54 protein-coding genes and 1 riboswitch (2 of these 55 only partly in view) are annotated in these 56,673 nt (G+C 64.0%); of the genes, 32 read left to right on the top strand and 22 right to left on the bottom strand.

The window, feature by feature from the left end:
• On the top strand, positions 1–634 hold the end of the coding sequence (locus tag IEI94_RS13170) for an aldehyde dehydrogenase (RefSeq protein ID WP_191167765.1). Its footprint begins 818 nt before the window's first position; the window shows 634 of its 1,452 coding nt (coding positions 819–1,452); the start codon falls outside the window, past its left edge; the stop codon is at positions 632–634.
• 24 nt (positions 635–658) lie between these two features.
• Here the strand turns inward: IEI94_RS13170 and IEI94_RS13165 are convergent, their stop codons facing one another.
• Positions 659–1,117, bottom strand: a complete 459-nt coding sequence (locus IEI94_RS13165; RefSeq protein WP_191167764.1) for a MarR family winged helix-turn-helix transcriptional regulator — start codon at positions 1,115–1,117, stop codon at positions 659–661.
• 302 nt (positions 1,118–1,419) lie between these two features.
• Between IEI94_RS13165 and IEI94_RS13160 the strand changes: the two genes are divergently transcribed.
• The 5 genes from IEI94_RS13160 to IEI94_RS22800 all read left to right on the top strand — a co-directional run bounded on the left by IEI94_RS13160 (position 1,420) and on the right by IEI94_RS22800 (position 7,179).
• Positions 1,420–3,255: a feruloyl-CoA synthase gene (locus IEI94_RS13160; protein ID WP_191167763.1), complete on the top strand. Its 1,836-nt coding sequence runs from the start codon at positions 1,420–1,422 to the stop codon at positions 3,253–3,255.
• A gap of 18 nt (positions 3,256–3,273) precedes the next feature.
• The gene (locus tag IEI94_RS13155; RefSeq protein ID WP_191167762.1) at positions 3,274–3,693 is read left to right on the top strand and encodes an acyl-CoA thioesterase; all 420 of its coding nucleotides are present in this window, start codon (positions 3,274–3,276) and stop codon (positions 3,691–3,693) included.
• 427 nt (positions 3,694–4,120) lie between these two features.
• Complete coding sequence (locus tag IEI94_RS13150; RefSeq protein ID WP_191167761.1) at positions 4,121–5,122, top strand: porin; 1,002 nt, start codon at positions 4,121–4,123, stop codon at positions 5,120–5,122.
• Positions 5,123–5,283: 161 nt separating this feature from the next.
• A complete protein-coding gene (locus IEI94_RS13145) occupies positions 5,284–6,891 on the top strand; it encodes a tannase/feruloyl esterase family alpha/beta hydrolase (RefSeq protein WP_318153439.1) in 1,608 nt (535 codons plus the stop codon).
• 156 nt (positions 6,892–7,047) lie between these two features.
• Entirely contained in the window at positions 7,048–7,179 is a 132-nt protein-coding gene (locus IEI94_RS22800) for a hypothetical protein (protein ID WP_263574627.1), read from the top strand.
• 87 nt (positions 7,180–7,266) lie between these two features.
• On the opposite strand, the gene IEI94_RS13140 is transcribed toward IEI94_RS22800, so the two are convergent.
• The gene (locus IEI94_RS13140; protein WP_191167759.1) at positions 7,267–8,187 is read right to left on the bottom strand and encodes a LysR family transcriptional regulator; all 921 of its coding nucleotides are present in this window, start codon (positions 8,185–8,187) and stop codon (positions 7,267–7,269) included.
• Positions 8,188–8,348: 161 nt separating this feature from the next.
• Here IEI94_RS13140 and IEI94_RS13135 point away from each other — a divergent pair, with 161 nt between their 5' ends.
• From IEI94_RS13135 to IEI94_RS13120, 4 genes are all read left to right on the top strand, one after another.
• A complete protein-coding gene (locus tag IEI94_RS13135) occupies positions 8,349–9,338 on the top strand; it encodes a tripartite tricarboxylate transporter substrate binding protein (RefSeq protein ID WP_191167758.1) in 990 nt (329 codons plus the stop codon).
• 24 nt (positions 9,339–9,362) lie between these two features.
• The gene (locus IEI94_RS13130; protein WP_191167757.1) at positions 9,363–9,797 is read left to right on the top strand and encodes a tripartite tricarboxylate transporter TctB family protein; all 435 of its coding nucleotides are present in this window, start codon (positions 9,363–9,365) and stop codon (positions 9,795–9,797) included.
• Positions 9,798–9,831: 34 nt separating this feature from the next.
• Entirely contained in the window at positions 9,832–11,325 is a 1,494-nt protein-coding gene (locus IEI94_RS13125; RefSeq protein ID WP_191167756.1) for a tripartite tricarboxylate transporter permease, read from the top strand.
• Between the two features lie 63 nt (positions 11,326–11,388).
• Complete coding sequence (locus IEI94_RS13120; protein ID WP_224750127.1) at positions 11,389–12,702, top strand: aminotransferase class V-fold PLP-dependent enzyme; 1,314 nt, start codon at positions 11,389–11,391, stop codon at positions 12,700–12,702.
• A 59-nt stretch (positions 12,703–12,761) separates the two neighbouring features.
• On the opposite strand, the gene IEI94_RS13115 is transcribed toward IEI94_RS13120, so the two are convergent.
• The 8 genes from IEI94_RS13115 to IEI94_RS13080 form a co-directional block, all read right to left on the bottom strand.
• Positions 12,762–13,232: a MarR family winged helix-turn-helix transcriptional regulator gene (locus IEI94_RS13115; RefSeq protein ID WP_191167755.1), complete on the bottom strand. Its 471-nt coding sequence runs from the start codon at positions 13,230–13,232 to the stop codon at positions 12,762–12,764.
• Positions 13,233–13,329: 97 nt separating this feature from the next.
• Positions 13,330–13,977 (bottom strand): maleylacetoacetate isomerase, encoded by a 648-nt coding sequence (gene maiA / locus IEI94_RS13110; RefSeq protein ID WP_191167754.1) that lies wholly within the window; start codon positions 13,975–13,977, stop codon positions 13,330–13,332.
• Positions 13,974–14,681, bottom strand: a complete 708-nt coding sequence (locus IEI94_RS13105; protein WP_191167753.1) for a fumarylacetoacetate hydrolase family protein — start codon at positions 14,679–14,681, stop codon at positions 13,974–13,976. Before IEI94_RS13105 ends, maiA begins: the two co-directional genes overlap by 4 nt.
• A gap of 175 nt (positions 14,682–14,856) precedes the next feature.
• Positions 14,857–15,903 (bottom strand): gentisate 1,2-dioxygenase, encoded by a 1,047-nt coding sequence (gene gtdA, locus IEI94_RS13100; protein ID WP_191167752.1) that lies wholly within the window; start codon positions 15,901–15,903, stop codon positions 14,857–14,859.
• A 19-nt stretch (positions 15,904–15,922) separates the two neighbouring features.
• Entirely contained in the window at positions 15,923–17,128 is a 1,206-nt protein-coding gene (locus tag IEI94_RS13095; RefSeq protein ID WP_224750126.1) for a 3-hydroxybenzoate 6-monooxygenase, read from the bottom strand.
• Positions 17,129–17,156: 28 nt separating this feature from the next.
• Positions 17,157–18,416 carry a TRAP transporter large permease gene (locus IEI94_RS13090; protein WP_191167751.1) on the bottom strand — a complete coding sequence of 420 codons (1,260 nt, stop codon included), beginning with the start codon at positions 18,414–18,416 and terminating at the stop codon, positions 17,157–17,159.
• A 3-nt stretch (positions 18,417–18,419) separates the two neighbouring features.
• Entirely contained in the window at positions 18,420–18,935 is a 516-nt protein-coding gene (locus tag IEI94_RS13085; RefSeq protein WP_191167750.1) for a TRAP transporter small permease, read from the bottom strand.
• A 43-nt stretch (positions 18,936–18,978) separates the two neighbouring features.
• A complete protein-coding gene (locus IEI94_RS13080; protein WP_224750125.1) occupies positions 18,979–19,998 on the bottom strand; it encodes a TRAP transporter substrate-binding protein in 1,020 nt (339 codons plus the stop codon).
• Between the two features lie 268 nt (positions 19,999–20,266).
• On the opposite strand from IEI94_RS13080, the gene dctP reads away from it, so the two are divergent.
• The 9 genes from dctP to IEI94_RS13035 all read left to right on the top strand — a co-directional run bounded on the left by dctP (position 20,267) and on the right by IEI94_RS13035 (position 29,731).
• Positions 20,267–21,400 (top strand): TRAP transporter substrate-binding protein DctP, encoded by a 1,134-nt coding sequence (gene dctP / locus IEI94_RS13075; RefSeq protein ID WP_191167749.1) that lies wholly within the window; start codon positions 20,267–20,269, stop codon positions 21,398–21,400.
• Between the two features lie 56 nt (positions 21,401–21,456).
• Complete coding sequence (locus tag IEI94_RS13070; protein WP_191167748.1) at positions 21,457–21,975, top strand: TRAP transporter small permease; 519 nt, start codon at positions 21,457–21,459, stop codon at positions 21,973–21,975.
• A 4-nt stretch (positions 21,976–21,979) separates the two neighbouring features.
• Positions 21,980–23,275, top strand: a complete 1,296-nt coding sequence (locus IEI94_RS13065; RefSeq protein WP_191167747.1) for a TRAP transporter large permease — start codon at positions 21,980–21,982, stop codon at positions 23,273–23,275.
• 107 nt (positions 23,276–23,382) lie between these two features.
• Complete coding sequence (locus IEI94_RS13060; RefSeq protein WP_191167746.1) at positions 23,383–24,939, top strand: acyl CoA:acetate/3-ketoacid CoA transferase; 1,557 nt, start codon at positions 23,383–23,385, stop codon at positions 24,937–24,939.
• Between the two features lie 75 nt (positions 24,940–25,014).
• A complete protein-coding gene (locus IEI94_RS13055) occupies positions 25,015–26,205 on the top strand; it encodes a thiolase family protein (RefSeq protein ID WP_191167745.1) in 1,191 nt (396 codons plus the stop codon).
• A gap of 83 nt (positions 26,206–26,288) precedes the next feature.
• Positions 26,289–27,308, top strand: coding sequence for a TRAP transporter substrate-binding protein (locus IEI94_RS13050; RefSeq protein ID WP_191167744.1), 1,020 nt, complete (start codon positions 26,289–26,291; stop codon positions 27,306–27,308).
• Between the two features lie 59 nt (positions 27,309–27,367).
• Positions 27,368–27,853, top strand: a complete 486-nt coding sequence (locus tag IEI94_RS13045; protein ID WP_191167743.1) for a DUF3237 domain-containing protein — start codon at positions 27,368–27,370, stop codon at positions 27,851–27,853.
• A gap of 50 nt (positions 27,854–27,903) precedes the next feature.
• Positions 27,904–28,440 (top strand): TRAP transporter small permease, encoded by a 537-nt coding sequence (locus IEI94_RS13040; protein WP_191167742.1) that lies wholly within the window; start codon positions 27,904–27,906, stop codon positions 28,438–28,440.
• Complete coding sequence (locus tag IEI94_RS13035; protein WP_191167741.1) at positions 28,433–29,731, top strand: TRAP transporter large permease; 1,299 nt, start codon at positions 28,433–28,435, stop codon at positions 29,729–29,731. Before IEI94_RS13040 ends, IEI94_RS13035 begins: the two co-directional genes overlap by 8 nt.
• Here IEI94_RS13035 and IEI94_RS13030 read toward each other — a convergent pair.
• The 8 genes from IEI94_RS13030 to IEI94_RS12995 form a co-directional block, all read right to left on the bottom strand.
• Positions 29,722–30,105: a type II toxin-antitoxin system VapC family toxin gene (locus tag IEI94_RS13030; protein ID WP_191167740.1), complete on the bottom strand. Its 384-nt coding sequence runs from the start codon at positions 30,103–30,105 to the stop codon at positions 29,722–29,724. The genes IEI94_RS13035 and IEI94_RS13030 overlap by 10 nt on opposite strands.
• Complete coding sequence (locus IEI94_RS13025) at positions 30,102–30,311, bottom strand: type II toxin-antitoxin system VapB family antitoxin (protein ID WP_191167739.1); 210 nt, start codon at positions 30,309–30,311, stop codon at positions 30,102–30,104. Before IEI94_RS13025 ends, IEI94_RS13030 begins: the two co-directional genes overlap by 4 nt.
• Positions 30,312–30,393: 82 nt before the next feature.
• Positions 30,394–32,178, bottom strand: coding sequence for an acyl-CoA dehydrogenase (locus IEI94_RS13020; protein WP_191167738.1), 1,785 nt, complete (start codon positions 32,176–32,178; stop codon positions 30,394–30,396).
• A 9-nt stretch (positions 32,179–32,187) separates the two neighbouring features.
• Positions 32,188–32,973 (bottom strand): 3-hydroxyacyl-CoA dehydrogenase, encoded by a 786-nt coding sequence (locus IEI94_RS13015; RefSeq protein ID WP_191167737.1) that lies wholly within the window; start codon positions 32,971–32,973, stop codon positions 32,188–32,190.
• Positions 32,974–32,991: 18 nt separating this feature from the next.
• Positions 32,992–33,762: a crotonase/enoyl-CoA hydratase family protein gene (locus IEI94_RS13010; protein WP_191167736.1), complete on the bottom strand. Its 771-nt coding sequence runs from the start codon at positions 33,760–33,762 to the stop codon at positions 32,992–32,994.
• A gap of 30 nt (positions 33,763–33,792) precedes the next feature.
• A complete protein-coding gene (locus IEI94_RS13005) occupies positions 33,793–35,652 on the bottom strand; it encodes a feruloyl-CoA synthase (protein WP_191167735.1) in 1,860 nt (619 codons plus the stop codon).
• Between the two features lie 292 nt (positions 35,653–35,944).
• Positions 35,945–37,354 carry an aldehyde dehydrogenase family protein gene (locus IEI94_RS13000; RefSeq protein ID WP_191167734.1) on the bottom strand — a complete coding sequence of 470 codons (1,410 nt, stop codon included), beginning with the start codon at positions 37,352–37,354 and terminating at the stop codon, positions 35,945–35,947.
• Between the two features lie 84 nt (positions 37,355–37,438).
• The gene (locus IEI94_RS12995) at positions 37,439–38,203 is read right to left on the bottom strand and encodes a coniferyl-alcohol dehydrogenase (protein ID WP_191167733.1); all 765 of its coding nucleotides are present in this window, start codon (positions 38,201–38,203) and stop codon (positions 37,439–37,441) included.
• A 216-nt stretch (positions 38,204–38,419) separates the two neighbouring features.
• On the opposite strand from IEI94_RS12995, the gene IEI94_RS12990 reads away from it, so the two are divergent.
• Positions 38,420–39,397, top strand: a complete 978-nt coding sequence (locus IEI94_RS12990; RefSeq protein WP_191167732.1) for a helix-turn-helix domain-containing protein — start codon at positions 38,420–38,422, stop codon at positions 39,395–39,397.
• Positions 39,398–39,411: 14 nt separating this feature from the next.
• Here IEI94_RS12990 and IEI94_RS12985 read toward each other — a convergent pair whose 3' ends face one another.
• The gene (locus IEI94_RS12985) at positions 39,412–40,323 is read right to left on the bottom strand and encodes a helix-turn-helix domain-containing protein (RefSeq protein ID WP_191167731.1); all 912 of its coding nucleotides are present in this window, start codon (positions 40,321–40,323) and stop codon (positions 39,412–39,414) included.
• Between the two features lie 153 nt (positions 40,324–40,476).
• On the opposite strand from IEI94_RS12985, the gene pobA reads away from it, so the two are divergent.
• On the top strand, positions 40,477–41,661 hold the full coding sequence (gene pobA / locus IEI94_RS12980) for a 4-hydroxybenzoate 3-monooxygenase (protein ID WP_191167730.1): 1,185 nt from the start codon (positions 40,477–40,479) through the stop codon (positions 41,659–41,661).
• Between the two features lie 62 nt (positions 41,662–41,723).
• Here the strand turns inward: pobA and IEI94_RS12975 are convergent, their stop codons facing one another.
• Positions 41,724–43,430 (bottom strand): potassium/proton antiporter, encoded by a 1,707-nt coding sequence (locus IEI94_RS12975; RefSeq protein WP_191167729.1) that lies wholly within the window; start codon positions 43,428–43,430, stop codon positions 41,724–41,726.
• 278 nt (positions 43,431–43,708) lie between these two features.
• Here IEI94_RS12975 and IEI94_RS12970 point away from each other — a divergent pair, with 278 nt between their 5' ends.
• Positions 43,709–44,482: an enoyl-CoA hydratase-related protein gene (locus IEI94_RS12970; RefSeq protein ID WP_191167728.1), complete on the top strand. Its 774-nt coding sequence runs from the start codon at positions 43,709–43,711 to the stop codon at positions 44,480–44,482.
• A 113-nt stretch (positions 44,483–44,595) separates the two neighbouring features.
• Here the strand turns inward: IEI94_RS12970 and IEI94_RS12965 are convergent, their stop codons facing one another.
• Positions 44,596–45,498 (bottom strand): LysR family transcriptional regulator, encoded by a 903-nt coding sequence (locus IEI94_RS12965; protein WP_191167727.1) that lies wholly within the window; start codon positions 45,496–45,498, stop codon positions 44,596–44,598.
• 109 nt (positions 45,499–45,607) lie between these two features.
• On the opposite strand from IEI94_RS12965, the gene IEI94_RS12960 reads away from it, so the two are divergent.
• From IEI94_RS12960 to IEI94_RS12920, 9 genes are all read left to right on the top strand, one after another.
• On the top strand, positions 45,608–46,729 hold the full coding sequence (locus tag IEI94_RS12960; protein ID WP_191167726.1) for a muconate cycloisomerase family protein: 1,122 nt from the start codon (positions 45,608–45,610) through the stop codon (positions 46,727–46,729).
• Between the two features lie 29 nt (positions 46,730–46,758).
• Positions 46,759–47,049, top strand: coding sequence for a muconolactone Delta-isomerase (gene catC / locus IEI94_RS12955; protein ID WP_191167725.1), 291 nt, complete (start codon positions 46,759–46,761; stop codon positions 47,047–47,049).
• A 68-nt stretch (positions 47,050–47,117) separates the two neighbouring features.
• Entirely contained in the window at positions 47,118–48,092 is a 975-nt protein-coding gene (gene catA / locus IEI94_RS12950; RefSeq protein ID WP_191167724.1) for a catechol 1,2-dioxygenase, read from the top strand.
• A 247-nt stretch (positions 48,093–48,339) separates the two neighbouring features.
• The gene (locus IEI94_RS12945; RefSeq protein WP_191167723.1) at positions 48,340–49,719 is read left to right on the top strand and encodes a Rieske 2Fe-2S domain-containing protein; all 1,380 of its coding nucleotides are present in this window, start codon (positions 48,340–48,342) and stop codon (positions 49,717–49,719) included.
• A 13-nt stretch (positions 49,720–49,732) separates the two neighbouring features.
• Positions 49,733–50,221 (top strand): benzoate 1,2-dioxygenase small subunit, encoded by a 489-nt coding sequence (gene benB / locus IEI94_RS12940; protein ID WP_191167722.1) that lies wholly within the window; start codon positions 49,733–49,735, stop codon positions 50,219–50,221.
• 20 nt (positions 50,222–50,241) lie between these two features.
• A complete protein-coding gene (benC, locus tag IEI94_RS12935) occupies positions 50,242–51,282 on the top strand; it encodes a benzoate 1,2-dioxygenase electron transfer component BenC (RefSeq protein WP_191167721.1) in 1,041 nt (346 codons plus the stop codon).
• Complete coding sequence (gene benD, locus IEI94_RS12930; protein ID WP_191167720.1) at positions 51,279–52,061, top strand: benzoate diol dehydrogenase BenD; 783 nt, start codon at positions 51,279–51,281, stop codon at positions 52,059–52,061. Before benC ends, benD begins: the two co-directional genes overlap by 4 nt.
• A 57-nt stretch (positions 52,062–52,118) precedes the next feature.
• Positions 52,119–53,354 carry a benzoate/H(+) symporter BenE family transporter gene (locus tag IEI94_RS12925; RefSeq protein ID WP_191167719.1) on the top strand — a complete coding sequence of 412 codons (1,236 nt, stop codon included), beginning with the start codon at positions 52,119–52,121 and terminating at the stop codon, positions 53,352–53,354.
• Positions 53,355–53,450: 96 nt separating this feature from the next.
• A complete protein-coding gene (locus IEI94_RS12920; RefSeq protein WP_191167718.1) occupies positions 53,451–54,656 on the top strand; it encodes a benzoate/H(+) symporter BenE family transporter in 1,206 nt (401 codons plus the stop codon).
• Here IEI94_RS12920 and IEI94_RS12915 read toward each other — a convergent pair.
• Positions 54,597–55,496 (bottom strand): LysR family transcriptional regulator, encoded by a 900-nt coding sequence (locus IEI94_RS12915; RefSeq protein ID WP_191167717.1) that lies wholly within the window; start codon positions 55,494–55,496, stop codon positions 54,597–54,599. The genes IEI94_RS12920 and IEI94_RS12915 overlap by 60 nt on opposite strands.
• An 88-nt stretch (positions 55,497–55,584) precedes the next feature.
• Positions 55,585–55,682: riboswitch (glycine riboswitch) on the top strand.
• A gap of 161 nt (positions 55,683–55,843) precedes the next feature.
• Here IEI94_RS12915 and IEI94_RS12910 point away from each other — a divergent pair.
• On the top strand, positions 55,844–56,673 hold the 5' portion of the coding sequence (locus IEI94_RS12910) for a D-amino acid dehydrogenase (protein ID WP_191167716.1). The gene runs 406 nt beyond the window's last position; 830 of the gene's 1,236 nt are visible here — the first part of the coding sequence; the start codon lies at positions 55,844–55,846; its stop codon lies beyond the right edge, outside the window.

Below are 56,673 nucleotides of genomic sequence, written 5' to 3'. Positions count from 1 at the left end.
GATCTTCGGTGCCTTCTTCAATCAGGGCCAGATCTGCATGTCCACCGAGCGGCTGATCGTCGATAACAGCGTCGCCGACGCCTTCGTCGAGAAGTTCGCCGCCCGCGCCAAGGCGCTCAAGGCCGGGGACCCCCGCGCCGAGGGCAATGCGCTGGGTACCCTGATCAACGCCGAGTCCGGCGACAAGCTCAACGGCCTGATCGACGACGCCGTGAGCCAGGGCGCGCGGCTGGCCGCCGGCGGCAAGGCCGAGGGGGTGGTGATGCAGGCCACGGTGATCGACAAGGTGACCAAGGCGATGCGGCTCTACTCGGAGGAGTCGTTCGGCCCGGTGGTGGCGGTGATCCGCGTCGAGGGCGAAGAGGAGGCGATCCGCGTCGCCAACGACAGCGACTACGGCCTCTCGGCGGCGGTCTTCAGCCGCGACACCGCACGGGCGATCAAGGTCGCCGGGCGCATCCAGTCGGGCATCTGCCACATCAATGCGCCCACCGTGCACGACGAGCCGCAGATGCCCTTCGGTGGCGTCAAGGACAGCGGCTACGGGCGCTTTGGTGGCAAGGCCGGTATCGAGGAGTTCACCGAACTGCGCTGGATGACGCTGCAGCTGGGGCCGCGTCACTACCCGATCTGATCGGCGACAGGGAGGAGGGGGAGATCAGCTCCCCTTCCTAGCCTCGATGATGCGGTCGAGGATATCGAGCAGCCACTCCCTTTCGCCCTCTTTCATGAAGCCGTCGAAGCGTTGCTCGCCATCCTCGACCTTCTGATTAAGGCGCTCGGTGAAGGCCTTGCCTTTCTGGGTCAGGTAGAGGGCATAGGAGCGGCGGTCGTTTTTCGACTTGCGCCGTTCGATGACCTCCATGCTCTCCAGCTTGTCGATGGCCGCCACCATCGCCGAGCGGTCCACGTCGAGTGCGGCAGACACCGCTGACTGGGTCAGGCCCGGGTTGTGATAGACGATGGCCAGGATGCTGAACAGCCCTGGGGTGATGCCCTCCTGGGCGCACGCTTCGAAGAAAACATCGAAGTAGACCATCTGGGCGCGCCGCAATTTATAGCCGAGGCGACCCTGCAGCATGGCGTAGTCGATACCGTTCTGTGCATCTGTATTCATGTTGGTGTCGGTCCTGATAAAGAGCTGAGCCTCGAAGACGCCTGCTGAGCGTTGAACTTTAGTCGTGCCATGGGTCCCCTCACATCGCGGTCAAGAGTCGCCGTACCCTTCTACTTAATTGATTGAAAAGGGTTTCTTGGTGTCGTGCCGTGATCATCAAGATCATGTTGCGCATATACACTGTTTGACACATCAACAATTTAAAAAAATACTGGACGCCATGTTAGCAAGGCTCCCATGCCGAGGGTAGCGCGAGGCTGGCTTTCCCGACCCGATAGCGATCAAATACCGCAGGAGCGTCCATGTCATACCCCTTTCGCGATGTCCACGTGGGTACCGCCACTGCCGAACTGGTTCGGCGCGCCGACGGTACTCAGCTGCTAACGGTCAGCGAGCCCCTGGGCGACTATCCCGATACCCTGATCGCGTGCCTGGCCCGCTGGGCCAATGAGGCGCCTGAGCGCACTTTCGTTGCACGGCGCGATGCCCAGGGTGAGTGGCAGCGGCTAAGCTATGCCGAGACCCTGAGCCGGGTGCGTCAGCTGGCGCAAGGGCTGTTGAATCACGGCCTGAGCATTGAGCGGCCGCTGGCGATTCTCAGCGGTAATTCCATCGAGCACCTTCTACTGTCACTGGCGGCGATGTACGTGGGCATTCCATTCGCCCCTGTATCGCCGGCCTACTCACTGGTCAGCAAGGATTACGGCAAGCTGCGGCATATCGTCGAGCTGCTGACGCCGGGGCTGCTGATGGTCGACAAGGCCGAGGATTTTGCGCCCGCCCTGGCGGCGGTGCGTCCCGATGACTGTGCCTGCCTGGCGCTGTCACCCGGCGGGGTGGCGGGCGTGGAGCCCTTCGCCGAGCTGCTGGAGACGCCGGTGAGCGAGGCCGTCGACGCTGCCCATGCCACTGTCACGGCGGACTCTATTGCCAAGATCCTGTTTACCTCCGGTTCCACCGGCATGCCCAAGGGGGTGATCAACACCCAGCGCATGCTGTGTTCCAACCAGGAGATGCTGGCGTCTCAGATGCCCTTTCTTCGCGACGAGCCGCCGATGCTGGTGGACTGGCTGCCATGGAACCATACCTTCGGTGGTAACCATAACATTGGCATCGTGCTCTACAACGGCGGCAGCCTCTATATCGACGACGGTCGGCCGGTGCCGGGGGAGTTCGAGACCACCATCGCCAATCTGCGCGAGATCGCGCCGACGGTCTATTTCAACGTGCCCAAGGGCTTCGAGATCCTGGTCGACTACCTGAAGCGCGACGATAGCCTGCGCGAGACCTTCTTCTCGCGACTCAACCTGATGTTCTTCGCCGCAGCGGGGCTCTCTCAGCATATCTGGGACGAACTCGACCGCCTGGCGATCCAGACCCTGGGCTGCAAGGTGGGCATGTTGACCGGGTTAGGCGCGACCGAGACCGCTCCGTCGGCGATGTTCGCGTCGCTGGAGGAGTCGCAGTCCGGGGTGGTGGGGCTGCCCGCCCGCGGGGTGACGGTCAAGCTGGTGCCCAACGCCGGCAAACTGGAGTGCCGGGTGAAGGGCCCCAGCGTGATGCCCGGCTACTGGCGCCAGCCCGAGGTCACCGCCAAGAGCTTCGACGAGGAGGGCTTCTACTGCCTGGGCGATGCGGTCAAGTTCATCGACCCTGCCGAGCCGCAGCGCGGCATGCGCTTCGACGGGCGTATCACCGAAGACTTCAAGCTGGATACTGGTACCTGGGTAAGCGTCGGGCCGCTGCGCGCGCGTATCATCGAGGCTGGCGCGCCCCACGTTAAGGACGCGGTGATCGCAGGCATCGACAAGCCCTTCGTCTCGGCGTTGATTTTCCCTGACCTGGAAAAGTGCCGGGAGCTGGCAGGATTGGACGCATCAGCCGATGCCGCCACGCTACTGGCCAGCAGTGCGGTTCGTGAGCGCTTCGTGCAGATGCTGCGCGACCTGGATACCCAGAGCACCGGCAGCTCCACCCGGGTGCGGTGCGCTCTGCTGCTGGATAAGTCGCCCAGGCTGGACGCCAACGAGATCACCGACAAGGGCTCGATCAACCAGCGCGCCGTGCTTGAGAACCGCGCCGAGGCGGTGGCCGAGCTCTATCGCGATGCCTCGACCGCGGTGATACGGCTCGACTGAGCGCAACCAGGAGACGGCATGCTGACTCATACCCACCTGCGTCAGATTGAGTGGGGCGACTGCGACCCGGCGGGGATCGTCTTTCATCCCCGCTATCTGACCTATTTCGACCACTGCACCAACCTGCTCTTCGCCAAGGCGGGCTTCGATCTGGCATCGCTACAGGCACGATTCGCGGTGATCGGCTATCCGGTGGTGGACCTGCGCAGCCGCTTTATTGCCCCTTGCCGCTATGGCGACGAGGTGCGTCTCGAGACGCGAGTAGCCGAGCTGCGCAACAGCAGCTTCGATGTGCTGCACCGGTTGTTTCGTGACAACAGCCTGGCCGTGGAAGCCACGGTGACTCGTGTCTGGGCCGCGCAAGACCCGGCAGACCCGCAGCGCATGCGGGGGCAGCCGATGCCAGAGATCATCAGGCGCGCGTTAAGCGCCAGCTGAACAACGTCTGCCAGCGGTACTGACCTTCTTCCCGCTACCTGCTTCCTCTTCTCTCTTCCTTTTTCTCCCTGCTCTCCGCACCACCTTTCGACCCTTGCCAGCGGGTGGACAAGGGACGACGCCGTTGGCGCCACGGCCCCTTTTGCGATCGCTGCCGTCCGTTTCTGGCTGGACAGCGATATCAACTTTAGGAGGGGGAGTCGTGGAGGCTAGGGCAATTGGGCTTGGCACGCTTCTGGATATTTCATTTATCTATCAGTGCTTTGTGGCCGTTATGTGGGAAAACAGCATTGTTCGTATTGCGTACAGTTTTATATTTAAAATATTGTATTTGACAACAATTTATCAATAATCAAACCTTGCCATACATCAGGCATGACCTGGTGTGAGCACGCGAAAAGCAATAACACTTAAAGGGGAATCGATAATGACAACCTACACACGACTGGCACTTGCGCCCCTGGCGCTCACCCTGAGCATCACAGCTGCCGCTCAAGCGGTAGCCGACGATGGCCATACCGGCCCGACATTCAGCGGTAATATCGTCGGCGGCGTTCTCGATGTAGACGACCGCGACAAGGATCTCTGGGCATTCCGCGCCGAGGCCGGCGTAGGCGGGATCTACCACGTCAACGACGGGCTGCGCATCCGCTACGATCTAGTCGGTGACTTCGCCAACGCCATCAACAGCGTCGATGAGCAGACATGGACGCCTGGCGCCCACCGCCAGGACGACGGCGAGGTATATATCCGTACCGCCCGCGTCCTGCTGCTGACCGACTTCGGTAGCTTCGGCTTTCAGCCGCGGGTGCCTTCCGGGTTCTGGAATCAGATCTACAACAATATCGATGTGTTCGAGTACAACCGCTTCCACGGCCAGACCGGCCAGAACGCCATCTTCGGTCAGAACGAGCAGGGTAGCGACGTGCTCTCCTATGGCACACCGGTGTTTGGCGGCGGCTTCCAGTTCATCGGTGCAGTACTTACCCCTAATGCCCAGAACGACCAGGATTTCGATGTCTATACCGGGCGCCTGATCTATAACCAGGGGCCGCTGAACGTCGGTATCGGCCATACCCAGGTGCGCCGCCCGGGGATCGATAACCTCCACCGCACCGCCTTCGGGATCGGCTACGACTTCGGCAGGGTGCAGCTGGGTGGGGTATACGAGCACAACGACGACCGCGAGGACAGCAGCGGTGCCGCCGACTTCGATGCCTGGGGCGTCAACGTTTCGGCCAACCTGACCGATGACTGGTCGGTATCGGTGGGCTACGCCGAGAACGACAAGAACCTAGGTCTCGAGAACGATGCGCTGGTCGGGACGGTGCGCCACCACTTCAACGACGATGTGTATGCCTTCCTCGAGGCGGCACGCTACGACAATACCGACAACAACCTGGCGGCGGGCATCAGCGTCAGCTTCTGAGACAGATAGGGTCCTTTAACTAGCTCCTTGCCCGGTGCGCATCTGCTCGCCGGGCTTTTTTGACGAGAAGATGGCCAGGTTATCCAAGGCCAGTGGCGTCATGAAAGAGGTATGAGGCGATGAAGTTCTTATCTATTAATATCTTACTGGTATCAGGTGCTGTGCTGTTGTCGGCTCCCGTCGCGGCGGAGAGCCAGTGCGAGGCGTTAAGCGAAACCTACTCAACGTCAGCGGATATGCGCATCACGGCTAGCGAGGCGCTGCCCAGCAAGAGTGAGTGGGGTATTGCCCACTGCCATGTGCAGGGGGTAACACATGAGCACACTGGCATCGATGGTCAGGAGTATGGGATCCGCTTCGAGTTGAGGCTGCCGGAGGGGTGGAATCACGGCTTCATTCACCAGTTCAATGGTGGCACCGATGGTGAGGTGGTGCCCGCCACTGGCGAGGTGCTGCCAGGAACCGGCAGTGCGCTTGCCCGTGGTTTTGCCGTGGTCTCCAGTGATGCCGGGCATGATAGCTATGCCCAGGATGCCGGACTTGCCAGCGGGGCGCGTTTCGGGCTGGATCCCCAAGCGCGGCAGGACTATGGCTACGCCGCCGTGGCCAAGCTCCATCCGCTTGCGGTGTCATTGGTGGAGGATTTCTACGCCACCGAGGTGCGCTATACCTATGGCGTTGGGCGGTCTAACGGCGGGCGGCACGCCATGGTAGCGGCCGCGCGCATGCCCGACGCCTTCGATGGCTTGCTGGTCGGCTACCCAGGGCTCAACCTGCCCAAAGCGGCGTTGCAGCACGCCTGGGACATTCAGGCCTTCACGGCGATCGAGGGGGATGTCAGGCGCGCCTTCAGTCGTGACGACCTCGCCCTCGTGGCGAATGCCGTGCGGCAATCCTGCGACCATCTTGACGGCGTGGAGGATGGTATCGTCGCCGATATCGATGCCTGCCAGGAGCACTTCGATATCGAGCAGTTGCGCTGCGAGGCTGGCCACCCCCAGGCGTGCCTCAGCAGTGCCCAGGTCGCGGCACTGAAGGCGGTGCACGGTGGGCCCCACAACTCCCAGGGCGTGCCCCTCTATAGTGACTGGCCATGGGATACCGGCATCGCCTCGCAGAATTGGCGTATGTGGAAGCTGGAATCGCCTATCGACGCTTGGGACAACCGGCCCATCATTGGCGTGATGGGGGCCTCGGCCTTGGCACAGGTGTTTACCACGCCACCCACCGAGGTGGCTGGAGATCCGGCGTCGCTCGAGGAGTACCTGCTGACGTTCGATCTCGACAGTGACGCGCCGCTCATCCATGCCAGCAACGACACCTTCTCCGAATCGGCCATGGCGTTCATGACGCCACCGGGCGTCGATGATCCCGAGATGGCGGAGTTCAAGGCGGCAGGCGGGCGCATGTTGGTATTTCACGGCACCAGTGATCCGGTCTTTTCGGTGAATGACACCGCCCGCTGGTACCGTCAGCTCGATCACAATCACGACGGGCGGGCAGACCAGTTCGTGCGCTTCTATCGGGTGCCCGGCATGCCCCATGGCGTAGATGGTGTGGTGACGGCGGACATCGACTTCCTCTCCGCGCTGACGGCTTGGGTGGAGGAGGGCGAACGCCCTGACGCGATCCTGGCTGGGGTGCAGCCCGATAACCAGGAGGCGCTCGACGCCCTTGGCGACATCAGCCGTCCGCTTTGCCCCTACCCACAAGTGGCACGCTACCGCGATGGTGATAAGAGCAGCGCCGACAGCTTCGTGTGTGAGTAAATGGGTCGCCTCGAAGGCGTACACGGCCATGTGCGGCGGATTATTCCGCCGTGCAGGATCGCGTGTCCGCTGGCGCGGAAGAGGAGTGGGTTAGACTAAGGTCTAATTATTGGGTATTCTGTTAGCATCCTCATGACACTTTCAGGTCCCAATACCATGATGACGTCCAATACCCGCTTTTCTTTGATCAAAGGTGCCGGCCAAGTGGCCTACCGGCTGCTAGAGCGCATGAGCGAGCGCTCCTATCGGGCCTACCGGGTTCAGCTAGCTACCCGCTACGGTATCTAAGCGCCCACACCCGATCTACCCAGTACGGATGGCCGATTCGGCCCTCAGTGACAAGCAGCCAGCGCAATTGCGCTGGCTGCTTGCGTTTTAGGCTTCCCTTTCGGACAGGAAGAAGGGCCGGGTGAAGTCGGCGGCGGCGGCGAGGCGCTGGGCGAGCTCCTCGAGCAGCTGGATACGTACCCCACCATGATAGAGCGCGTAGTAACTGATCGAGGGCAGCGAGGGGGTCGTCTCGAGAATTTCCAGCCCTTGCTCATGGGCTAAGCGCTGAACGCAGCGTTTCGGCAAGACGCTGATGCCGCGCCCCGCCGTCACCAGGCCCACCAGCGCCAGCAAATTATCGGTGGTCAGGGTGGCGGCGGCCATGCCCTGGTGGGAGAGCCAGCGATTGATATCCTGGGCGAAGCCGGAGCGCTTGCCTTGGCTAATCAGGGGGTGGCGGTCTAGCGCTCTTAGCGGTATGGGGTGGGGATCGTCCACCAGGCCTTCTCTGGCCATGAAGGCCATTTCCACTTCCTCCAGCAGCTGCGTTTCCACGCCAGGCTGCGCGAAGGCGTCGGGGACCTGGGGTATGACCACCAGGTCCAGCTCGCCGTCCTGAAACTGCTGATACAGCGTACGGCTCATCTCGATGGTGATGTCCAAGCGGATGTCCGGCCGCTCGGTGGTGTAATCGCGCAGAAAGCCAGGCAGCCAGGTGAGGGCGGCCAGTTCGGTGAAGCCGATACGCACCCTGTGCAGCATGTGCTCTGGCTGCGCCTTGAGTTCGAGGATCCGTCGCGCGTCGCTCAGGGTCGCGTAGGCCAGTTCCAGCAGTCGCTCACCCTCTTCGGTGAGTCGTGCATTGCGGCGCGAACGATCGAAGAGGGGCAAGCCGGTGGCTTGCTCCAGCTCCGATATGCGCTTGGAGACGGTGGACTGGGTGGCATTGAGTCGCTGAGAGGCGCGCTCGAAGGTACCGAGCTCGACCACTTGGACAAAGGTTTCCAGCTGCTTGAGCGTCAACATGGCGCGCTACTCATGAAATTAACGACTTATAACATATGCGATTTATTCGCTTTTTTGAAAGTGTGCGGTGCTTTTAAGTAGGCAGGGAGTGCTCTTGAGCGCCAGGCGGGGAGTAGCCCGGCGCTAGCTTTCACACCACAACAGCAATAAGGAATAAGGCGATGAAGACGCTGCACATGTCGGTACGCAAGGTGGGGTTAGGGGTGGTCTCGGCGCTGCTGGCCACGGGTCTTAGCACCACGACCCTGGCGGCGGACTATCCCAGCAAGCCGATCCAGATGATCGTCGCATTCGGCGCCGGTGGTAGCACCGATACCATGGCGAGGATCTTCGCCAAGTACGTCGAGGAGGAGCTCGGCCAGCGAGTGGTGGTGGTCAATAGGCCTGGCGCCGGTGGCGAGCTGGGCTGGGTACACCTGGCCAACGCGGCCCCGGACGGCTATACCATCGGCCTGATCAACTCGCCGGTCGTCGAGGTCTACCCCTTCACTCGCGAGGAGAGCGTTGGTTACTCCCTCGACGACCTCCGACCGCTAGCCAATGTGATCACCGACCCGGGCATGCTCGTGGTGGCTGCCGACAGCCCCTACCAGAACCTGGACGACTTCGTCGCAGCGGTGCAGAGCGATCCCGAGTCGATCATCGTCTCCCACGAGGGTATCGGCGGTGACGATCACCTCGCGGCGCTGAATTTCGCTGCCGCAGCAGATATCGATCTCAACTTCGTCGCCTACAACGGCAACGCCGAGGCAACGGCCTCGCTACTCGGCGGCCATATCACGGCCTTCGCCGGCAATATGTCGGAAGCGGTGACGCAGATTCAGGAGGGCAAGGCGCGGGGGCTGGCGATATGGTCCGAAGAACGCGGCGAGCCACTGCCCGATGTGCCCACTGGGCGGGAGCAAGGCTATGACGTCCAGGCCGCGGCGTCACGTGGATTCGCCATGCCGGCGGATGTCCCGCAAGAGATCTATGACCTGCTCCTTGAGGCGTCGCGCAACGTTATCGACAACCCAGAGTTCCGGGCCGAGATGGAGCGCCTCAATATGCCCGTCGACCCCATTTATGGGCAGGACTACGTCGACTTCATCGACGCCAGTCACACTCGGCTAAAGGCGCTCTGGGAACAGGATCCCTGGGTCGAACAGTGATCGAATGGCAGGAGTAGATAGCCCATGACGCTCGATACGATCGATCGTGGCGTGGCCCTGCTGTTGGGCGCGCTATGTGCCGCCGTGGTGGTCACCGGGCTGGGGATGCGCGGCGACGCGGGGGTCTTCCCGGTGATCGCCGGCACGCTAGGAGGGCTGGCCTGCCTGGGTATCGCCCTTGGCACCCTGCGCCGTCGCGCCCCCGATGCGCCGCCCCCGCCGTTGGCCTACCAGCGCTTCGCGGTGTGGTGCCTATGCGTGTTGGGACTGCTGCTGCTGATGTTGAGCGCCGGGACCTTCATCGCGCTACCGCTATTCGTGTTGGCCAGTTTGCGCTGGTTGGGCCAGCTTCGGTGGCCGCTGGCGCTGACGGTGTCGGTGGCCTTCTCGGCGCTGATTTATGTGGTCTTCGTGTACCTGCTGTCGGTGCCACTGCCGGGCGGCTGGCTGACACCCTAGCGGCACTCCCCGCGACCCATTCAAGAGACACGATATGGATGTACTGCTACTTGCCCTCGGCAACGTGCTGACGCCGATGGCGCTGCTGACGCTACTGCTCGGCACCCTGGCCGGCATGACGATCGGCTCGCTGCCGGGGCTCTCCTCGACGATGGGGGTGGCGCTATGTATCCCCATCACGTTCAACATGCCGCCCGATCTGGCGCTTATCCTGCTCGGCGCCGTCTACGTCAGCTCGGTCTATGGTGGCTCGGTAACGGCGATCCTGTTACGCACTCCGGGCACCGATGCCTCGATTGCCACCGCCCTCGACGGCTATCCGTTGGCGGCGGCGGGACGTGGCAGCGAGGCACTGGGGATGGCGACGCTTGCCTCTCTGTTTGGCGGGCTGTTCAGCGTGGTGGTGCTGATCGCCATCGCCCCGCCGCTGTCCACGGTCGCCTTGGCCTTTGGCCCGCAGGAGTACACGGTGCTGGCGATCTTCGGTCTGGTGACCATCGTCAGCGTGGCGTCGGATCGTCCCCTCAAGGGGGTGCTATCAGCAGCGGTGGGGTTGGTACTGGCCACGGTGGGGTTGGACACCTTCACCGGTATGCAGCGCTTCACCTTCGGCCACAGCGAGCTGTTCGATGGGGTACCGCTACTGCCGGTACTGATCGGGCTATTCTCGGTCTCCCAGGCCTTCAACCTCTGTGTGCCGGCGGGTGGCGGGGTGCTGTCGGGCACGGCACAGCCGCTGCAGGGGCGCCGGTTGCCGGCGTGGCTGGATATCCGGCGCTGCCTGCGCACCATGCTGCGCTCTTCGGTCATCGGTTCGGTGGTAGGCATCCTGCCTGGCGCCGGGACCAGCATCGCCTCCTTTATCTCCTACAGCGAGGCGAGGCGGCACTCATCGACACCTGAGCGCTTCGGCAAGGGGGAGCTGGAAGGGGTGGCGGCCTCCGAGTCGGCCAACAACGCGGTGACCGGCGGTACGCTGATTCCCACCTTGACGCTCGGCATTCCCGGCAACGCGGTGACCGCGGTGTTTATCGGCGGTCTGACGATCCACGGCATGATTCCGGGGCCGAGCCTGTTTACCCAGCACGCCGAGACGACCTACACCCTGATCCTCTCCCTGCTGCTGGCCAATCTGCTGTTTGCCTTGGTCGGCCTGTGGCTGTGTCGCTACCTGGTGGTAGTGACCAAGGTGCCGGGGGCGGTGCTGGGGCCGATGATCCTGGTGTTCAGCGTGATCGGTACCTTTGCACTGCGCAACGAGATAGTCGACGTCTGGCTCGCCTTGGCCTTCGGCGTGGTGGGCTTTTTCATGGAGCGTTGGCGCTATCCGGCGGCGCCCTTGGTCATCGCCCTGATCCTCGGCCCCATTCTCGAGGTCAACTTCCGGCGCTCGATGCAGATCGCGCACTGGGACCTCACCACCTTCTTTACCCGGCCACTGTCACTGGGGCTGTGCTTACTGGTGGTGCTGGCGCTGGCGTATCCGCTCTGGAACCGCTGGCGGCAACGTCGGCATGCCCCGACCTGACGCCTTACCACCTTCCCTAACCAGGCCAGGGGAGCGACTCACTGGCCGACGGAGATATCCATCATGGTGACGATAGCGTCCCAGATTAGTGACTTTTCACAGACCATGCCCGCGGAGGGCGTGTTACTCCCCAGCGCGCTACTCGAGCAGGTGCGCAACGCCTTCCTGCATGTCGAGCAGTGCCCGTTCACGGGTAAGCGGGTGTTCTTCGAGAATGCGGGGGGCTCATTGACGCTCAAGAGAGCCGTTGAGCACAGCGCCGAGGTCGCCGGGATTCCCGATAATGAGCATCGTGACAATCCCGCCTCCCATGCCGTATCGCAGATCGTCGCGAATGGGCGCCAGGATCTGGCTATCTTTATGGGCGCCAGCAGCGGCGTCATCTTTGGCGGTGAGAGCGGTACCGAGTGCCTGTTCCGCGTGATCCGCGCCGCAGCACTCGCCGCCGAACCGGGCGGCAGCATCGTCTCGAGCTCGGTGGAGCATCCTGGCACCTATGATGCGACCGCCCAGTGGGCACGACGCACTGGCCGCGAGTGGATCGAAGTACCGTTCGACGTTGAGACGGGGCGGGTGACTGCGGCGCACTACGCCGATCGCGTGAGGGCGGACACGTGCATCGCGACGATCCTGCATACCAGCCCGGTCACCGGCATGAGCATGGATGTCGCCGGGATCGCTCGCACCATACGCAGCATAGCCCCGCAGTGCATTATTATCGTTGACGGTATCCAGCATGCCCCGCATGGGACGCTGGCCGTCGATGACTATGGTGTCGACGCCTATGTGATTTCGCCCTACAAGGCGTACTGCCGTTTCAACAACGGTTATGCCTGGCTCTCGGATCGCCTGAGCGTCATCGATCACGACCGACTCTCGGGCAAGCCCGCCGACGCCTGGGAGCTGGGCAGCCGCGACCCATCGGCGCTGGCTGGGGTCAGCGCAATGGTCGACTACCTCGCTTGGCTGGGCGGGCACTTCACCGAGGCGTCGTCGCGCCGAGCCTGCCTGGTGGCCGCTGGGCGGGCCATGCACGCCCATGAGCGTGCTCTAGTGCATCGACTGCTGCACGGTGGTGCGGGCCTGAAGGGGCTTTGCCACTATCCTGGATTGCGGCTGATTGGCCCTGCCGACTCGCCGCACCGCGAAGGGGTGGTATCGTTCGCCATCGAAGGCGTCGAGGCCAAGCATGTGGTGGCCGAGCTCGGCGCGCGCGGGGTGCGCGTTCACGCACGCAGCGACGATGTCTACTCTGGCAACATTCTGCGACCGCTAGAGCTGCCGGCGGTCACCCGAATCTCGTTGGCGCACTATAACAGCGTCGAGGAGATCGACACCTGCCTGACAGCCCTGGCTGAGGTGCTGCCTCGGCCATAAGAGTGTCAGGCGCTTTACCAATGCCCATTCAGCGTAGGCTTGGCAGGTCGTGCATGGCCTTAAATAGCGCGGCGGATTGGCACCCGGCTCAGTGCATTGTTTTCATCGGCGAGGCGCTGGAGAAGCCGGCAGAGCTGTTGGCGCTCGTCGTCGTCCAGCGGGGCGAGGATCTCGTCCTGGGCGGCAATCACTGCGGTTTCGGCATCTTGCCTGAGCCGTTCGCCGCTGTCGGTCAGGGTCACTACCATTGAGCGGCGGTCCTCGGGGTTACGCTGCCGGGTGACCAGACCGCGCTCCTCCAGCTTGCGAACCACTACCGCGACGGTGTTGCGATCCAGCGCCGTGAACCCGCCAAGGGTGATCTGGTCGAGTGGTCCTTGCTCGTCCAGGGCAGCGAGCACCACATACTGCAGCTGGGTCAGATTGTACTCCTCGCACTTCCTTAGAAAGATCGCCACGCTGATCTGATGGCAGCGCCGCAGCAGGTTGCCGGGCAGAGAGTTGGCCTTGGTGAGGGGCGATCCAGTCATGGTGACAAATCTCGATGAAACGTAAGCGATACAGGGACGCCGTGGCCGGTGGCGCTGACAGCCGGTCACGGCGAGGGTGCGGTACTGTCGCGCAGCTTCACCCGGCGTGAGGGTGGTTCTCCGGCAGAGCATCGACGAAGGCCGGCAACTGCAGACAGTTGTCATAGATGGTCTGCAGGATGGGGTAGCGCGACATGTCGACGTCGAAGCGACGATTATTGGCCACTTGGGCAAACAGGCACAAGTCGGCCAGGCCGGGGGCGTCACCATAGCAGAACTTGCCACGCCGGGCATCGCCGGCCAGCTGCAGCTCCAGAGGGGCGAAGCCCTGGTCGACCCAGTGGCGGAACCACTCGCCCGCCCTTTCCTCACTGACCTTCAGTTCGCCTCCGAGGTACTGCAGCACCCGCAGGTTGTTGACCGGGTGGATGTCGCAGGCCACGGCTTGAGCCAGCGAGCGAACCCAGGCGCGATCCAGCGGGTTATCGGGGAGCAGGGCCGGTTCCGGGTGGGTCTCGTCCAGGTATTCGACGATGGCCAGGGACTGGCTGAGCACGCTGCCGTCCTCGAGTTGCAGGGCCGGCACCAGGCCCTGCGGGTTGAGGGTGAGGAAGGCCTCCGACTGGTGATGCTTGTCGCGCAGCACATAGGAGACATGCTCGTATGCGAGCCCCTTGAGGTTCAGGGCCGCGCGGACCCTGACCGAGGCGGAACTACGAAAGAAGTTATGCAGGACCAGGCTCATACTCCCTCCCGCGGCGCCACGATGGTGATCGAGTGATCGCCAACGCCGTCGATGCCGCCAGTGACCCTGTCACCTACCTGTAGCGGACCGACGCCGGCCGGTGTACCGGTATAGATGAGGTCGCCAGGCTGGATGCGCATGGTGTGGGAAAGGATAGAGACGATCTCCTCCACGTCCCAGATGAGATCGGCAATGTCCTGATCCTGTTTGATCTCGTCGTTGACTGCGAGCCAGATGCGCCCGGTAGTAGGGTGGCCGATCTCGCTGGCGCGGCGCAGCGGCGAGATCACGGCGGACTCATCGAAGGCCTTGCCCCAGTCCCAGGGACGCCCCTTCTCACGTGCCTCGAGTTGCAGGTCGCGACGGGTCAGGTCGTTGCCGGCGGCGTAGCCGTATATGTAGTCGTGTGCCTTATCGGCGGGAATCTGAAAACCGGCCTTGCCGATAGCCACCACCAGCTCCATCTCGTAGTGAAAGTTCTGGGTCTCCGGTGGGTAGGGCACATTACCGCCGTCGGGCACGATGGCATCGGCCGGCTTGGTGAAGAAGAACGGAAATTCGCGGCTCGGGTCGCGGCCCATTTCGCGTGCGTGAGCCTCGTAATTGCGGCCCACGCAGAAGATGCGGCGCACCGGGAAGCGCTTGTCGTCCCCCTCGATGGCGACGCTGGTGATGGGGTGGGGCTTGAAGACGTAGTCGGTCATGATCGTTTACCTTTCAATTCATCGTTAGCTGTTGATTCAGTTAGCGCCTGGTGGAGAAGTCGTCGAGCGATGCCCAGACAAGGCAAAAAGCGGCGAAAGAGCGGAGTTTACGGTCTGTAAATGAGCATCTTGAGCCGATTTTTAACGCCGTATGGGCGAGCGCAGACTCTTCTCCTCAGGCGCTGCGGGCTTCGCGCCATATTCCAAGCTTCTGCTGGGCGACGCGGTCGGAGTAGCTGAACAGCACGGCATCCGCGTCGGCCTCGTGGACGACCTCCTGCCAACTGGGCACCACGAAGATGTCCTTGGGCTTCCACTCGAAGGTCTTGCCGTCGATGGTGGTGCGGCCGGTGCCCTCGACGACGCTGAATACCGTGGCGTCGGTGGAGCGGTAGCTGGCGGTCTTGAAGCCCTTGGGCAGTAGTTGCACGAAGGGCGCGATGGTGGGCATGGCGAAGCCGCCGTCTACCGGATTGACGTAGCGCATCTTGAGGCCGTGGCAAGGGTCCCATTCGTCGCGCTGGCGCATGATCTCCAGCGCCTCGCGGGTGCGCTCGTAGGGGTAGTTGAAGATCGGCGAGGCCAGGCCGCGCTTCTCGAAGTCTACCGGCAGCATGTTGGCGCCGTAGCGTGCCAGCGAGTCGCCGGTAGGCTTGGTAATCGCCTGCATGTCTTCGTTCAGGCCCTCGGCGAAGGAGGCGTCATAGAACGAAACCATGGGGATATCCAGGCCATCCATCCAGATCATTGGCTTGTCGGACTCGTTGCCGTGGTCGTGCCAGGCCCAGGGGGGCGTGATCACGAAGTCGCCTTCTTGCATGATCGTGCGCTCGCCGTTGACCGCCGTGCAGGCACCGCCGCCATCCATCACGAAGCGCAGCGCCGACTGGCTGTGACGGTGTGCTGGGGCGACCTCACCGGGCATCACCAACTGCAGGCCGGCATACAGAGAGGTGGTAATGCGGCTTTGTCCGCGTAGCCCGGGGTTCTCGAGAATCAGTACCCGGCGCTCCGCCTCCTTGGCGGTGATCAGATCGCCGGCTTCGAGCAACAACGCCCGAGCCGCCGCGAAGTCCCAGAGATGGGGTTGGCAGGCGCTCCTGGGGGTCGGCGTGATGATATCGCTAAGCACGTTCCACAGAGCGCTGAAGTCCTGCTTGGCGATCTTCTCGTAGTAGGCCTTGCGCTCAGGCGAGCTCTGGGGCTTTTCGGTCAGTGACATGCTGTGTCCTCCTGCGGGTTCAGGCGTCTTGTGAGGTGGTGACGTTGCTCAGGCCGCTACCGCCGTAGAGCCACTCGATGCGGTCGTAGAAGTCCTCGGGGGTCATGGCACGCATGGTGGCGTTGCGCATGGCAGCCTTGCCCTCGGCCGGGTGATAGATGTACTCACCCATCAGCCGTGAGTAGGTCTGCACCCGGGCGGTACGGGCGAAGCGGTCGTTGCGGTAGGCCTCGAAGGCGTCAGCGAGGTTGGCTTTGTGGCCCAGGTGGTAGGAGAGGCAGACGGCGTCCTCCATGGCCATGCAGGCCCCCTGGGCCATGTACTGCAACATCGGGTGGGCGGCGTCGCCGAGCAGTACCACGCGGCCGTCGATCCAGTGCTCATTGGGGTCGCGATCGCACAGCACCCACATCTTCCAGTCCTTGCCGTGCTCGATGATCTGGCGCGGGCGCTCGGCGATATGCGCGAAGCCGCGGTAGACCTCCTCCTTGGTCACCGGTTTGCCGGCCATCGGCTTGGGGGCGTCGTTGTGGTAGGTCACCACCAGGTTGTAGACCTCGCCGCCCTTGAGCGGGTAGTGGACGATATGGCACTTGGGTCCTGCCCAGAGGGTGGCGGCGTTCCAGCGCAGCTCCTCGGGCATCTGCGCGGTGGGAATCACCGAGCGGTAGGTGGTGTGCCCCGAGACCCGCGGAGCGCCGTCACCGACCAGCTTCTGGCGGATCGGTGACCAGAGCCCCTCGGCGCCGATAAGGGCGCGGCCGGTGAAATGTTCGCCGCTCTCGAGGATGGCGGTGACGCCCTCGGCATTCTGCTCGTAGTCCTCGACTCGCGAGTCGGTGCGTAGCTCGACCAGCTCATTGGCCTCGCAGGCATCGAGCAACACCTTGTGGAGGTCGGCACGATGCACCACCGCGTAGGGGTTGTTGAAGCGCTCGCGGAAGGTCCGGTCCAGGGGGATCGCGGCAATCTGACGATCCTCCATGGCATCCATCAGCAGCAGATTGTCGATGTAGACCGCCTTGGCGCGGGCCTCGTCGCCGATGCCCAGGTAGTCGAAGGCGTGGAAGGCGTTGGGGCCGATCTGGATGCCGGCGCCGATCTCGCCGAGCTCGGGGGCCTGCTCCAGCACCAGGCTAGGAATGCCTTGTCGGGCCAGGCCGAGGGCGGCGGCCAGGCCGCCGATGCCGCCGCCGGCGACAATGACGGTGTTGTGACTCATCATGCACCTTTCATGTTCGTGGTCAGGACGATCAACGGAAGACCGTCACGACCCAGGGGTTGAGGATGGTGGCGACGATGACCAGGCAGGCCGCCAGGATGAAGGGGGTGATCCATAAGGTGATGCGCTGCAGGCTGACGTTGCTGATCGCCGAGGCAACGTATAGCCCGGCGCCCACGGGCGGGGTCAGCAGGCCCAGGGTCAGGGTCATGCAAGTGACGATGCCGAAGTGGACGGGGTCGATACCGTAGCTGCCCTGGGCCACCGGCAGCAGGATCGGCACGAGGATGATCAATGCGGCAATGCCGTCCAGCACCATCCCCACCACCAGCAGCATCAGGAACACCAGCAGCATGAAGATCAGTGGGCTCTCGGTGGCGCCCTGCATCAGCCCGGCCACCTGCTGGGGAATCTGGTTGTAGACCAGCACCCAGCCAAAGGCCTTGGCCGCGGCGATCAGGAACAGCACGATGGCGGTGTTGCGGGCGGTACGGGCCAGTACGCCGGGCAGGCTCGAGGCCTTGAGATCACGGAACAGCAAGCCGCCGATGATCAGTGCCATCAGGGTGGCAGCGGCCGCAGATTCGGTGGGGGTGACGATGCCGAAGGCGATGCCACCGACGATCACCAGGGGAATGCTCAGGGTCAGGATGGCATTGCGGGTGGCCAGCCAGCGATTGATGGTCGCACGCTCCTCTCCCTGCGCCTTGCGGGCGCGTCGGGCGATCAGCGCGATCAGGCCGCTGATCAGTACGAAGAGCACCAGGCCGGGAATGATTCCCCCCATGAACATGGCGCCGATGGAGACCTGGGCGATAACGCCGTAGATGATGAAGATCATCGAAGGCGGGATGATCGGCCCCAGCAGGCCTGACCCGGCGGTCAGGGCCGCGGCGAACCCTCTATCGTAGCCATCCTTCTCGAGTTCCGGCGTCATCACCCGGCTCATGATGGCGATCTGTGCCGTCGCCGAGCCCATGATGGAGGCCAGCATCAGGTTCGACGTCAGGGAAACGTACGCAATACTGTGGGGAATCCAGGCGAACCAGGCGCGGGCTGCCTGGATGATGCGCCGGGTAATCCCACCCTCGTTCATGATCTCGCCGAGCAGGATGAACAGCGGAATGGCCAGCAGATCGAACACCTCTAGTGAACCGAACAGCACCTGGGGCAGACCCTCTAAAATGCGGTAGTTGCCGGTGTTGATCACGAAGGCGAAGGTGGAGGCGAGCAGCACGAAGGCGATCGGCATGCCCAGCAGCATCAGCAGGATGAAGACGGCGAGTGTCATGGGTCAGGTCTCCTCGTCGTCGTTGGCCAGGGCAAAGACCGTGCGGGTACGGTCCGGCAGCCTGGCAAGAATGTGGAAGATCCCGGTGGCGCAGAAGATCGGCACGATCAGGTAGAAATGCCACTTGGGCCAGTCGAGGGTGATGGCGATATCGAAGGCCATCGAGGGGGAGCGAATCCAGCCGATGGCGTACCACAGTAGTGTGGCCAGCACGGCCAGGCAGATCAGCTCGGTCACCCAATAGCTGAGTCTCTGCAGTCGCTCCGGTAGCAGTCCCACCAGCATGGTCAGCCGCACGTGCTGGTCGTGGTGGATGGCCACCGAGATGGCCAGGAAGGCCATCCATATCAGGATGTAGACCGCCAGCTCCTCGGCGAAGAACAGCGGACTGCTGAAGACATAGCGGCCAAGCACGTTGATGATCAGTAAACTGCTGAAGGCAACGATCAGCAGGCTGCACAGCAACTGCTCGAGCTGCGCCAGCCATCGGCTGGCGCGGGTCAGGGAGGATATCGGCATAGCTGTCACCCGGGTGTCCGGAGGGAGGTCGTTACCATGTGACTCATTCTCCGTCCTGGCGGGCGGCGACCTCCTGCTGGAAGGCCTGGATGACGGGGTGTTCGCCGAAGCGCGCCTGGAAGGCCTGGTTGGCTGCGTCGAAGACACCCTCGGCGTCCTCCAGGGTGAAGACGTCAATGGTCTCCTCCAGATAGGCCAGGTTGCTTTCTTCCGCCGCGATCTGGGACTCGGTGGCCCACTCAAGGGCCTCCTGCATGGCCTCCTCGAGCAGCTCGCGCTCTACCTCGGAGAGCGATGACCAGGTGGTCTGGCTGATCACCGAGACGGCGGGAAAGGCCATGTGGTTGGTCAGGGTGAGGTGTTCGGCCACCTCGTAGAAGCCGGAGCCCACCAGGGCGTCGAGGTCGATATCGATACCGTCGAGCATGCGGTTCTGCAGGCTCTGGTAGACATCGGGCAGGTGGACCGGGGTGGGCGTGGCGCCGGCTTCCCGCCACCAGGCCTGCATGGCCGGGATCGGAATAATGCGCACCTTCTCGCGGCGCACGTCGTCGAGGCTCTCGACCCGGCCGTCGCGCATCAGGATGTGGCGCATGCCGGCGAAGGTGTAGCCGAAGGCGTGCAGGCCCTTGTCCTCGAGGTTGTCCAGCATCTGCTGGGCGGCATCGGTCTCGGTGGCCTTGGCGGCTTCGGCGACGCTATCGAACAGGAAGGGGCTGAACCAGCCGACGAAGGCCGGCTCGCGCTGGCTTGTAATGGCGGCGGTCATTAGCCCCAAGTCCAGCAGGCCGGTCTCCATCTGGGAGAACATTGCCGGTTCGTCGCCCAACTGGCCGGCGGGAAAGATGGCGATAGTCAGTTCGCCGTCGCTGCGCTCGGCGACCGTCTCGGCGAGTCGCTCGGCGGCCTGGGTCCAGATGTGCTGGGGTGGGGTGATGAGCCCCATGCGCAGTTCGGTGGCCAGGACCGGGGTGCTGGCGAGCAGCGACGCGCCCAGCAACGTAGAGCACAGCAGGGCACTGGGAAGCAGGAGGCGGGGCGGCGTGCGGGGTGTAGTTGTCATTTTCACTACCTCGAGGTCGTCAGGGAGTTGAAGCGTGCTGCTGGAGAGCGGCTTGTAGTAGTGTCGCTCTAATAGTCAGTATTGTGATCATCACTATTGTGCGCAATTAAACGAAAGTCGACAGCCCAGCATCGTTGAGGCCGAAATGTTCATACCAAAGTCTGGTATCGGAGATGGTGGTGCTGTGGACTATAATCGAGCGCAAGATAGATGTAATTATCTATTGTTGTCTAAATAAACAAATATAAGCCAACCGCTGAGGTGACCCATGACCACACGCCCGCTGTTCAAGACCCTCGCCATCGCCGTGACCGTTAGTAGCCTGGCAATTGCCACCCATGCGCAGGCGCGCGAACTGCGCATGGCCCCGGGGGTGCCGCCCGCACATCCGGCCTACGATCCGATGTTCACCGAATTCGCCGAGCGTCTGGAGGAGAAGACGGATGGCGGATTGACGGGCAATCTGCTCGGCACCGAGGTCGCTAATATCGGCAATATGCGCAATGCCATCCGCAGTGGGCTGGTGGAGGCAGGATTGTTCCTGCCGGCCTACTTCCCGGCCGACCTGCCAGAGATCAACCTGGTCGGCGATATGGCCTTCCTCGGCACTACGCCGCATGCGATGGGGGCCGCTGTCACCGAATATATCGTCACCTGCGCCGAGTGCCAGGCCGAGCTTCGAGAGCTGGGCATCGTCTACACCAGCTCCCACGCCTCTGACCTCTATCGCATTCTGAGCACCGAGCCGGTGCGCTCGCTGGAGGATCTGCGCGGCCTGCGCATGCGCGTCGGCGGCCCGCAGTACTCGCGCTGGGCCGAGTCGGTTGGCCTGACCCCGGCGACCATGTCGGTGGGCGAGACCTACGAGTCGCTCTCCCAAGGCGTGATCGAGGGGACGGTTGCCTCCATCGCCGACATTATCTCCTTCCGCCTCGACGACGTGCTCAACTACGTGACGGACATCGAGCTGGGCACCTTCCACAGCACCATCTCCCACGCCATCGGCCAGCGCACCTGGGAGACGCTCTCCGCGGAGGAGCGTGAGGCGATGATTCACGCCTCGGTCGAGGCAAGTGCCGCCATCACCCAGCGCTGGGGCTACGAGATGGCTGATGAGGCGCGCGAGATTGCTCACGACAGCGGTATCGAAATTCTCGAGCCCGAGCAGGACCTTCTCGATGCCATTCCTGCCTTCCTCGAAGAGGATCTGGTCTATGCTGCCGAGCAGGCCGAGAGCCGCTATGGCGTAGAGGATGCCGAAAGCAAGATCGAGCGTTTTCAGGCGCTGGTCGAGAAGTGGACCGAGATCGTCGAGGAGACGGGTGATGATCCCGAGGCGGTTGCCGAGGCCATGAAGCGCGAAATCTGGAGTGATGTCGATTTCGCTTCCTACGGCAGCTGATGCTGATCCGTTGAATGCCGGCCTTCGGGCCGGCACGTGATGCCGGAGATTCCATCATGGCTATGCTGTATCGCCTGACCAATCTGGCTGCCGTCGGCTTGGCGCTGCTGGGGACCCTCGGCATCCTGCTGATGGTGGTGCACATCACCCTCGACGTGTTGCTGCGCTCGACGCTGTCGATCTCGATTCCCGCCACGCTCGAACTGGTCACGCGCTATTACTTGATCACCCTGGCGCTGCTGCCGCTGGGGTGGGTCGAGTGGCGGCGCGGGATGATCCGCGTCGAGGCGCTGGAAGGCATGATGGGGCCGACGCTGATCCGTGTCTCGGATGTACTGGTGTCGATCCTGTCGGCGGCCATTTATGTCGTGCTGGCCGTGGCCACCTGGGACAAGGCGATGGAGCAGTACCAGATCGGTGCCTATGTGATGTCGCTCAACGTACCCATGCCCGTCTGGCCGACCTACTTCGTTCTCCCTGCTGCCTTTGCCCTGGCCGCGCTGGTCTGTCTGGTGAGGCTGCCGCTGCTGGCAGCGGGAACGAGCTACGACACTCCCGCGCAAGACGAAAGGTAATTTCATGTCCGTTGCGATTGGTTTTACAGGCCTGGCGATTCTGCTGCTGCTGCTGGCACTGCGCGTACCGGTGGCGCTGGCGTTGGTGGCAGTGGCCCTGGGCGGCATGACGGTAATGTTTGGCTGGGAGACGGCCATCGGCATGCTGTCTGCGACGCCCTACGAGTTCATCGCTAAGTGGACGCTCAGCGCGGTGCCGATGTTTCTGCTGATGGGCTTCGTCTGCTATCACACCGGCCTCACCAATGGGCTGTTCAATGCGGCCAAGGTGGTGTTCCGCTGGCTGCCTGGGGGTGTGGCGATTTCGAGTATCTTTGCCAGCTCCGGCTTTGCCGCGGTGAGTGGCTCTAGCGTGGCCTGTTCGGCGGCGATGGGGCGCATCGCCATCCCCGAGATGGTCAAGGGCGGCTACAAGCCCAGCTTCGCCTGCGGCACCATCGCCGCAGGAGGCACCATCGGCGCCTTGATTCCGCCCAGCATCCTGATGATCGTCTACGGCGTGTTCGCCCAGGTCTCGATCACCCAGGTATTCCTCGGCGGCATCACCATTGGGCTACTCACGGCGGTGAGCTACTGCATCGTAATTCTGCTGGTCAGCTGGCTGCGTCCCGATATCGTGCCCCGAGAGGCGACCGGAGCCCGCGATGTGTCGCCCCGCCAGGCGCTGATCGATATCTGGCCGGTATTGGCGCTGGGCGTGCTGGTGTTCGGCGGGCTCTTCTCGGGCTTCTTCACCGCTACCGAGGCCGGTGCCGTCGGCGCTGCCGGGGCCATCCTGATCGGCCTGCTGCTCAAGCGCCTCGACAAGCAGGCAATGAAGGAGGCGCTGCTGGAGACGCTCTCCACCACCTCGGCGTTGCTGATCATTGGTGTCGGGGCCAGCATGTTCACGCTGTTCCTCAGCTTGAGCGGGGTGGCGGGCTATATCACCAGTGCCGTCAGCGGCTGGGATCCCTCCTATCTGCAGCTGATGCTGATCGTGGTGCTGATCTATCTGTTCCTCGGGCTCTTTATGGAGCCCTTCGGCGCCATGCTGGTGACGCTGCCGGTGCTGCTGCCAATCTTCGAGCTCTATGACGTCAGCCTGATCTGGTTCGGCGTACTGCTGGTGAAGCTGCTGGAGATCGGCATGATCACGCCGCCGGTGGGGATGAACATCTTCGTCATCAAAGGCGTGGCGGGGCAGTACGCCTCGCTGATGGATATCTTCAAAGGGGTCTCGACCTTCCTGGTGGCCGATATCGTGGTGGTGGCGCTGGTGATCTTCTATCCGCAGATCGTGCTGGTGTTGACCGGCTGAGCGGCGTACCTGCCTTGATGGTCGTGGGTGCGAGCATTAACGTTTGTTGATTAAACAATTTGTATGGGTTTGTAGCGTATAGCTCCTCCCATAAGGGGACCAATACAGTGAGCAAGATCATCGACAGCAGCACGGCAGCGGGTTTGATTGGCGATGGCGATACCGTCATCTGGACCACCGCCGGCCTGTGCGGTTTTGCCGAAGCGGTGGCTACGGCGCTGGAGGCACGTTTTCTGGAAACCGGGTCGCCTCGGGACCTGACCTTGGCGCATAGCTGCGGCTGTGGAGACGGCAAGACCCGCGGCATGAATCATCTTGGTCACGCGGGCCTGGTCAAGCGCTTGATCAGTGGCCATACCGGGCAGGCGCCGCGCATGGGCGATCTGCTCCGCGAGAACCGTGCCGAAGGGTACCTGCTGCCCCAGGGGGTGCTGGCCCACCTATGGCGGCATATTGCCGGCAAGAAACCCGGTGTGCTGAGCAAGGTGGGCCTGGGCACCTTCGTCGATCCACGCCTCGAGGGGGGCAAGGCCAACCGGGCCGCCGAGGAGGACCTGGTCAAGCTGGTCGAGCTGGAGGGCGAGGAGTGGCTGCTCTATCGCACCTTCCCGGTGGACGTGGCGGTGATCCGCGCCACCACCGCCGATGAGCGCGGCAACCTGAGCATGGAGCGCGAGGCGCTGTTTCTCGAGCAGCTCTCCATGGCTCAGGCGGCCAAGAACAGCGGCGGCATCGTGATCGCCCAGGTCGAGTACCTGGCCACCCAGGGCAGCCTGCATCCCAAGCAGGTCAAGGTGCCGGGAGATCTCGTCGACCATGTGGTGGTGGCCGAGCCCGAACAGCATATGCAGACCATCACCACCACCTACAACCCGGCACTTTCCGGTGATCTGAAAATGCCCCTGGGGGGCATCAAACCGCTGGCCCTGGATCCGCGCAAGGTCATCGCCCGGCGTGCCGCCATGGAGTTGCCTGCGGGCGGCATGGTCAACCTGGGCATCGGCATGCCCGAGGGCGTCTCCAGCGTGGCGGCCGAGGAGGGCGTCAGCGACCTGATGACCCTGACCACCGAGTTGGGGACCTACGGCGGCGTGCCGGCCAGCGGTGGCGACTTCGCTACCGCTTACAACGCCGAGGCGATCATCGACCATGGCTACCAGTTCGACTTCTACGATGGCGGTGGCCTGGATGTCTGCTTCCTGGGTCTGGCCCAGACCGACCACGAGGGCAACCTCAACGTCAGCAAGTTCGGCGACAAGGTGGTCGGCCCCGGCGGCTTTATCAATATCAGCCAGAACGCGCGCAAGGTGGTGTTCTGCGGCACCTTCACCAACGGGGGGGAGGTGGTCGTCGCCGAGGGGGGGATACAGATTCGCCAGGAGGGGCCGCGCCGCAAGTTCGTGCAGCGCGTCGACCAGATCACCTTCAGCGGCCGCTATGCCCAGGAAACCGGCAAGCCGGTGCTGTTCGTCACCGAGCGCTGCGTCTTCGAGCTGCTCGACGGCGAGATTACCCTCACCGAGGTGGCGCCGGGGATCGATGTCGAGCGCGACATCCTGGCGGCCATGGACTTCGTGCCGCGTATCGCCGAGGAGCTGCGCGAGATGCCCGCGGGGATCTTTGAGTCCCACTGGGGTGAGCTGCGCGAGCGCCTGCTGGCGTAACGATCATCAGGTTGGGGCTCCTCGCACCGAGTGAGGTCGAGGGGCCTCCTTTTTCACCCCGAACGAGAAGCCGACATGCTCAACAATGCCTATATCCCCTACGGCGGCTACTACTCCAGTCCCTTCTGCAAGTGGATGGGTAGCCTGGCCAATATCAACTCCATCGAATTGGGCGCCGCCACCAGCAAGCGCTGGTTTGCCGCGCGGGATTTCGATCCCACCCTGATCGACTACCTATATCTCGGCGTTTCGGTGGGCCAGAAGTCGATCTTCTACGGCGCGCCCTGGGCGGCGGCCATGATGGGCGCGGGCCAGGCGCCGGGCCAGAACATCACCCAGGCCTGCGCAACGGCCACTACCGCGGTATTCAACGCCGCCCTGGCGGTGAGTTCCGGCAGCTTCGAGACTACCTACTGCCTGCTCGCCGATCGCCCCTCCAACGGCCCGCATACCATCTGGCCCAACCCCAACGGCCCGGGCGGCGAGGTGATCGCGGAAAACTGGAACATGGACAACATCGCCGCCGATCCGGCTACCGGCAAGGACATGCTGACCACCGCCGAGAACGTCGCCCGCGAGCACGGCTTCAGCCGTGAGCAGGCCGATGAGCTGACCCTGCGCCGCTACGAGCAGTACGCCGAGGCGCTGGCCGACGACCGCGCCTTCCAGAAACGCTACATGTTCCCGCTGGAGGTCGCCGTCTCGCGCAAGGAGACCAAGCTGGTCGAGGCCGATGAAGGCGTCGCGGCTACCAGCGCCGAAGCGCTGGCCAGGCTACGCAGCGTGCAGCCCGACGGCATTCATACCTTTGGCGCCCAGACGCACCCGGCGGATGCCAATGCCGGCATCATCGTCACCACCCGCGAGCGGGCCGAGGCGATGAGCAGCGACCCGCGGATGGTCGTGCAGGTGGTGGCCTATGGCCATGCGCGCACCAAGCCGGCGCACATGCCCATGGCGCCGGCGGAATCGGTCAAGCGGGCGCTCAATCAGGCCGGCCTGACGCTGGACCAGATCAAGACGGTCAAGAATCACTCGCCGTTTATCGCCAATGACCTGCACCTGGCCAAGGCGCTGGGGCTGGATGCCAACACCTTCAACAACTACGGCACCTCGCTGGTCTACGGCCACCCCCAGGCGCCGACCCTGGCGCGCCTGCTGATCGAGGCGATCGAGGAGACCGCGCTCAAGGGCGGCGGCTATGCCCTGGTGACCGGCTGTGCGGCCGGCGACTCCGCCGCGGCGCTGATCGTCAAGGTGGGGTGATACAGGTAAGACCGTGAAGGGCCACGCCAGGCCCTTTGCTTGAGTGAGGCGCAGGCGCCTCAAATTGCAATGAGGAGATAACAATGACATACCGCAAGCTCCTGGTTAGCACGCTCTGCGTAGGACTCTGGTCCGGCTCAGCAGTCGCCGAGGCGCAGACCCTGAGGTTCGCTCACTGGCTACCTGAGCAGCACCCTTTGCCCGCCACTGGCTTCAAGGAGTGGACCGAATCGATCACCGAGGCGTCGGACGGCGCCATCGACTTTCAGATGTTCCCCGCCCAGCAGCTCGGCAGCGCCGAGGACCATTACGATATGGTGGCCAACGGTATAGCCGATATTGCCTGGGTCAATCCCGGCTATACCGCCGGGCGCTTCCCGATTTCGGACCTGCTGCAGCTGCCTTTCGTCGTCAGCGATACCCTGAACGGCGCTGCGGCGGCGACCGAGTGGTACCAGCAGCACGCCGACCAGGAGATGGACGGTGTGGTGATGTGCCTGATTCATGGCCACTACCCCGGCACCCTGCATGCCAAGGAGGAGATCCGCCATCCTGACCAGATCAGTGGCATGACGATCCGTCCGGCCAACTCGTCGATTGCCAATTTTGTCAGCGAGCTGGGCGGAGCCAGCGTGCAGGTATCCGCGCCGGAGACCCGTGAAGCCCTCTCACGCGGCGTGGCGGATGCCATCACCTTTCCCTCCGGCTCCACCATCCTGTTCGGCATCGATGAGATCACCACCTACCACATAGAATTCCCGCTTTACTCTTCGTGGCAGGCGCTGCTGATCAATCAAAATGCCTACCAGCAGATGAGTGCCGAGCAGCAGGGCGTGATCGACGAGCACTGCACCGGGGAGTGGGCGACGCGGATTACCCGCGGCTGGGAAGAGATGGAGCGTGAGGGGCACGAGCAGTTCCGCGACTCGCCTGATCACACCATGATCGAGCTGAGCGACGAGGAGATGACGGCCTGGCGCGATGCTGCTGCGCCGCTGAGAGAGGCCTGGGCCGAGCGTGTTCAGAATGCCGGCCACGATCCAGAAAGCCTGCGTGACGATCTGGAAGAGCGCCTGTCGGCAGTGGATGCGCTGGCTGATTGATGATGCATGGTCGACCGGCTCCAAGGGCCGGTGTGACCCACTAGCCTGTGGAGACCCGCATGGCCACTGACTCTCATACCCACCTCGATGCACCGCCGCGTCTCGAGCCCGTCACCACCCTGGCCGTACACGTCGACACGCCCCTCGAGATCGGCGAGCTCGTCAATGGCCGTCGGCGCATCATTCCCATCCTGGGGGGCACCTTCGACGGCCCCCAGCTTGCCGGTGAAGTACTGCCTGGCGGCGCAGACTGGCAGTTGATCCGCCCCGATGGCTGCGCCGAGGTGATGGCTCGCTATGTACTCAGGACCACTCAGGGCAGCCTCATTGAAGTCGAGAACCGCGGGGTGCGTCACGCTCCGGAACCGATCATGCAACGGCTGATTCGTGGCGAGCCGGTTGCACCCGATCAGTACTACTTTCGCACCGTGCCCACTTTCCAGACCGCCGATCCCGCACTTGCCTGGCTGACCCGCGACCTGTTCGTTGCGCGGGGCATTCGTGAGCCTGAGCGGGTGTTGATCCAGGTCTTCCGAGTTGGCTAGGCAAGCACCGCAACATCTGCCGTGCCGCCCGGCGCCGATGGAGTCTTACTATGGCAACGCCTTCGATGATTACCACTGTGGCAACGGTGATCGAGCGCATCGCTAGCCTCAGCTTGGCGGTGATCACCCTGCTGATCTTCGTCGCCTCGCTGTCGCGCTACCTGTTTGCCACCTCGATTCCCGATGCTCATGCCATCGCCAGTCTGCTGCTGGGCATTGCCATCCTGTGGGGGCTGGGATCCACCACCTGGCGCAACGACCATATCGCGGTGGACCTGGTCTGGCAGTTGTGTCCACAGGCGCTACGCCGCCTGATGGACATCCTGGCCCACCTGATGGTGACCGCCTTCGTGCTGGTACTGGCCTGGGTGTTGTTTGGTCGCGTTGAGACCATCCTCAACGCCGGTCAGACCACCTCCGATCTGCAGCTACCGCTATGGCCATTCTACGGACTGGCCTGGCTGGGCGTGGTGGCGGCTTCGCTGCTGGCCCTGGCGCGGCTGGTGCTACTGATCTGGCGTCCCGATGCGCTGCCGGTATCGGCCTCTACGCTGGACGACGTGCCCAAGGAGCCGCGCGATGGATAACAACATGATTGCCCTGCTGGGGTTCGTCGGTCTGTTCGGGATGATCGCCCTGCGCGTGCCGGTGGGCATTGCCATGGGCATTGTCGGGGTGATCGGCTTCGCGGCCGTCACCAGCTTGGATGCAGCTTTGGGCGTGCTGGCCACCTCGCCGCTGCGCACCGTCACCAACTACAATCTCAGCCTGATCCCTATGTTTATCCTGATGGGGGTGTTCGCCTCTGCCACCGGCATGAGCCGCGAGCTGTTTCGGGCCGGGCAGGCCTGGCTGGGTGGCTTTCGCGGCGGTGCCGCCATGTCGACGATGGCCGCCTGCGGAGGCTTCGCGGCTATCTGTGGTTCCTCGGTGGCTACCGCTGCCACCATGACCCGCGTTGCCCTGCCTGAAATGCGCCGCGCCGGCTATGCCGACAGCCTCTCAACCGGTTTGATCGCCTCTGGCGGCACGCTGGGAATTTTGATTCCGCCCTCGGTGGTGCTGGTGCTCTATGGCTTCCTCACCGACCAGGACATCGGCAAGCTGTTCGTGGCTGGGGTGATCCCAGGTCTGCTGTCGATCCTGCTCGCCTTTATCACTATCCGCATCATGGGCATGCTGCGGCCAGATGCCATGCCCGCCGGCGAGCGCTCCAACTGGCGCGAGAAGTTCGATTCTCTGCGCGGCATCTGGGCGGTCTTACTGCTATTCATCGCCATTGTGGGCGGCATCTATCTGGGGGTGGTAACGCCGGTGGAGGCCTCGGCGTTAGGCGCCTTCTGCACCTTCCTGATTGGCGTGCTGCGTCGGCGGCTTACCCTGCGTTCGACCATGGTCTGCCTGCTCGACGCACTGCGCACCTCGGTGGCGATCTTCACCATCCTGATCGGTGCGCTGCTGTTCGGTTACTTCCTGACCGTGACCCAGACCCCACAGCTGCTGACCGCCTGGCTTACCGCGCTGCCGGTGGGAGAATATGGCGTGCTGCTGCTGATCCTCGGGCTGTTTCTGGTGCTCGGCTGTGTGCTGGACCCGATGGCGATGATCATCCTGATGGTGCCGATCCTCTACCCGGTGGTCACCAGCCTGGGCTTCGATCCCATCTGGTTCGGTATCATCGTGGTCGTGGCGGTGGAGCTGGGCATGATCACGCCGCCCATCGGCATCAATGTCTTCGTGATCCGCTCGGTAGCCCCCGACGTACCGCTGGGGCGTATCTTCAAGGGGGTGATGCCGTTCGTGGCGGCGGATCTGGTGCGCTTGATACTGCTGATCCTGTTTCCGGCCCTGGTGCTCTACCTGCCGGCTCAGATGTAGCGGGGTGGTGGATAGGCCACCTCGAAGCGCCTCGCCATCTCGGCGAGGCGCTTGTCCAGCGTCCATAGCTGCCCCTCGGGGGTAATCAGTACAGAGGCCAGCAAGGCCATATCCACGAGGCCGCATCCCAGGCCATAGAGAGCGTTGTGCTCGATGAATTCCCTTACTTCGCGCAAGCTTGCCTGCTGACATGGGCGTAGCAGTTCAATGGCATTGAGGGTTTGAGCACGTGGCGCAGGGGGAGTGCCGCAGGCCAGTTCGACCACTACCATCGGATGGCTCATCACCTGATCGCTTTCGAGCAGTTCGACCAGGGTGTCGTTGCGGTGCCTGAAGTGATCTACCCATACCGAGGTGTCGACGAGTACGCTCATGACCCTGTGGGTTCGCTTCGGCGCCGAGGGATATCCGGCATGTCGGGTGCCGTTGCCCCCAAGGCGGCAAGGCGCCGGCCCGCTTGGACCCGCACATAGGTCTGGATGGCCTCACGGACGATGTCGGCGGGTTTGTCCACGCCAGGTTCGGCAAGGCTCAACGCCTGCTCGTAGAGGGCGTCATCGATGGTGATGGTAGTGCGCATGGCACAGGCTCCGCATCTGGTTTGATGTCATTGTGCATCATTCTTTGCATCTTTGCGAAGCGACTGCTGGCTCTCTCTATCGTCACAGCGCGGCCTCGGGAAACCCGCTCAGCACCGGCCCGGCATGACGAACGGCATGGGCATGGGCGTTAGCCTGGGGCGCTTGGGTGGCCATATAGAAGCGGGCCAGCTCCACCAACCCCCGCAGGTAGTCGGCGTCGCCTTCCTTGTTCTCGTGGCGCGCCTCGGCGGCCAGCGCCAGGCGCGCCATCTGCCAGGCACCGCAGGCGAGGCCCAGCAAGTGCAGCAGCGGCACGGCGCCGGCGTAGAGGTTGGCGGTCTCGGTGCGGTGCTCGAGCAGCCAGTCGCTGGTTTCGTCGAGCAGCGTGGCCTGTTCGCTGAGGGATTCCGCCAGGTCGCCGAGGTGTTGATGGTCTGCGAGCTGGGTAGCGGTGTTGCGCATATCGGCGATCAGCTCGCGCAGGGTGGCGCCCTCGTCGCGGAGGATCTTGCGGCCCAGCAGGTCGTTGGCCTGGATCCCGGTAGTGCCCTCGAAGATGGTGGTGACGCGGGCGTCGCGAAACAGCTGGGCGACCCCGGTCTCCTCGACGAAGCCCATGCCGCCAAACACCTGGATCGCCTCGTCGCAGAGGTCGGTGCCGACCTCGGTGCACCAGCCCTTGGCCACCGGCATCAGCAGGTCGACGTAGCGGCGATGCTTGTCGGCGACCTCGCTATCCGCATGATGGCGGGCGATGTCGAACCAGCCGGCGGCAGTGTAGAGCAGGCCACGCATGGCCATCAGGCGGGCGCGCATCGACACCAGCATGCGCTTGACGTCCGGGTGGACGAGGATCGGGCGGCCGCTGTCGCCGCTGACGATATCGCGCCCCTGGACGCGTTCCCGGGCGTAGTTCAGCGCCGCCTGGTAGGCGCGCTCGCCCAGCGCCACCCCTTGCACCCCGACGTTGAAGCGGGCGTCGTTCATCATCACGAACATGGTCTTGAGCCCCTGGTGCGGCTCGCCGACCAGCTCGCCCAGGGCGCCGCCGTCATCGCCGTAGCTGAGGGTGCAGGTGGGGCTGCCGTGGATGCCCATCTTGTGTTCGATGGAGATGCAGCGGATATCGTTCTGCTCACCTGGCTCACCCTGCTCATCGAGCAGGTACTTGGGCACCAGGAACAGTGATAGCCCCTTGACCCCTGGCGGGGCGTCGGGCAACCGGGCCAGTACCAGGTGCACGATATTGGGGGTGAGTTCGTGCTCGCCGTAGGAGATATAGATCTTCTGCCCATGGAGCCGGTAGCGGCCATCCTCGGTGGGCTCGGCACGCATGCGGGTGGCGGCCAGGTCCGAGCCGGCCTGGGGCTCGGTGAGGTTCATGGTGGCGGCCCACTCGCCGCTGACGATCTTGTCGAGCCACCGGTCCTTCTGGGCCTCGCTGGCGGCGATCATCAGCGCCTCGGTCTGGCCCACGTTGAGCTGGGGCAGCATGGCGAAGGCCATATTGGCCGAGAACCACATCTCCCACACCGGCGTGGAGACCAGCTTGGGCAGCCCCTGGCCGCCGTGCGCCGGGGGCAGCGAGAGGCCGATCCAGCCGGCATCGCGGAACTGGTCGTAGGCCGCCTGCCAGCCGTCGGGGGTGACCACCCGTTCGCCCTCCAGGCGGCAGCCCTGGCGGTCGCCGGTCTGGTTGAGGGGGGCGAGCACGCCGCTGGCGAACTTGCCGGCCTCTTCCAGCACGGCGCCCACCAGATCGGGCGAGGCGTCCTCGCAGCCGGGCAGCCCGGCGATGGCTTCGATGCCGGCCAGTTCGTCGAGGATAAACTGCATATCGCGCAGCGGCGCTTGGTAATCGATCATGGTGACTGCTTACCTTGGTGCCATACGAATCGCGCCATCCAGGCGAATGGTCTCGCCGTTGAGCATGGCGTTGTCGACGATATGGCAGGCCAGGCGTGCAAATTCGTCGGGCTCGCCGAGGCGGCTTGGGAAGGGAATCGAGGCCGCCAGCGACTGCTGGGCTTCTTCTGGCAGCGACTCCATCAGCGGGGTCTTGAATAGCCCCGGGGCGATGGTCATCACGCGGATGCCGTGGCGGGCCATCTCCCGGGCGATGGGCAGGGTCATGGCGACGATGCCGCCCTTGGAGGCCGCGTAGGCCGGCTGGCCGATCTGGCCGTCGAAGGCGGCCACCGAGGCGGTGTTGATGATCACCCCGCGTTCGCCGTCGGCCTGGGGCTCGCCCTTGGCCATGGCCGCGGCGGCCAGGCGCAGCATATTGAAGCTGCCCAGCAGGTTGATGTTGACGATGCGCGAGAAGGTCTCAAGCGGCAGCGGCTCGCCATCGCGGTTGACCACCTTGGCGGGGTCGCCGACCCCGGCACAGTTGATCAGCCCCTGCAGGCCACCGAAGGCCTCGAGCGCCAGGTCCACCGCGGCCTGGGCATCGGCTTCGAGGGTTACGTCGGTGCGCAGGAAACGGGCGCGCTCACCCCCACCCGTGGCATTCAGTTCGGCGGCCAGCGCCTCGCCGCGTTCGGCATTGAGATCGGCGATCACCAGGTTGCCGCCCGCGACATGCAGGGCGCGTACGGTGGCCTCGCCGAGGCCCGAGGCGCCGCCGCTGACGATAAAGGTGTTGTCCTGGAATTTCATCTGCTCACTCCTTCCCAATCAGGTACGTGGGCCTTGGCCCTTGTTCTTGAAAAAGCTACCGATGCGTTCTGCGACCTCGGGGCTGGTCTGGGTCAGGGCTGCGGTCAGCGACTCCACGAACAGGCCGTCTTCGCTGGCCATGTTATCGATACGCGAGATGGCCGAGACCATGGCCCAGTTGGCCATGGGCGCGTTCTCGGCGATACGCGCGGCGAGCTGGCGGGCCTTGTCGAGGCTCTCGCCCTCGCCGACCACGTAGTGGGAAATCCCCAGGCGCTGGCCCTCGTCGGCCTCCATGACGCGGCCGGTGAGCATCATCTCGCACATGCGGCCAGGACCAATGATATTGGAGACACGCACCGAGGCGCCGCCGCCGACGAAGATGCCGTGGCGCCCCTCGGGTAGCTGATAGAGGGTGTTGGTTTCGGCGACGCGCACATGGGTGGCAGTGGCCAGCTCCAGGCCGCCGCCGATGACGGCGCCCTGCATGGCGGCGACCACCGGGATGCCGCCATTCTGGATGCGGTCGAAGATACGGTGCCAGCCCCGCGAGTGCTGGACCACACCAAAGGGGTCGCGATGCTGATGCTCGGCGAGGTCCAGTCCGGCGCAGAAGTGCTTGCCCTCGGCGGCCAGGATGATCACCCGGGTGTCCTCGGGAGTGGCGATCAGTGCCTCTTCCAGGGCGCCGAGCAGGCGGTCGCTCACGGCGTTGCGCTTATCCGGCCGCGCCAGGGTAATGGTGTAGATGCTGTCGTCCAGTGACGTCTTGACGAGTGTCTCGCTCATGAGGGGCCTCGGCGATGGAAAGTACATGGGTTAAAGGGTGATGACGGCCGCGGCCGGCGTGTCGGCATAGAGGGCGGTGACCAGATCGGCACGTCGTTCCAGCACCTTGCGCTGATTGATGTAGCCCTTGTCGGTGATCTCCCCGGCCTCCGCCGAGGGCGGCTCCTCGAGCAGCAGGGCGCGGGTCGGGTAGGTGGAGCTTCCGCCACCGCTCGCCCGCATGGCGCGCATGGCCTTGCGCACCTGCTCGAGCACGACAGGGTGCGCAAGGACCTTGGCGACCGGCGCACCCTCGGGGAGATCGGGGCAGAGGCGGCGACATGCGGCCAGATGGGGGAAAACCAGGAAGCCGATTTCGTCGCGGTCGTGGCCGGTGACCACGATGTCCTGGGCGATGGGCTTCAGGGCGTCGAGCCCGGCCATGCGCAGGGCGCCCACATGTACCCAGGTACCGGTCAGCAGCTTGAAGTCTTCGCTGACGCGGCCGTCGAAGAGCAGGCCCAGCTCGGGCCGCCGGGGATCCACGAAGCGTACAGCATCGCCCATCCGGTAGAAGCCTTCGTCGTCGAACGCCTTGGCCGACAGCTCGGGCTGCTTCCAGTAGCCGGCGAAGATGTTGGGACCCTTGACCCGCACCTCGAGTTTGCCCGCCGTGGGCACCAGCTTGAGGGTAGTGCCCGGCACCGGCACGCCGATCACCCCGGAGCGTACCGCCGGGAAATGGCAGTCGGTGCAGATCGGCGCGGTCTCGGTAGCGCCCCAGGAGGAGGCGATCAGTACCTCACGGCCAGTGGTCTCGCGGGCCATCTCCTCGAGCTCTTTCCACAGGTGATCGGGCAGCGCCGCGGCGGCGTAGAAGATCAGTTCCAGGCGCTGGAAGAAGGCTTCGCGGAGTTCGGCGTCGTCTCGCAGCAGCGGCACCAGCATGTCGTAAGCGCGCGGCACACTGAAGTAGTGGGTCGGCGAGACCTCGCGCAGGTTGCGGGCGGTTTTCTCGATCAGCTGCGGGGTCGGTTTGCCGTCGTCCAGGTAGAGGGTGCCGCCCCAGCGCAGGATGATGTTGAAGTTGTGGTTGCCGCCGAAGGTGTGACTCCAGGGCAGCCAGTCGAGCAGCACCGGTGGGCGCTCGGCCAGGGTCGGCCAGAGCAGGGCCTTGGCCTGCTGGTTGGAGCAGAGCATGCGCTGGGTGTTGGGCACCGCCTTGGGGGTGCCCACCGAGCCGGAGGTGAACAAGAACTTGGCAATGGTGTCCGGGGTGAGGGTAGCGAAGGCGGCCATCACCGCCGTCTCGTCGGTGCGCTTCTCCAGCTCGGTGAAGGGCGTGCTGCCCTCGCTAGCTGCGCTGCGACTGCCGGCCACCACCACGCCGTCGTGGCACTCATCGATGGCCGCCAGCGCCGCTGCATAGGGTTCGATGGGGTCGGCGTAGACCACCCCGGGCTGCAGCAGCTGGATCTGGCGCTTGAGCTTGGCGTGGTCGGTCGACATCAGCGAGCTGCCCGGCGAGATCGAGCAGCAGGGTACACCGATATGCATAGCGGCGGTCATCAGCAGGGCGTGCTCGATGCTGTTGTCCGAGAGAATGACCAGCGGGCGCTCGGGGGAGAGGTCCTGGTGCAACAGCCAGCTGGCGATGGCGATCACCCGACGGCGCGCCTCGCCGTAGGTGAGCTCTCGCCAGGCGTCCTGGGGGGCGCGCTCGGCCAGCCAGAGGCGATCCGGCGTCTCGCGAGCCCAGTGTTCCAGCCACTCGCCACAGCAGCGGGCGTAGTCATCGCCCAGCGGGATCGTGGAGTAGAGGAGTTGGGAGCCATCGTCGCGATGTTCCAGGTGCACCTGAGGAGGTGCACTGCTGGAGGCGTGTGTCGGGTCGAGCGTGGAGGCTGTCATATCCGCTCCGGCGTTTTCAGCAGATTATGTTGTCTGCAGTGACTGTTGTTGTACTAAACATTGTTGCAGGTTACAACAGTCGCGCCGTGAGGTCACCTTCTATGGCTAAGCCTTTGGTCGAGGACTCGCGCTATTCAGCGGCGGGGTGGCGTTGGGGAAGAGGCAGCGACGAGCCAGCAGATACCGCGCGGACCTAGCGCGGCATCTGCGTGCTAAATCACCGTCAGCAGCCCCTAGTGTCGATGGCGGCGCCTAAGGCGTGGAAGATCTTCTCCTTCGTGGCCCGAAGGGATTATTTGGCAACGACCACCGACTGAATGACGGTATATTCGTGAAGTCCCGCTTCGCCAAACTCCACGCCGATGCCTGACTGTTTATGGCCGCCGAAAGGAATATGTGGGGCCATGGCGAAGTGCTGGTTGACCCAGGCGCTGCCGCTCTCCAAGCGACAGACGATCTGCTTGCCCCGCGCGCTATCCCGGGTCCATACCGAGCTACCCAGGCCATAGGGCGAGCGATTGGCGCGCTGTATGGCGTCCTCGACGTCGTCGAAGCGCAGCAGCGAGCGCACCGGGCCGAAGATCTCCTCGTCGACCACCGGGTTGCCCTCCTCGATATCGCGGATCAGCGTCGGCTCGACGAAATACCCCGGCCCATAAGCGCGGCCGCCGGCGATGACACGCCCGTGCTGTGGCGCCAGTTCGAGGAGTCGCTTTATCGTCTCGAACTGCCTGCGATTCTGCACTGGGCCAAACTCGGTGGTCGGATCCAGGCCGTCGCCCACCTTGGCGTTGCGCGCCAGCTCGGCGAGGGCATCACACATGCGCTCATAGACGCCGGACTGGATGTAGAGGCGCTTGATCGACATGCACACCTGGCCGGAGTTGACGAAGGCCAGGCCGAACAGCTGCGGTGCCACGGCGTCGACGTCCACGTCATCGAGCACGATGGCGGCGTCGTTGCCGCCCAGCTCCAGGGTGATGCGCTGCAGGTTATCTGCGGCGGCGCGCATCACGCTTCTGCCGGTGGCGGTGGAGCCGGTGAAGGAGATCTTGTCGATGTCCGGGTGGCCGGTCAGCAAGGGGCCGATATCCCCGCCATCCGGCAGGATGCTGACCACCCCGGGTGGTACCAGGTCGGCAATCAGCTCGCCGAGGCGCAGTGTCGCCAGCGGGGTGGTCGGGCTCGGCTTGATCAGGCACACATTGCCGGTGATCAGTGCCGGCCCGAGCTTGTAGCAGGCCATCACCAGGGGGAAATTCCAGGGCACGATGGCGGCGACGACGCCCAGCGGACGGCGATGCAGTTCGGCACACTGCTGCTCGTCGTCTTGCAGGGTGCGGGGGGAGAGGTCGGCTTCAGCAAAGAAGCGCAGGATGGCGGGGGCCTGGGAGGTCTCCACGGCAGCCCCCGCCAGCGGCTTGCCCTGCTCCAGGGTCAGCCAGCGCTGCAGCTCCTCGGCATTCGCCTCGATGCGATCGGCGATGGCGTGCAGCACACGGCGGCGCTGTTCCAATGGAGTATCGCGCCAGGCAGGCCAGGCAGCGCGTGCCGAGCGAATGGCGCGCTCAGCCTCCTGATGCGTGGTTTGTGGGCAGTGGGTGAGCACCTCTTCAGTGCTGGGGTTGATCACCGGCATCTGGCGGCTACCGGTGCTCAGCTCACCGCCGATCAGGGCATGGAAGGTGTGTGTCAGGGTCATGGCGTGTCTCCTGCAGCATGGCGATTTGGATTTATCATGCTCGGTACGAAAATGGTCTGGGTTCATCGAGGCTGCGCACAGGCATCAGGTGTAGAGCGCATCGATTCCCCCATCGACGGGCAGGCTGATCCCGGTTACCCAGCGCGCGGCGTCCGAGCACAGGAACAGGATGGGTGGCGCGACTTCGTCTGCGATGGCGGGGCGTTTGATATTTTCTGCATCGGCGGCAACACGCTCTTCACCCAGCATCTGCACGAATTCACCCAGTATCGGGGTCATGACCGGCCCCGGGGCGACTGCGTTCATCCGGATATCATGATCCATGAACAATCGGTAGCCACGCTTCTTGGTCCAGACGATCAGCGCTTCCTTGAAATACTGATAGCAGGTCTCTTGCGGAACCGGGTTGGCCGCAAGCCAGCCCAGGCCGGAGGCGAAATCCTGCGTCTCTGAAAGCGCCCTGTGCGCGCCGAGCCGCGCAGGCCAATCAACGCCAAGGATCGAGGCGACATTGACCACTGCACCTCCCTTGAGCCTCGGCACAAGCGCTTCGGTCAGGTGCCTCAGGCCAAGGTAATTCACGCGTGCGACCAGATCGCAGTCGGCAAGACCAGAGACTCCGGCGGCATTCACCAGGCCATCGATTCGGTCGGGCAGGGCGGCAACGGCTGTGTCGATGGCATCAGGCACGGCCATGTCGACGTTGACGAACTCATCGAGGGTAATCATCGGATCATTGCGGTCCATACCGATCACAGTGGCGCCCTGAAAGCGAGCGAGACGGGCGGTTTCGGCGCCAATGCCGGACGCAGCGCCGGTGATCACAAGCGTCTTTCCGTTCAGTGTCATGTCATATCCTCAAGGTTGGAACGGGCCGCCTGTGCCGGCGACGTTTCGTACAACGCCTAGCCTGCCGCGTGCCTGGTTCCCCATCTTGTCGATCCCTGCAGATCGCTTGTTGGTCTCTGCATGACGACTTGCCAATCTCGGCCGCTTGGACCAGATTATATAGTTGTGAGTAGCAACAAATTATACCTATAACAGTAGTTGCGGAGTCGCCAGCCTATGAATACTGCCCCCCTAGCGTCGGTGGCACGTCCTGACAGCGCGCCGCCACGCGCACTGACCACGACCGACCTGGAGTGCTTCCTGCAAGCCAGTGAGGCACACCTGCCGCCGCTGGAGGTTGTCCCGCAGTCGCCGCTGTTCCATGCCAGGCTGCGTGGGCGGGGCCTGCACAGAAGCCACCTGATCAAGCTCGCCAGTTCGCCGGTATGGGTGACGCGGACGCCGCGGCTGGCTGGCCTCTCTGGGGGTGATCACACCTTCAAGCTGGTGTGGCAGCTGCACGGCGAAGCGGTGATGGAGCAGGGTGGGCGCAGCATTCGTCTTAGCCCCGGCAAGATGACGGTCTATCGCCTATCGACGCCTTATCGGTTACAGACATTCGGCGACTATCGCGCCTTGATGCTGAGCATCGACCTGGCCGAGCTGCCTGAGTGGCGGCGATTGGCTGAAGGGTGTCAGGGGCAGGCGCTGCCTTGGGATGCCGGTGCGCATGCGTCCCTGGCGGTACTGCGCTCTCAACTGAGCTGGCAGGGTGGTCCGCCCGTCGGCCAGGTGGAGGACGCGGCACTCGAGCTGGTATTTGGCTCGTTCTGGCGCCATCAGCGCCAGCAGCTGCAATGCGCCCCTCTGCCCAGCGAACGCATCACCAAGGCACGCCGCGTGATACTGGAGCGCATCGCCGATCCCTCGTTGGCGCCCGAGGACCTGGCCTCTGCTCTTAACGTCTCGATGCGGGGCCTCTACGACGAGTTTCGTCGTCACGGCATGGTGCCGCCGGCCGCCTTTATTCGCGAGCTGCGCCTCGAGCAGTGCTATCTGATGCTACTGGATAGCGCCCAGCGGCGATGCAGCATTACGCATATCGCCCTGGAGCACGGGTTTATCGATAGCGCGCACTTCGCCAAGGTGTTTCGTGAGCGCTACGGGGTGTCGCCGGGGGAGCTGCGCAAGCGGGAAGGTGGCCTGCAGGATTGATGACCGGCGCCATCTCAACAGGGAGCGTGTTGGCGCATGCGAAAATCACGCGGATTGAGCCCGGTAAGCCGCTTGAAGAAGCGTGTGAAGTAGGCCGGCTCGGAGAAGCCGAGACTATCGGCGACCTCGCTGATGGTCATATTGGTGTAGGTGAGCTGGCGCTTGGCCTCGAGCAGTATGCGCTCATGCAGCAGCTGCAGGGCGCTGCGGTCGGCCAGCTGGCGGCACAGGGTATTGAGGTGGGCGGCGGTGATGCCGAGCTGCTTGGCCAGGGCGCCGATGGTGGGCTGCTCGCGGTAGTGGGCCTCGATCAGTGCCTGGAAGCGCTGCAAGTGAGCGCGCCCTCGGTCACTGGCACTCGGCGTCGGTCGTAGTGCGGTGGGGTGGCTACGCTGGCGCTCGGCGCGGCGGGCGACCTGGGCGGCCAGAGCCTGAATCAGCGCGTGCAATACCAGATCGCGATTGATCGCTGGGCGGCGGTACTCGTCGGCGATCTGTGCGACCAGCAGGGCGATGGCCTGGGCTTCGCCGCTATCTACCAGCCGATAGTGGCCGCCGCGCTGCAGCGCGGCGCCCTGGTGGCCGAGGGCAGCGATCAGGTGCTCGGCCAGCGGCTGCGCCAGGGTGATGATATGACCGCGAATCTGCTGCTCGAAGTGAAAGCCGTGAATCGCCATGGCCGGTACCACGATCAGCGCCGGGCCGCAGAAGCGCGTCTGGCTCCCCTCCAGATCTAGTACGACCTCGCCGGCTGCGATATGCAGCAGATGCAGCAGGTCGGCGTGACGGTGGGTCTTGATATGCCAATCATGCAGGCGGCTGCGTTCGGCGATGGACTCGCAGTGCAACAGGTCTGGGGTCGGCCAGTGTCGCGTCTCGCCGTAGAGCTTGAAAACCGGCACGGCGTCGGGACTGAGGGCAGTCATGGAAGACTCCTGTCGCGGCATCGACTAACGTCTAGTCAGTATATGTCATTTGTCCTACTTCATGGCCCGATTGTGTCTTAAAAAGCGTTCTCTATCACTGAAAAATACAACTACTAAAAGCATATCCAAGACGACAACGATAGGGTGCTCACCATGAAGACACAGGTCGCGATCATCGGCGCCGGTCCCTCGGGACTGCTGCTGGGGCAACTGCTGCAGCGCCAGGGTATCGACAACGTGATTCTCGAGCGCAAGAGCGGCGAATACGTGCTCAGCCGTATCCGCGCCGGGGTGCTGGAGCAGGGCATGGTCGACCTGCTGCGCGACGCCGGGGTCGACCAGCGCATGAACGAGGAGGGCCTGCCCCACGATGGCTTTGCGCTGGCGTTCGACAATCGCCATGTGCGGGTCGATCTGGCCGAGCTCACCGGCGGCAAGCGGGTGATGGTCTATGGCCAGACCGAGGTCACCCGCGATTTGATGGAGGCCCGCGAGGCCAGCGGTGGTAACACCGTGTATGAAGCCGACAACGTAAAGCTCCACGATCTGGAGAGCGACGCGCCCTATGTCACCTATGAGAAGGATGGCGAGACGCTGCGCCTGGATTGCGACTACGTGGCCGGCTGTGACGGCTACCACGGCGTGTCGCGCCAGACCATTCCCGAGGAGCGTATCAAGACCTTCGAGAAGGTCTATCCGTTTGGCTGGCTGGGCATTCTCTCCGACACGCCGCCGGTCTCCCATGAGCTGATCTACGCCCGGCATGAGCGCGGTTTCGCGCTGTGCAGTATGCGCTCCGAGACCCGTAGCCGTTATTACGTTCAGGTGCCGCTGGACGAAAAGGTAGAGGAGTGGTCCGACGAGCGCTTCTGGGAGGAGCTCAAGCGCCGGCTGCCGGACGAGGTCGCTGCCGAGTTGGTGACCGGCCCCTCCATCGAGAAGAGCATCGCGCCCCTGCGCAGCTTCGTCGCCGAGCCGATGCAGTACGGTCGGCTGTTCCTGGTCGGCGATGCGGCGCATATCGTGCCGCCCACCGGCGCCAAGGGGCTAAATCTGGCCGCCAGCGACGTCAACACCCTCTATTCGCTGATGTGCAAGGTCTACCATGAGGGGCGTACCGACCTGATCGAGCGCTACTCGGCGACCTGCCTCAAGCGGGTCTGGAAGGCCGAGCGCTTCTCCTGGTGGATGACCTCCATGCTGCACAAGTTCTCCGATGAAGAAGACTTCAGTACGCGCATGCAGCAGGCCGAGCTGGACTATGTCACCGGCTCCCACGCCGGCCTTACCACCATCGCCGAGAATTATGTAGGGCTGCCCTACGAGGCATTGGAGTAACACTTGCTGGTTTTTACGGGGACTAGCTCACGACCTTACTGTCGGCCAGGTCGGCAGTGGCGCTAGTAAAAGCGCATGCCGACCCTGACGACCTTGTCACCTTTCACCTCACTCACTACCCAGTGTATGCCGTGCCACGCCACGTCATCGCCGATGACGGGGTGGCCGCCCACGCGCATCGAAATGAAATCGCCCAATATCATCTCCTCTTCCCCGGGTGTGACGGAAATGCCATAGGCGCTGGCCACTTCCCCCAGGCGTACGTCGGCATCGAGGGTGAAGGGGCCAAAGAACTCCTTCTCTTTCTTCAGCTTGGCATCGCCGCTAAACAGCCTGTTGAGGGAGGCCAGGTCTTCATTGCGACCGATGACACAGATGACATCGCCGATCTTGAGCAGTGTGCTGCCTTTGGGGTGCAGCATGGCATGCTCGCGAAAGAGGGCAGAAATCAGCGCCCCGGAGGGAAAGCGAAGTAGCCGGATTGGCACGTCATCCAGGCTCTTGTTTTCGACCCGATACACGAACATTTCATAGTCATTCTCGGGCAGGATGCCGAGCGGTCCGCGATGGTTGGGCGCCGTGGCGCGGGGCAGTTGCACCTTCATCCAGCGGGCCATCAGGGTGATGGTGCCACCCTGGATGAGCAGCGACATCAACACTACGCCGAAGGCGACGTTGAAATAGAGAGCGGCATTTTCCACTCCGCCGATGAAGGGGAAGATGGCCAGCACGATGGGAACCGCCCCGCGCAGCCCCACCCAGGAGATGAAGCCGAGCTCACGCCAGCGGAACTTGAAAAAGGGCTTTATGGAAATCAGTACGGCGAGTGGCCGGGCCACAAAGATCAAGGCAAGTCCTACCAGGAAGGCGGGCAGGGTGTAGTCCAGCAGGTCGCTCGGGGTAACCAGCAGCCCCAGCACCAGGAAGAGCCCGATCTGGCTCAGCCAGGCTAGACCGTCATGTACGGGAAGAATGAAGTTGAGATGTCGCCCGGGCTGGTTGCCGATCATCAGCCCGCAAAGGTAGATGGCCAGGAAACCGCTCCCGCCTAGCGCGCTGGTGGCACCGAAGACGAAGAAGCCTATCGCCAGGGCCAGTAGCGAGTAGAGTCCGGGCGCCAGGTCGACCCAGCGCAAGAGCTTGCCTGTCAGCCAGCCACCGGTGATACCGACTACGATACCCACGCCGAACTGTTGGATCAGGAACAGCGTTGTCTCGGCGATGCTGCCGATATCGCCGACCAGGATCTCGATGAACATGATGGTCAGGAAGATCGCCATCGGATCGTTGGTGCCCGACTCGATCTCGAGGGTGGCACCGACCCGCTCATTCAGGTTGATGCCGCGTCCGCTGAGCATCGAGAACACCGCCGCAGCGTCGGTAGAGCCGACGATGGCACCCACCAGCAGCCCCTGCACCAGGGTCAGGTCGAAGGCCCACATCGCGACCAGTCCCGTAATGCCGCTGGTCAGGAAGACGCCAAGCGTTGCGAGGGACAGCGCCGGCCGAAAACCCGCACGGAACGTCTTGAGGCGTGTACGTAGGCCACCGTCAAGCAGGATCAAGGCGAGGGCCAGGTGGCCGATCAGGAACGCCATGGAGTAGTCGTCGAACTGGATGCCGAGCAGACCCTCCTCACCCGCCAGCATGCCCAGGCCAAGAAAGATGATAAGAAGGGGGAGGCCGAACAGCGAGGAGAGTCGGCTTGCCAGAATGCTCAAGGCCAGGAGGACGCCACTGAGCAGGAAAAGGGTGTTGATGAAGTCCATGCGGATGCCCCTTGATTGGCAACCCTGGCCAGAGCCTAAGTGGCGGTCCATGTGTTCAGTGGCAAGTTCAGGAAGCTGCTGTACGGATGGTTATGTCAGGAAAACGGCCCTCTCTTAGCCGCCTGCAATTCGCCCACAGTAACACTGGGGTCTCGGTAAGTCTGAGGAAAGTATGTGACCGAATGGCGGTGACGGCTCTCCACCAAAGAAAAATTAGCACGCTCATCAAAAACTACTTATGCTGGGAACAGGTTCTCTGTCTGCAATGGAGGTAGGGCATGACGACTCGAATCACGACGTCACGCAGGGCGGATGGCATCACGCTGCTCAAGATCAGCGGCCCCGAACGACGCAATATCCTGGATGAGACTAGCTACGCCCAACTGATCGATGCGCTTGCCGCGGCCGAGGCAGATGACGAGGTCAAGGTCCTGATCATCACCGGTAGCGAGAACTGCTTTACCGCAGGCAACGACCTGGCCAATTACAAGGCGCTGGCGCAGGCGACCGAGGTGCCAGCCATCACCTTCCTGCGTCGGCTGCACGCCTTTCCCAAGCCGGTCATCGCCGCCGCAGAGGGCCTCGCCCTGGGGCTTGGCTCATCGATCCTGATGCACTGCGATTTCGCCTATGCGGGAAACTCGACCACCTTCTACCTGCCATTCGTCAATTTTGCCCTGACGCCCCTGGGTGCCACCACGCTGATGCTACCCAAGCTGGCCGGCAACAAGGCGGCCAGCGAGATGCTCATGTTGGGCGCATCCTTGTCCGCCTCTCGTGCCTGCGAGCTTGGCCTGTTGACCGACACTACCCCCGATGGGATGGCGCTGGAGCAGGCATTCGACTCTGCCAGTCGCCTTCTCTCCAAACCCTTCGATGCGCTGCTGGCCACCAAGGCACTGTTGCGGGAAGGCGACGCCGAGGCGATCGGCCACGCCTTCGACCGCGAAGAACAGCAGCTACTGGAACGCTGTCGCTCCCCGGAAGCCCAGGGCGCCATCGACGCCTTCTTTGCCAAGCAAGTGTCATCAGGTAAAGGGCGGAGTGGTTGAAACGACAGCCGAGCGGATGATCAGGCGAGATCCTACGGGGGCGTCCACTGAGTGGGCGCCCCTTTCAATAACGGCCGGTCAACGGCGGCAGGGCTGAGACAAGCGCTGTGTCTTCACGGATAGCGCCCGGTGCGGCGGTTCTCCACCAGTACCTCCAGGATAGTGTTGGCCTGCCGCATGATGTCGGAGGGCGGTTCACCCTTGCGGCGGCTGCAGATCACCGGGGAGGTGATGGTGCGGTCGTCCAGGTAGACGAACACGATACCGTCGCGCTGCACGCGCTTGACCTGTTCCGGCACCAGGGTGATGCCGATTTCCGAGGCGACCAGGCTCAGGGCGGTCTGCAGCTCGTTGGCTTCCTGAGCCACGCTGACCTTGAGTCCCTGGCGGCGGAATAGTCCCAAGGTGATGTCGGCCAGGCTGGGGCGCGGCTTGGCGGGAAACAGCACCAGTGGGTAGTCGGCGAGCTGGGCCAGGGTCGGACGGCTGTTGGCCAGCGGATGGTCGGCGGGCAGCGCGGCCATCAGCGGCTCGTCGAACAGCACCTCCTGCTCCACGTCGGGGTCGTCGATGCGCAGGCGCCCGAAGCCGATGTCGATGCGACCGGCCTTGAGCGCCTGGACCTGCTGCACGGTGGTCAGCTCGGCGAGGGTCAGCTCGACATCATCCTTTTGTCGTAAATCGCGCACCAGCAGCGGCAGCTGGCCATAGAACACCGACGGCACGAAGCCAATGCCGAACAGGCGGCGCTTGCTGCGGGCCATGCGGCGTGTCGCGGCAGTGGTTACCTCGACCTTCTCCAGTATCTGCAGGGTATGCTCATAAAAGAACTGGCCGGCGGCCGTAAGGCGCAGGCCGCGTGAGCTTCTCTGAAACAGGTCGGCACCTACTTCTGACTCCAACTGCTTGATCTGCCTAGATAAGGGCGGCTGTGCCATATGCAGCCTGGCGGCCGCGCGGGTGAGGTTGAGCTCCTCTGCAACGACGCAGAAGTAGCGCAGGTGGCGAAGCTCCATGATACCTCCTGGGTATGGCTGGGCACTCAAACGATATTGGTTGCGCTGGCCAGACGCAATCAGACTGCTCCCCAATCAACGAAAATCGATTGCTGGAGCGCCACCCCCTATGTCCGCCGTCATCACCACCATCGAGACGCTGCTGGTCGACCTGCCGACCATCCGTCCGCACAAGCTCTCCATGACCACCATGGCCTGCCAGTCGATGGTCATCGTGCGGCTGCGCGACAGCGACGGCGTCGAGGGCCTCGGTGAGGGCACCACCATTGGCGGCCTGGCCTACGGCCCGGAGAGTCCGGAGAGCATCAAGCGCAATATCGACACCTACCTGGCGCCGCTGCTGATCGGTCAGCCGGCGGCCAACCTCAATGCCCTGCGGGCGCGGCTGCAGCGCCATGCCCGCGGCAACATGATCGCCAAGTCGGCGCTGGAAACCGCGCTGCTGGATGCCCAGGGCAAACGCCTGGGGTTGCCGGTTGCCGAGCTGCTGGGCGGCGCGCAGCAGACCCACCTGCCGGTGCTGTGGACCCTGGCCAGCGGCGATACCCAGCGTGATATCGACGAGGCCTTTCAGCGCCTGGACGACCGTCGCCACGGCGACTTCAAGCTCAAGATCGGCGCCAACCCGGTGGCTCAGGACGTCGCCCATGTGGCGGCGATCAAGGCCGCGCTGGGCGACCGGGCCAGCGTCCGTGTCGACGTCAACCAGGCCTGGGACGAAGCCACCGCGGTGCGCGGCATCGCCGCCCTGCAGGAGGCCGGTATCGACCTGATCGAGCAGCCCATTGCGGCCCGCGAGCACGCCGGCCTGATCCGCCTTGCCAACCGCTTCCGCGTGCCGATGCTCGCCGATGAGGCGGTGCAGGACGCCCGCGACGGTTTCGATCTCGCCGCCGCCGGCTTCAGCGGCGCCTATGCGCTGAAGATCGCCAAGTCCGGCGGCCTGTACGGCGTGCTGGAACTGGCCCACGTGGCCCAGGCCGCGGGTATCGGCCTCTACGGCGGCACCCTGCTCGAGGGCAGCATCGGCACCGCGGCCTCGCTGCACGCCTGGGCCACGCTGCCCGAGCTGGCCTGGGGCAGCGAGATGTTCGGTCCGCTGCTGCTCAAGGACGACATCGTCAGCGAGTCCCTCAACTACCACGAGTTCGGCGTCGCGCTTCCGCGCGGGCCGGGCCTCGGCATCACCCTGGATGAAGACAAGCTTGCGCACTATTCGCGCAGCCACTGAGCCGCGCCAGCACTGAGGAGGAGAAGCACATGCTGTTTCAGGTGGAAATGACCGTAAAACTGCCGCCGGAGATGCCGGCCGAGCAGGCCGCCAAGATCAAGGCGACCGAGAAGGCCTACTCCCAGGAGCTGCAGCGCGCCGGCAAGTGGCGCCATCTGTGGCGGGTCGCCGGCAGCTACGCCAACGTCAGCATCTTCGATGTCGAGGACAACGCCGAGCTGCAGGAGATCGTCTCCAACCTGCCGCTCTTCCCCTATATGGAGATCAGCGTCACGCCGCTGTGTCGCCATCCATCGTCGGTTCGCGAAGACGATAGCTGAGGCACCGACGAGCCACGCCAGACAGGCCGTACAGCCGCGGCCATAACGATAACGATGAGGATATTCCCATGAGCGTGAAGATTTTCGACACCCCGGACGTTCAAGACTTTCTGAAGACCGTCGCCGGTTTCGAGCAGGAGGGCGGTAACGACCGCGCCAAGCAGATCATGCACCGCCTGCTCTCCGACCTTTACCGCCTGATCGACGACTTCGACGTCAGCGAGGAGGAGTACTGGTCCGCGGTCAGCCTGCTCAACGCGCTGGGCCACGATACCCAGTTCGGCTTGCTCTCTCCGGGCCTGGGCTTCGACCACTACCTGGACATGCGCCAGGACGCCGCCGACGCTGAGGCCAAGCGCACCGGTGGCACGCCGCGCACCATCGAGGGCCCGCTCTACGTGGCCGGCGCCCCGGAAGCCGAAGGCTTCGCCCGCCTGGATGACGGCAGCGACCCCGATGGCGAGGTGATGTGGCTGACCGGTCAGGTACGCGACGTGAATGGCCAGCCGATCCCCGGCGCCAAGGTCGAGATCTGGCACTGCAACTCCAAGGGCAACTACTCGTTCTTCGACCCGACCCAGAGCGAGTACAACATGCGCCGCACCATCTACGCCGACAGCGATGGCCGCTACACCGCGCGCAGCATCATCCCCTCCGGCTATGGCGTGCCGCAAGGCGCCCCCACCGATCAGGTCCTCAAGTCCCTGGGCCGCCACGGCGAGCGTCCGGCGCATATTCACTACTTCATCTCGGCGCCGGGCCATCAGCACCTGACTACCCAGATCAACCTGGCCGGCGACAAGTACACCTGGGACGACTTCGCCTTCGCCACCCGCGAGGAGCTGGTGGTGCCAGCGAACCGTATCGAAGACCCGGCCGAAATCGACAAGCGCGAGCTGGACGGCCCCTTCTCCGAGGTGGTGTTCGACGTCGAGCTGTCGCGGACCGATGCGGCCGAGCTGCAGGCTCGCCCAGCCCGCCCGCGGGCCAAGGAAGACGAGCAGGACCAGCATAGCCAGCTGGCCAGCACCGCCAAGGTTTGATCAGTACCAGAGCTTTCGCCGCAGTGACACGCAAGGGGCGCCGTGGGCAGGTCAAAGGGGAGGTTTGCGCCATGGATGGCGCAAGGTAGCGCCCAGGGATGGGTTTACAGCGCCTCCCCGTCGACCTGCCGACGGAACAGCCCCGAGTGCGAGGGAAGCCTCTGCGATAACCCTACGATTGTTCCCTTGACGCCGGGACCCTCTGGGCTCGCCGGTACGACACGACAAGATACCGAGGACCTGGATCATGACCAGCAAGCTTGATCAACTCGAAACGCGCATCCGCGGCGCGGTGGTCGACGACCCCGCCAACGGCATCTTCCGCTGCCACCGCAGCATGTTCACCGACCGCGACTTCTTTGACCTCGAGATGAAGCATATCTTCGAGGGCAACTGGCTGTTCCTGGCCCACGAGAGCCAGATCAGCGAACCGGGAGACTACTTCACCGTGACCATGGGGCGTCAGCCGGTGGTGATCACCCGCGACAAGCAGGGCGAACTGCACGGCCTGATCAACGCCTGTGCCCACCGCGGCGCCACACTGTGTCGTCGCAAGCAGGGCAACAAGGGCACCTTCACCTGCCCGTTCCACGGCTGGACCTTCAAGAACGACGGCAAGCTGCTCAAGGCCAAGAACGAGAAGACCGGTGCCTATCCGGACGGCTTCAAGCAGGACGGCTCCCACGACCTCAAGCGCCTGCCGCGCTTCGAGAACTATCGCGGCTTCCTGTTCGGCAGCCTCAGCGCGGACGTGATGCCCCTCGACGACTACCTCGGCGAGACCCGCAAGATCATCGACAATATCGTCGACCAGGCCCCTGAAGGCCTGGAGATCCTGCGCGGCACCTCCTCCTATACCTTCCAGGGCAACTGGAAGCTGGGCGCGGAGAACGGCGCCGACGGCTACCACGTCAGCACCGTGCACTGGAACTACGCCTCGACCATGGACCGTCGCAACTACGACGCCGGCGGCACCAAGGCGGTGGACGCCGACGGCTGGTCGAAGAGCCAGGGCGGTTTCTACTCCTATGAGAACGGCCATATGATGCTGTGGACCCGCCTGCTCAACCCTGAGGTGCGCCCGGTCTACACCCAGAAAGAGTGGATCGAGGAGGAGCTGGGCGAGGCGCGGGCCGACTCCATCGTCAACCAGACCCGTAACCTCTGCCTCTATCCCAACGTCTACCTGATGGATCAGTTCTCTACCCAGATCCGCGTGATCCGTCCCATCGACGTCGACAAGAGCGAAGTCACCATCTACTGCTTCGCGCCCAAGGGCGAGTCGGCGGAGAACCGTCGCGTACGCATCCGCCAGTACGAGGATTTCTTCAACGTCAGCGGCATGGGCACCCCGGACGACCTCGAGGAGTTCCGTGCCTGCCAGGCCGGTTACGCCGGGCTCGACGCCGAGTGGAACGATCTCTCCCGCGGCGCCAAGCAGTGGATCGAGGGCGCCGACGACAACGCCCGCGCCATCGATATGAAGCCGCTGCTCAGCGGTGCCTCCCCCGAGGACGAAGGCCTCTACGTGCTGCACCACAAGCACTGGATCGACGAAATGCTGCGCGCCATCGACAAGGAACGCAGCCGGTTTATTCCAACTGAGCCCGCCACCGCGAGCGCCTGAGGAGGAACGCACCATGAGTATCGACTTTCACCAGATTCAGGCCTTTCTATACCGCGAAGCGCGGTTGCTTGACGACCGTCAGTGGGACGAGTGGGTGGCGTGCTACCGCAGCGACGCGGTGTTCTGGATGCCGGCCTGGGACGACGATGACCAGCTGACCCGCGATCCCGACGCCGAGATTTCGCTGATCTACTACTCCAATCGCGAGGGGATCGAGGATCGCGTCTATCGCATCAAGACCGAACGTTCGGGGGCCAGCACCCCGGAGCCACGCACCACGCACCAGATCAGCAATCTCGAGGTGCTGAGCGAGGCGGACGGCGAGGTCGAGCTGCGCTTCAACTGGCACACCCTGAGCCATCGCTACCAGCAGACCAGCAGCTTCTTCGGCACCTCCTTCTACACCCTGGACGTGTCCGGCGAGACGCCGCTGATCACCAGGAAAGTCGTGCAGCTCAATAACGACTATATCCACCAGGTCATCGACGTCTACCACATCTGACCGGTGGCAGGAGAACCCGCATGAGTTACACCATTGCACTCAACTTCGAGGACGGCGTGACCCGTTTCATCGGCTGTAACGCCGGTGAAACGGTGCTCGACGCCGCCTACCGGCAGAAGGTCAACCTGCCGATGGACTGCTCCGACGGGGTCTGCGGTACCTGCAAGGGCCACTGCGAGCAGGGCGCCTTCGAGATGGGCGACGACTACCTGGAGGAGGCGCTCTCGGAAGAAGAGGAGGCCGAGGGCCAGGTGCTGACCTGCCAGATGGTGCCGTCGTCGGACTGCGTGATTCAGGTCCCGGTGGCATCGAGCCTGTGCAAGACGGCGGTGGGATCGGTGGAGGCCACCCTGGCCTCGGTGGAGCGTCTCTCCGAGGATAGCCTGGAGCTGGCGGTCGACCTGGACGACGAGGCGGGCCTGGCGTTTCTGCCCGGCCAGTACGTCAATATCCAGGTGCCGGGCAGCGATCACACCCGCTCCTACTCGTTCAGCTCGCTGCCCGGCAGCCGCCGGGCCAGCTTCCTGATTCGCCACCTGCCGCAGGGCCTGATGAGCGGCTACCTGAGCGAGCGGGCCGCAGCGGGGGACCGCCTGACCCTGACCGGCCCGCTGGGCAGCTTCTACCTGCGCCAGGTGGTGCGTCCGGTGCTGATGCTGGCCGGCGGTACCGGCCTGGCGCCGTTTCTCGCCATGCTCGAGCAGCTGGCCCAGCAGTGCGAGGAAGGCCAGGGCTGCGACCAGCCGCTCCACCTGATCTATGGCGTCAACCGCGACGATCATCTGGTCAAGCGCGAGGCGCTGGAGGCGTTCGTCGAGCGCCTGCCGGATTTCAGCTACACCACGGTGGTAGTCGACGAGCAGAGCCAGCATCCGCAGCGCGGCTACGTGACCCACCATATGCCGGCCGAGGTGCTGCACAACGGCGACGTCGACGTCTACCTGTGCGGGCCGCCGCCGATGGTCGATGCGGTGCTCGGCCACTTCCGCGAGCAGGACATCATTCCGGCCAACTTCTACTACGAGAAGTTTACCCCCAACGCGGCGGAGGAGGCGGCATGAACCGGCGCTTCGAGAACCGCGTGATGCTGGTCACCGGTGCCGCCCAGGGCATCGGCCAGCGGGTCGCCGAGCGGGCCGCTGCCGAAGGCGCGCGGCTGGCGCTGGTCGACCGCGCCGAGCATGTCCATCGGGTGGCCGCCGAGCTGCGCGACCAGGGAGTGGACGCCATCGCCCTGCAGGCCGATCTGGAAACCTGGCAAGGCGCCGAGGGCGCACTTCGCCAGGCCCATGACCACTTCGGGCGCCTCGATATCCTGATCAACAATGTCGGCGGCGCGATCAACTTCAAACCGTTTACCGCCTTTAGCGAGGCCGAGATCCAGGCCGAGATCACCCGCTCGCTGATGCCCACGCTGTGGTGCTGCCGCGCCGCACTGCCGGGCATGGTGGCCCAGGGTGGCGGCGTCATCGTCAACGTCTCCTCGGCGGCGACCCGCGGCATCCACCGGATTCCCTATTCGGCAGCCAAGGGTGGGGTCAACGCCATGACTGCCTCGCTGGCCTTCGAGTACGCCGAGCATGGCATCCGCGTGGTGGCCACCGCCCCGGGAGGCACCGAGGCACCACCGCGGCGCATCTCGCGGGGCACCCCCGAGCCGCGCAACGAGACCGAGCAGGCCTGGTTCCAGGCGCATATCGACCAGACCAGGCAGAGCTGCCTGATGGGCCGCTACGGCACCCTGGACGAGATGGCCGCGCCGATCCTGTTCCTGGCGTCCGACGATGCCAGCTATATCACCGGCAGCGTATTGCCGGTGGCCGGCGGCGACAGCGGCTGAGCCTCCGGCTCGCTGCTTGCCGCACATTCCAATGACAAAAACTCCCTGGAGACCGCCATGAAACACATCGAAAAAGGCATCAGTCTCAGGCACGCGCCTGGGGCCTTCGTCAGAGATATTAACGTCGACAACGCCAGCACCGGCCTGGTGGCCGGCATCCTGGGGCTCAGCGTCGGGGTGGTGCATATCAGTGCCGGCAGCGCCGCCGGCCTCGACTCCTCGTTCATCATGATCTGGGTGATCAGCTACCTGATGATCAACGGCCTGTTCGGGCTGCTGGTGCCGGCGTATTACCGCCTGCCGCTGCCGATGGCCAACTCGATTCCCGGCGCGCTGATGTTTGCCGCGGTAATTCCGGTGGTGGGTCTGGAAGCGGCGCTGGGCGCGACCCTGATCGCCGGAGCCATCTCGCTGGTGGCCGGCTTGACCGGCGTGATGGGCATGGTGATGCGGCTGATCCCGATGCCCATCGTGATGGGCATGGTGGCCGGCATGCTGTTGAGCTTCGGCCTCAATATGGTCAAGCCGCTGGAGAATGCCATCGTACCGGCAACGATCATGATCCTGGCATTCTTCGTCTCGGCGCGCCTGTTTCGCAAGATACCGCCGCTGGTGGTGGCCATGCTGGCGGGCATTGTCTATCTGATCGCTACCGGCGTGGATCTCTCCGGCATCGAGGCCACGGTGCGCTTCCCCGAGTTCAGCACACCCGAGTTCACCCTGGGCGCCTTCCTGGCCTATGGTCTGCCCCTGGCGATCATCCTGGTAGGCATGGAAACCCCGGCCGGGGTCGGCCTGGTCAAGGGCATGGGCTATAAGGAGGTGCCGGCCAACGGCATTACCGCAGTGGGCGGCCTGGGGACTATGGTTTCTTCCTTCTTCAACCTGCACAGCACTTGCATCGCCGCGCCGATGACCGGCATCTGCTCCTCGCCGGAGGCCGGCGAACACGACAAGCGCTGGGTGGCGGCAGTGATCGCCGGCGCGATCTTCGTGGTCTGCGCGCCCTTCTACGGCTATGTGGTGAGCCTTCTCGAAGCCACGCCCGACTACTTCATCGCCATCATTGCCGGCCTGGCACTGATGCGGGTGATCACCTCATCGATGGCCATCGCCTTCTCTGGCAAGAAGCACGAGATGGGCGCGCTGTTCGCCTTCCTGATCGCCGCTTCGGGTATCCAGATCCTCGAGATCGGCGCCACCTTCTGGGCGCTGGTGCTGGGCGTGGTCGTCTCGATGATCTTCGAGACCAAGGATTTCGAGTTCGCTAAAGGCAAGCCGGCGGCGGTGTAGCCAGGCGGGCCTTGCCCATTATCCTCCTTGACCTGCCGAACGAGCTGCGGCGGGTCTTTTTTCGGTGACGGCGCTGGGCGCCGAGCAAGGAGCGGTATGTCGCTATACAAGGACCTTTCCCTCTCGACCCTGACCGCCGGCTTCGTGGCGGTGCTGATCTCCTACGCCGGGCCCTTGGCGATCTTCTTCCAGGCCGCCCAGAGTGCCGAGATCTCGGCGGCGATGATGAGTTCCTGGGTGTGGGCGATCTCGATCGGTGCCGCGGTGTCGGGCATCGGCCTGAGCCTATGGCTCAAGGTGCCGGTGGTGACGGCTTGGTCGGCGCCAGGCACGGCACTGCTGGTCAGCCTGTTCCCGGGGCTGTCCCTGAATGAGGCGGTCGGTGCCTATATCACCGCGGCGGCGATCATTCTGGTGATCGGCGTGACCGGCACCTTCGATCGCATCATCCGGCTGATTCCACCGGGCATCGCGGCGGCGATGATGGCCGGTATCCTGTTCCAGTTCGGCGTCGGCGTGTTCACCTCGCTGGAGCAGGCGCCGGCGCTGGCGGTGGGCATGCTGGCGGCCTATCTGGGCTTCAAGCGGCTGTCACCGCGCTACTTTCTGGTGCTGCTGCTGATGGCCGGCATCGCCTTGGCGGTGCTGTTCGAGGGCGCCAGTCTGCAGGGCGTGTCGTGGCAGCTGGCGGAGCCGCAGCTGATCCGGCCCGAGTGGACACTCGCCGCGACCCTCAGCCTGGCGATTCCGCTGGCGCTGGTCAGCCTGACCGGCCAGTTCCTGCCGGGCATGGCGATCCTGCGCGGGGCGGGCTATCGCACCTCGGCGCGGCCGATCCTCACGGTGGCTAGCCTGGTCTCGCTGCCGATGGCGCTGTTTGGCGGTATTACCACGGTGGTGGCGGCGATTACCGCGGCGCTATGTACCGGCAAGGAGGCCCACCCCGACCCCGACAAGCGCTATGTTGCCGGGGTCGCCAACGGTGTCTTCTACCTGCTGGGGGCACTGTTCTCGGGCAGCATCGTGCTGCTGTTTACTTCTCTGCCGGGCACCTTCGTGGCGCTGCTGGCGGGCCTGGCGCTGATCGGTGCCATCGCCACTAATATCAGCAAGGCCGCGGCCGACAGCGACCATCTCGAAGCCTCGATCATCACCTTCCTGGCCACCGCCTCCGGGATGAGCCTGTGGGGGCTTGGCTCGGCCTTCTGGGGCGTGGTGATCGGCTGTATCGCCTACCTGGTGCTACACCGCCCCTGGCGCCGTAGCGTCGACCAGCGCAATCAGGTTATGCAGCGTCGGTGAGTGGTTGTCCGGGCGCCAGGCGAACCACAGCGGCATGCTGCAGGCGTCGAGCTCCGGCAGGCGCAGGAAGCGGATCCCCGGCATTGGGTGGCAGCTGCTGGCCGCAGGCAGGATGGCGATGCCCAGGCCTGCCGCCACCATGCTCAGGATGGCGATATTGTCGGCGCCGTACTGCACCACGCGGGGATGGAAGTCGAGGCGCTGGAAGTGGGCCTGCATGCGGTCGAAGTAGACCGGCGAGGCGCTGCGAAAGCCCCACACGAAGTCGGCACCGGCCAGCTCGGTGAGGCGTTGCGGCGGGGTATGGGCCCAGATGGAGCGCTCGGGGACGGCGAGAATGAGGTGGTCGTTCTGCAGCCGGCGGGCCTCGAGCCCCGGATAGTCGGTCTCGTCGAGATAGAGCACGCCGGCATCCAGACTGCCTTCCCGCAGCCGCTCCAACTGAGGCCCCGAGAGCAGCGGGAAGACCTCGAAGGCGACCTGCGGATAGCGGTCGCGATAGCGGCTGAGCAGGCCCGCCACCTGTGGCACCCAGAGGTGGGTCACCGTCACCCCCAGGCTGACCTTGCCGGTCAGGCCGCTGCCCAGTGCCGTCAGGCGCGCGCGGATCTGGGTGCGCGCATCGAGCAGCTGCTGGGCCTCTTCAAACAGTGCCTGCCCCGCCACCGTGAGCCGCATGCCGCGGGCGTGGCGGTCGAACAGCCGGGTGTCGAGGTCCTCTTCCAGCAGCCGGATCTGGCGGGTGAGGGCCGGCTGGGCGATATGTACGCGTCGGCTGGCGGCGGAGATGGAGCCGGTCTCGACCACGGCGACGAAATAGCTGAGCTGGCGGAATTCCATGGGCCGAGCAATGCTCTAACGGTATAGGTAATATCTATTATCGGTATTTTTGCTATGGCGTCCATGGGCGGATAGTGTAGTAACTGACATCGCGACAGCGGGAGAGTCCGGTCCGTGAACCACGGTGCCGGCGCCGAAGGAGCAACTGCCCCGGAAACTCTCAGGCCACCGGACCGCCGTCGCGTCACAGATTCCGAAGAGCGGCCGGCGACAAGCGTCCGTCGGCACACCGAAGGAGCAAGCGGGCATCGGCGACGGTGCGTTGCGAATCTCTCAGGTTCCATGACGGAAGGGGTCCTCGCGTGCCAACGGCAGCGGGGTCAACCCGACGTGTCTGGAGAACAGCGATGCAACGTATTGCCGTTATCGGCGGAGGCATCACCGGTGTCACCACCGCCTATGCCCTGCTCAAGCGTGGCCTGGATGTCACGCTCTATGAACGCCACCGCTATGCGGCCATGGAAACCTCCTTCGCCAACGGTGGCCAGCTATCGGCCTCCAATGCCGAGGTCTGGAATCACTGGCCCACGGTGCTCAAGGGGTTACGCTGGATGCTGCGCGCCGATGCGCCGCTACTGGTCAATCCCAAGCCCTCCTGGCACAAGCTGAGCTGGTTCGCCGAGTTCATGGCCGCCATTCCCCGCTACGCCAACAACACCACCGAGACCACGCGCCTGGCGATCGCCGCCCGCGACCACCTCTACCAGTGGGCGTGGGAGGAAAACATCGACTTCGATCTGGAACAGCGCGGCATCCTACATATCTATCGCCACCGGCAGGATTTCGAACATGCCGGCCGAGTCTCCGAGCTGCTCGCTAAGGGGGGCCTCGAACGTCGAGCGGTGACTCCCGACGAGATGCGCACCCTCGAGCCCAGCCTGGCCGGCGACTACTACGGCGGCTACTTCACCGAGAGCGATGCCACCGGCGACATCCACAAGTTTACCCACGGCCTGGCGGCGGCCATCGAGCGGCGCGGCGTGACGACGCGCTACGGGCATGACGTCTGCGATCTGGAGGCCGATGCCAGCGGCGCCTGGGTGACCACCGCGGAGGGGCGTGAAGCCTACGATGGTGTGGTGGTCTGCGCCGGGGTGGGGAGTCGCGGGATGGCGGCCAAGCTCGGCGATCGCCTCAATGTCTACCCGGTCAAGGGCTATTCGATCACCGTGCATCT

The organism is Halomonas sp. ML-15 (genome assembly GCF_014779595.1).
Taxonomy (GTDB): domain Bacteria; phylum Pseudomonadota; class Gammaproteobacteria; order Pseudomonadales; family Halomonadaceae; genus Franzmannia.
The sequence above is the reverse complement of the archived record's forward strand: the minus strand, read 5'-3'. Positions and strand labels throughout refer to the sequence as shown.

Coding starts and splice junctions, on each gene's coding strand:
- IEI94_RS13165 (WP_191167764.1), bottom strand. CDS start 1,117: ATGAATACAGATGCACAGAACGGTATCGACTACGCCATGCTGCAGGGT.
- IEI94_RS13160 (WP_191167763.1), top strand. CDS start 1,420: ATGTCATACCCCTTTCGCGATGTCCACGTGGGTACCGCCACTGCCGAA.
- IEI94_RS13155 (WP_191167762.1), top strand. CDS start 3,274: ATGCTGACTCATACCCACCTGCGTCAGATTGAGTGGGGCGACTGCGAC.
- IEI94_RS13150 (WP_191167761.1), top strand. CDS start 4,121: ATGACAACCTACACACGACTGGCACTTGCGCCCCTGGCGCTCACCCTG.
- IEI94_RS22800 (WP_263574627.1), top strand. CDS start 7,048: ATGATGACGTCCAATACCCGCTTTTCTTTGATCAAAGGTGCCGGCCAA.
- IEI94_RS13140 (WP_191167759.1), bottom strand. CDS start 8,187: ATGTTGACGCTCAAGCAGCTGGAAACCTTTGTCCAAGTGGTCGAGCTC.
- IEI94_RS13135 (WP_191167758.1), top strand. CDS start 8,349: ATGAAGACGCTGCACATGTCGGTACGCAAGGTGGGGTTAGGGGTGGTC.
- IEI94_RS13130 (WP_191167757.1), top strand. CDS start 9,363: ATGACGCTCGATACGATCGATCGTGGCGTGGCCCTGCTGTTGGGCGCG.
- IEI94_RS13125 (WP_191167756.1), top strand. CDS start 9,832: ATGGATGTACTGCTACTTGCCCTCGGCAACGTGCTGACGCCGATGGCG.
- IEI94_RS13120 (WP_224750127.1), top strand. CDS start 11,389: ATGGTGACGATAGCGTCCCAGATTAGTGACTTTTCACAGACCATGCCC.
- IEI94_RS13115 (WP_191167755.1), bottom strand. CDS start 13,232: ATGACTGGATCGCCCCTCACCAAGGCCAACTCTCTGCCCGGCAACCTG.
- maiA (WP_191167754.1), bottom strand. CDS start 13,977: ATGAGCCTGGTCCTGCATAACTTCTTTCGTAGTTCCGCCTCGGTCAGG.
- IEI94_RS13105 (WP_191167753.1), bottom strand. CDS start 14,681: ATGACCGACTACGTCTTCAAGCCCCACCCCATCACCAGCGTCGCCATC.
- gtdA (WP_191167752.1), bottom strand. CDS start 15,903: ATGTCACTGACCGAAAAGCCCCAGAGCTCGCCTGAGCGCAAGGCCTAC.
- IEI94_RS13095 (WP_224750126.1), bottom strand. CDS start 17,128: ATGATGAGTCACAACACCGTCATTGTCGCCGGCGGCGGCATCGGCGGC.
- IEI94_RS13090 (WP_191167751.1), bottom strand. CDS start 18,416: ATGACACTCGCCGTCTTCATCCTGCTGATGCTGCTGGGCATGCCGATC.
- IEI94_RS13085 (WP_191167750.1), bottom strand. CDS start 18,935: ATGCCGATATCCTCCCTGACCCGCGCCAGCCGATGGCTGGCGCAGCTC.
- IEI94_RS13080 (WP_224750125.1), bottom strand. CDS start 19,998: ATGACAACTACACCCCGCACGCCGCCCCGCCTCCTGCTTCCCAGTGCC.
- dctP (WP_191167749.1), top strand. CDS start 20,267: ATGACCACACGCCCGCTGTTCAAGACCCTCGCCATCGCCGTGACCGTT.
- IEI94_RS13070 (WP_191167748.1), top strand. CDS start 21,457: ATGGCTATGCTGTATCGCCTGACCAATCTGGCTGCCGTCGGCTTGGCG.
- IEI94_RS13065 (WP_191167747.1), top strand. CDS start 21,980: ATGTCCGTTGCGATTGGTTTTACAGGCCTGGCGATTCTGCTGCTGCTG.
- IEI94_RS13055 (WP_191167745.1), top strand. CDS start 25,015: ATGCTCAACAATGCCTATATCCCCTACGGCGGCTACTACTCCAGTCCC.
- IEI94_RS13050 (WP_191167744.1), top strand. CDS start 26,289: ATGACATACCGCAAGCTCCTGGTTAGCACGCTCTGCGTAGGACTCTGG.
- IEI94_RS13045 (WP_191167743.1), top strand. CDS start 27,368: ATGGCCACTGACTCTCATACCCACCTCGATGCACCGCCGCGTCTCGAG.
- IEI94_RS13040 (WP_191167742.1), top strand. CDS start 27,904: ATGGCAACGCCTTCGATGATTACCACTGTGGCAACGGTGATCGAGCGC.
- IEI94_RS13035 (WP_191167741.1), top strand. CDS start 28,433: ATGGATAACAACATGATTGCCCTGCTGGGGTTCGTCGGTCTGTTCGGG.
- IEI94_RS13030 (WP_191167740.1), bottom strand. CDS start 30,105: ATGAGCGTACTCGTCGACACCTCGGTATGGGTAGATCACTTCAGGCAC.
- IEI94_RS13025 (WP_191167739.1), bottom strand. CDS start 30,311: ATGCGCACTACCATCACCATCGATGACGCCCTCTACGAGCAGGCGTTG.
- IEI94_RS13020 (WP_191167738.1), bottom strand. CDS start 32,178: ATGATCGATTACCAAGCGCCGCTGCGCGATATGCAGTTTATCCTCGAC.
- IEI94_RS13015 (WP_191167737.1), bottom strand. CDS start 32,973: ATGAAATTCCAGGACAACACCTTTATCGTCAGCGGCGGCGCCTCGGGC.
- IEI94_RS13010 (WP_191167736.1), bottom strand. CDS start 33,762: ATGAGCGAGACACTCGTCAAGACGTCACTGGACGACAGCATCTACACC.
- IEI94_RS13005 (WP_191167735.1), bottom strand. CDS start 35,652: ATGACAGCCTCCACGCTCGACCCGACACACGCCTCCAGCAGTGCACCT.
- IEI94_RS13000 (WP_191167734.1), bottom strand. CDS start 37,354: ATGACCCTGACACACACCTTCCATGCCCTGATCGGCGGTGAGCTGAGC.
- IEI94_RS12995 (WP_191167733.1), bottom strand. CDS start 38,203: ATGACACTGAACGGAAAGACGCTTGTGATCACCGGCGCTGCGTCCGGC.
- IEI94_RS12990 (WP_191167732.1), top strand. CDS start 38,420: ATGAATACTGCCCCCCTAGCGTCGGTGGCACGTCCTGACAGCGCGCCG.
- IEI94_RS12985 (WP_191167731.1), bottom strand. CDS start 40,323: ATGACTGCCCTCAGTCCCGACGCCGTGCCGGTTTTCAAGCTCTACGGC.
- pobA (WP_191167730.1), top strand. CDS start 40,477: ATGAAGACACAGGTCGCGATCATCGGCGCCGGTCCCTCGGGACTGCTG.
- IEI94_RS12975 (WP_191167729.1), bottom strand. CDS start 43,430: ATGGACTTCATCAACACCCTTTTCCTGCTCAGTGGCGTCCTCCTGGCC.
- IEI94_RS12970 (WP_191167728.1), top strand. CDS start 43,709: ATGACGACTCGAATCACGACGTCACGCAGGGCGGATGGCATCACGCTG.
- IEI94_RS12965 (WP_191167727.1), bottom strand. CDS start 45,498: ATGGAGCTTCGCCACCTGCGCTACTTCTGCGTCGTTGCAGAGGAGCTC.
- IEI94_RS12960 (WP_191167726.1), top strand. CDS start 45,608: ATGTCCGCCGTCATCACCACCATCGAGACGCTGCTGGTCGACCTGCCG.
- catC (WP_191167725.1), top strand. CDS start 46,759: ATGCTGTTTCAGGTGGAAATGACCGTAAAACTGCCGCCGGAGATGCCG.
- catA (WP_191167724.1), top strand. CDS start 47,118: ATGAGCGTGAAGATTTTCGACACCCCGGACGTTCAAGACTTTCTGAAG.
- IEI94_RS12945 (WP_191167723.1), top strand. CDS start 48,340: ATGACCAGCAAGCTTGATCAACTCGAAACGCGCATCCGCGGCGCGGTG.
- benB (WP_191167722.1), top strand. CDS start 49,733: ATGAGTATCGACTTTCACCAGATTCAGGCCTTTCTATACCGCGAAGCG.
- benC (WP_191167721.1), top strand. CDS start 50,242: ATGAGTTACACCATTGCACTCAACTTCGAGGACGGCGTGACCCGTTTC.
- benD (WP_191167720.1), top strand. CDS start 51,279: ATGAACCGGCGCTTCGAGAACCGCGTGATGCTGGTCACCGGTGCCGCC.
- IEI94_RS12925 (WP_191167719.1), top strand. CDS start 52,119: ATGAAACACATCGAAAAAGGCATCAGTCTCAGGCACGCGCCTGGGGCC.
- IEI94_RS12920 (WP_191167718.1), top strand. CDS start 53,451: ATGTCGCTATACAAGGACCTTTCCCTCTCGACCCTGACCGCCGGCTTC.
- IEI94_RS12915 (WP_191167717.1), bottom strand. CDS start 55,496: ATGGAATTCCGCCAGCTCAGCTATTTCGTCGCCGTGGTCGAGACCGGC.